The organism is Salinimicrobium aquimaris (assembly GCF_035607535.1).
GTDB lineage: Bacteria > Bacteroidota > Bacteroidia > Flavobacteriales > Flavobacteriaceae > Salinimicrobium.
Map to the genome: position 1 here is coordinate 1 of NZ_JAYDZX010000015.1, position 57,671 is coordinate 57,671.

A 57,671-nucleotide genomic window follows, 5' to 3' on the forward strand; every position below is an offset into this window, starting at 1 on the left:
ATTTCTTTTTGTATAGCTTATCTTTGAAAAGATCCTCACAATTCAAACATACGAGGGTTCCAAACCCTGAAAGGGTTATGTGCTACCTATATTTCGGTCCTAACAGAGCTTCTATCAAAATGCTGCTCCCAGCCGAACTTCTAATTCATATTAAACCTGCAAGGTCTCTTTTTGACCTTGTAGGTTTCCCCTCATGAATTGAAAAAAGAAAACCCTACAGGCTTCAAAATCCTGTAGGGTATATTCAGTTATGATGACACGGATTTTTAATCCGTTCCTTCGCAAAATTTTTAAAAAGAATTTATCGTCTTCCTTATCGCTGTCAAATTGCGCAGCAGTCTTTCCAGATATTGGATGTCCAGCATATTTGCGCCGTCGCTCTTGGCGTTTGCAGGATCGAAATGGGTCTCGATGAAAATTCCGTCGGCTCCTGTGGCGATCCCGGCACGGGCGATCGTTTCGATCATATCAGGTCTTCCACCGGTCACTCCGCTGCTCTGGTTTGGCTGTTGTAGAGAGTGTGTTACATCAAGAACGGTAGGTGCAAATTGTCGCATGGTTGGAATTCCGCGGAAATCCACGATCATATCCTGATATCCAAACATAGTCCCCCGGTCTGTCACCATCACCTGTTCATTATTGCAGTCGGTCACCTTAGTGACTGCATGTTTCATGCTTTCGGGGCTCATAAACTGGCCTTTTTTGAGATTCACCACTTTTCCTGTTTCGGCGGCAGCGACCACAAGATCCGTCTGGCGTACCAAAAATGCAGGAATTTGAAGAACATCTACATATTCCGCGGCCATAACTGCATCCTCCCGCTCATGTATGTCGGTCACAGTGGGAATTTCAAAACTTTCAGAAACCTTCCGCAGAATTTTCAGAGCTTTTTCATCACCTATTCCGGTAAAGCTGTCGATCCGGCTGCGATTGGCCTTCTTGAAAGAACCTTTAAAAATATAGGGAATCTGTAGTTTATCTGTTATTTCCAACACTGTTTCGGCTATGCGTAAGGCCATGTCTTCGCCCTCAATGGCGCAGGGGCCGGCAAGCATGAAGAAATTACCCGAGTCGGCGTGTTTTATCTGTGGTATCTTATTGAGTTGCATAAAAGAAATTTACTGCAAAGATACCTTTTTTGGATCTTTAATGGGAAAACCAATCTCGACGCTACTGTTTATCTTCATAACCTTCAAGAAAATCCCTTTCCTCCTCCTCAAATGGAGGTTGTACTTCATAACCCAGGGCTCTAATGATCCTGTTGTTATCATAGTAGAAATGATACTGCCTTACCTTGTTCTCATGGAATTTCAAGGCTACGTGATAAGGGAAGCTAATGGTCTCTCCCGTAGGATAGCTTAGGGTGTTGGTGCCCCAGTGCAAGATCCAGTTCCCTTCTCTAGGTCCTTCGGGTACTGTCACAGCCAGCCATACCCCATCTTCAGAAAGAACAGGGGTGGCAATTTCACGACCTTTTTTCCAATACTGCACGGTCTGTCCCACACTAAGGCTGTCGTAGCTGCCCAGATTAAAGAATTTTGCATCATCGGTAGAGTTCTTCTTAAGCAGCTCCCAGTTTCCGGTTTCGTAGGCCTTAACTGTCTCACGTGCAATTTGCATTATTTTATCTTCTTCGGGAAAATCGAGACTCACATCCCCGTCAACCTGTCCTAAAGCTGAATGCCATACACCAACTCCGGTAAGTAAGCAAAGTAAAAATAGAATAGCCCTGGTACTTTTTGTTCGTTTTTTCATAGCCGAAATATTTATAGGGGATAAGGTAAATTACTGAAATGTAAGGACTTAAAGTTACGAAATTAAAAGGGTAAATGGAATTTGTAAATATTAAAAAATGAGGGATCTCAGAAATTATGCTTTTTCTGAACCTTATAATTCATCTTCAACTTTTTCTCAAAAGTACTGCGGATTCTAAGCTTGTCGCAACTTGTTGATCTTCAAAATTTTGAGAGGCAGAAATCGGAAAATTTTATTCAAAGCCGATGTGTTTTTTATGGAAAAAATAAATGTACCTTTGCAGCCTTTAAAAATCAGGCGTTTATATGACAGCTATTAAGAATATTGCGATCATCGCACACGTTGACCACGGGAAGACTACCCTGGTGGACAAAATTATGTACCACTGCAGGCTTTTCAGGGAAAACGAAAATACCGGGGATCTTATCCTTGACAACAATGATCTTGAGAGGGAGCGTGGGATCACCATTACTTCCAAGAACGTATCTGTGGTTTACAAGGATACCAAGATCAACATTATTGATACTCCGGGTCACGCCGACTTTGGGGGAGAGGTAGAAAGGGTTTTGAACATGGCCGATGGGGTGCTGCTATTGGTAGATGCTTTTGAAGGACCAATGCCGCAAACCCGTTTTGTACTGCAAAAGGCAATAGACCTTGGATTGAAGCCTTGTGTGGTGATCAATAAGGTTGACAAAGAAAACTGTACTCCCGAGGAAGTGCATGAGAAGGTATTCGACCTGATGTTCGAACTGGGTGCTGAAGAATGGCAGCTTGATTTCCCTTCTGTTTATGGTTCGGCCAAGAATAACTGGATGAGCGATGACTGGAGGAATGAGACAGACAGCATTGAACCGCTTCTTGATATGGTGATAGAGCACATCCCGTCGCCAAAGATCGAAGCAGGTTCTCCGCAAATGTTGATCACTTCTCTTGACTTTTCTTCTTTTACCGGAAGGATCGCTATTGGGCGTCTTCAACGCGGAACCTTAAAAGAAGGAATGCCTGTTGCTTTGGTAAAGAGAGATGGCAGCATCAAAAAGACAAGGATCAAGGAATTACACACTTTTGAAGGTCTTGGCCGTAGAAAAGTTGAAGAGGTACAGGCAGGGGATATTTGTGCCCTGGTTGGACTGGAAGGCTTTGAGATTGGAGACACTGTAGCCGATTTTGAAAATCCTGAAGGCTTAAAGACTATTGCTATTGACGAGCCTACCATGAGTATGCTTTTCACAATAAATGATTCTCCTTTCTTCGGAAAAGATGGAAAATTCGTTACCTCAAGACACATCAAGGAGCGCCTGATGAAGGAGCTTGAAAAGAACCTTGCTCTTAGAGTTGAGGAGACCGATAGCGCAGATAAATTCATGGTCTTTGGCCGTGGAGTTCTTCACTTGTCGGTTCTAATCGAGACCATGCGTCGTGAAGGATATGAGCTACAGATTGGACAGCCACAGGTGATCATCAAAGAAATTGACGGGGTTAAATGTGAGCCGATCGAAGAACTGACCATTGACCTGCCCGAAGAAGTTTCAGGAAAAGCTGTGGAAATGGTGACTATGAGAAAAGGGGAGATGTTGAGCATGGAAGGAAAAGGAGACAGGATGACCATCCAGTTCCAGATCCCTTCCCGTGGAATCATCGGACTTAGAAATCAGCTACTGACTGCAACTGCGGGAGAAGCTATTATGGCTCACCGCTACAAGGAATATCAGCCACTTAAAGGAGGAATTCCGGAAAGACAGAACGGTTCCTTAGTGTCTATGGAAACCGGAAAAGCAATTCCTTATTCTATTGATAAACTTCAGGATCGCGGAAAATTCTTTGTGGATCCGGGAGAGGATATTTATGAAGGACAGGTAATTGGAGAGAATTCACGGCAGGATGACCTGGTAGTGAACATCACCAAGACCAAAAAATTGTCCAACGTACGTTCTTCGGGAGCAGATGACAAGGCGAAGATCGTTCCGGCGATTAAATTCTCGTTGGAAGAGGCTTTAGAGTACATCCAGAAGGACGAATATGTAGAGGTAACGCCTAAACATTTACGTCTAAGAAAGATCTATTTAACCGAAAACGATCGAAAGAGAAATAAGATCGTTTAATTCGGTAAGAAATAAATAATAAGAGCTGTCAAAAATCGTATTTTTGGCAGCTCTTATTTTTGAAGCCTGTTTTCAAAAATTGAGCAGCAAATTATCTTGAATATTAAACCCTGAATTTTGAATCAATAATTATGGAAGTTTTTGGAATATCATACATAGAATGGATTGGATACCTGGCATCTTTTTTCCTGTTGCTGTCCTTTCTTATGAGAAATATCACCACTCTTAGATACATTAACAGCCTTGGATGCCTGCTTTTCGTGATCTACGGACTCCTTCTCGATTCCTGGCCCATCACGATCACCAACGGTGCTATCATTTTGATAAATATTTACTACCTCTTCATCAACAGGAAGAATTCCGGAAGTTAGATATTAGAAATACGAGGTACGAAGTTAGAATTACGCGTTTGCACAAACACCTTTCAAAAAAGGCATTTTTGGGAGGTGTTTTTTTTACCTGTCTTTGCGAGGGATGGACTACTAGAGCGCAGCAATCTTTGGTTTGACCTGTCTGTGCGAGCGCACGGAGTAAGCGAAGCAATCTCCCAATGAGGAGCAGGATTTAAGTTTCGACTATAAGCAAGAGCAGAGTTTCTGCAGGAGGAGATTGCCTGCCTGCCGGCAGGCAGGCAGGCTTCAGTCGCCTTTCGGCTCCTTCGCAAAGACGGTACAAATTATTTGTCTTGTCTTGTTTCTTGTCTCTTGATTCTTGTCTCTTGTCTCTTGTCTCTTGTCTCTTGTCTCTTGGCTCTTGGCTCTTGTTTCTTGTTTCTTGTCTCTTGTCTCTCCCTAAGTCACCGTCTTCTGAACCACTTCAAACACCTTTTGTCCGTCGCACTTTAAGGTTTTGGAAGGATACTTCAGCAGCAGCGCGTAATCGTGAGTGGCCATGAGGATGGTCTTTCCGTTTTTGGAGATCTGTTGTAGCACTTCCATGACCTCCACAGAAGTTTGTGGGTCCAGGTTTCCGGTGGGTTCGTCGGCAAGAATCAATTCAGGATCATTTAGAAGAGCGCGGGCAATAGCGATACGCTGCTGTTCCCCGCCCGAAAGCTGGTACGGATTTTTAAATCCTTTTGTGCCCATACCAACTTTTTTCAGGACTTCCTCGATCTTCGCATCCATGGCGGCTCTGTCTTTCCAGCCGGTGGCTTTGAGCACAAACAGCAGATTTTCGTTGACATTACGGTCATTGAGCAACTTAAAATCCTGAAATACTACCCCTAGCTTTCGGCGTAAAAACGGAATGTCTTTTTCTTTAAGAGTGCGCAGGTCGTAATCTACGATATGGCCTTCACCTTCGGTAAGCGGTAGGTCTCCATAGAGAGTTTTCATGAAGCTACTTTTTCCTGTTCCGGTCTTCCCGATGAGGTAAACAAATTCCCCTTTTTCGATCTCGATATTAACTTCAGAAAGTATGAGCGTCTCCCGTTGATAGATGGCAGCGTCTTTTAGGTACAGAACTGTATTCGACATGAAAAATCAAATTTTAGAGAGGTAAAAGTAAGAAAGAGAACGTAATTATTGCGGCTTGTGTTGCTTTTCTTCTGCTGAAATTTTCCGCAGATAATTTTAGGTTTCATTTAACGATAGCGTATAATTTATCTTACAACAATGGCGTTATTACCTTAGAGTTTCTTATATCTTTGAATCATCAACAAAACAAGACCTACGAATGAAACATAGCAAAATCTGCCTTTTTGTTGCTTTTCTTTTCCTTTCGCTTCCCGGTTTCTCACAACAATCTGCCATTCAAAGCAATGACCTGGCCGATTATAACCGTGCACTGGAATTATACAACAATCAGCAATACCTTGCCGCACAAACTCTTTTTGATGAAGTGCAGGATGAAACAGATGATGAAAGAATAAAAGCCAATGCGGCTTATTACATAGCCAATGCTGCAATAAGGCTGAATCAACCGGGAGCCGATGAGCTTATGGAAGATTTTGTGCAGCGCTATCCTACAAGTACGAAAACCAATGCCGCTTACCTGGACGTGGCCGACTATTATTTCGAGACCGGAAAATATTCTCTGGCCCGCAAATGGTACGATACGGTCGACCAAAGGAACTTGAGCAAGGCAGAGAAGGAACGTTTCAATTTCAATAACGGCTACGCCTACTTTCGGGCAAACCAGTATGACGAGGCTAAGGAGTATTTAAACAAGGTAAAAGACTCCAAAAAATATGGCTCCCAGGCCAAGTACTACCTCGGCTTCATGGCCTATGAAGGAGATGATTACGAGCAGGCAAATGAACTTTTCGAAGAGGTACAGGGCGAGGAGCGGTATGAAGAGGACCTTTCATATTTCCAGGCCGACATGAATTTTAAGCAGGGGAATTTCGAAAAAGCCATTGAGCTGGGACTTGAACAGTTGCCTAGAGCAGATCGCCGGGATCGCTCAGAGCTTAACAAGATCATTGGGGAAAGCTATTTCAATCTCGGGCAATACGAGCAGGCGATTCCATATTTGAAGGAGTACCAGGGGGAAAGAGGGAAATGGAATAACACAGATTATTACCAGCTGGGATACGCTTATTTTCAGCAGGGGGATTATGAGTCGGCTATTTCCGAATTTAACAAGATCATAGATGGTAAGAATGCAGTGGCACAGAATGCTTATTACCACCTTGCCCAGTCTTACCTGAAAACAGATAAAAAGCAGCAGGCACTGAATGCTTTTAAGAATGCCAGCGAAATGGATTTTAACCAGGAGATCAAAGCCGATGCGGCACTGAATTATGCAAAACTGAGCTATGAAATTGGAAATAGCTATGCCAGCACTCCGCAGGTGTTGATGAACTATCTCGAGACTTATCCAAATTCTCCTGCCCGTGATGAAATAAACGAATTGCTTATCAATTCCTTTATTACTTCCCGAAATTATGAGGAAGCCATGCGTCTCCTGAAGGGGAACAGAAATTTCCAGAACAATGTGGTTTATCAGCAAGTGGCTTTTTACCGCGGACTGGAGTTATTCAATGAAGGTAACTACCGGGAAGCCGAAGAATATTTTGACCTTGCCTTAAGCGAAAGACGTGATCCAAGGTTCACTGCTTTGGCGACCTTCTGGAAGGCCGAAAGTGATTTTAACCTTCGCAACTTCCAGGATGCGCTCGTTGGATATCGTGAATTTGCAGGAATGAGTGGTGCACAAGGGGCTTCAGAAAAGGAGAACCTAGACTATAATATTGGCTATGCATATTTCAAGCAAAGGGAATATGATCGTGCTGCAGAATACTTTAAAAGATATGCCAATAATTCTTCCAACGACCGCGAAAGAAGAACCGATGCTTTTGTGAGACTGGGAGACAGTTATTTTGTAAACAGTAGCTACTGGCCTGCAATGGAAGCCTATAATTCGGCCATTGCTTTAAATGGATCGGAAAATGACTATGCAGCTTTTCAAAAAGCGATCAGCTACGGATTTGTTCAGCGGAATGATACAAAAATTCAGGAGTTGACAGAGTTCCTTCGAAAATATCCGAGGTCATCATATCGTGATGATGCCGCTTATGAATTGGGCAACACTTATGTGGCTATGAATAATACCAGCCAGGGTATGGAGGCCTATAACAGGCTCATTAGGGATGTTCCGGGCAGTACGTTTGTTCCGCAGGCATTGCTGAAGCAGGGATTGATCTACTACAATAATGATCAGCCCAATCAGGCGCTTGAAAAGATGAAAAGAGTGGTGGCCGATTTCCCGAATTCGGCTGAAGCTGTGCAGGCAGTAAGCACCGCCCGCCTTATCTACGTGGACATGGGTAGGACAGATGAATATGCTAATTGGGTGAAAGATCTGGACTTTGTGGAAGTGACCGATGTAGATCTTGATAACACCAGTTTCGAAGCTGCCGAAAAGCAATATCAAAATAACAATACTTCAGCAGCTATTACAGCTCTTGAGAAATATTTGAATTCCTTCCCTAACGGAATACATTCCGTACAGGCTAACTTCTACCTTGGCCAATTGTACTTCCGTGAAGGAAATAAGCAGAAGAGCATTCCGCATTATAAGTATGTGATCCAGAGATCGGCTTCAGAATATCTTGAGCAATCATTGGCAAGGCTTTCGGAAGTGTACCTGGAGAACAGGAATTATTCCGAAGCAATTCCGTTGTTAAAGCGTTTGGAAACCGAAGCATCCTTTGCTCAAAATACCATTTTTGCGCAGTCTAACCTTATGAAGTCTTACCTCGAGGAAGGTAAATACAATGAAGCAGTAGCCTATGCAGAGAAGGTACTGGCAAACCCTAATGCCGAAACAAGTGCCAAAAATGATGCCCAGGTGATCATTGCTCGTGCCGCGATGAGAACCGGAAACGAAGATCGTGCAAAACGTGCCTATGCCGAAGTTCAAAAATCTGCCACAGGGGAATTGGCAGCCGAAGCTCTTTATTATGACGCCTACTTCAAGAACAAAGCGGGTAATCACAAGGCTTCAAATGACGTGGTGCAGCGTTTGGCAAGAGATTATTCCGGTTATAAGCTGTACGGTGCAAAAGGTCTGGTTTTGATGGCCAAGAACTTTTATGCCTTAGGCGACGCTTACCAGGCAACCTACATTTTGGATAATGTAATTAAAAATTTCACGCAGTTCCCGGAAGTTGTTGCTGAAGCCAAACAGGAACTTGCCCGAATCAAAGCACAGGAAGCCAGAACCAACGCTTCTGTAGAAACCAACAATTAAGATACATAAAAGCCTTCCCATGAAAATCAAATCGTTAAGTGTATTTATCATGCTTTTATTTTTCACCGGCTTCTCTTTTGCCCAGGATCTTGGGAGCGAGACAGTAGAAGTGGTGAAACCATATACTCCCACTGTTAGTGATGCCAATAAGATTCGGGAGACACCAAAGATCTCCGATTCTGTGAACCTGGAGAAAAGGCCGGTACAATACAGTATTTTCTCTGTGCCGGTGGCTTCCACTTTTACTCCTGCAAAAGGCAGGGCTACAACAGTAGAGCGACAGCGGCCACCAAAGTTGTATGACAATTATATCACCCTTGGTTTTGGTAGCTACACCAGCGCTCTGGCCGAATTCTATAGCAATATTGAGGTGAACCGGACCGATAATTTCGGGGTTTTCCTCACTCATAATTCTGCACAGGGAGGAATAGACGGAGTTTATTTGGATGACAGTTATTATGATTCCGAGCTCAACCTCAATTATTCTTCGCGCAATAGAAATCTGCGCTGGAATACAGATTTTGGGGTAGAGCACAGGTTGTTCAACTGGTATGGAGTAGCTCCTTCCATTACGAATGAAGAACGGGACGAAATTGATCCGCAACACAATTATTACAGCGTTTACGCCGGCGGGGAAATTAACTGGAATAAATCATTTTTTGATAATGCTGAAGTAAAGTACAGGTATTTCGGTGATGACTTTGACTCTGCCGAACATCGCTTCTCTATTAAACCAACCCTCGAGATCCCAATTGCGGGGGAATTTTTTAGAACAAATGTCATTTTTGACTACCTAAACGCCAGCTTCTCATCTTATAATCCCGGAGGTGAGGATACCGCCTATAGCTTTATGAATGTAGGTTTGGCCTCCAGCCTGCTGGTGCTTCGGGACGATCTGACCCTTAATCTGGGGGCGGCGATCTACTACAGTCTCGACACCGAGAACAGTGATGGAGGCGTTTATGTATATCCACAGGTTACCGCCAGCTATCGTGCTGCCGGGGATTATTTCATTGCCTACGCCGGCCTCGAAGGAGAACTGCGACAAAACTCTTATTACGAACTCACAAAGGAAAATCCTTTTCTTGCACCGGCAATTGGAGTAGCTCCTACAGATCAACAATACAAGGCCTACGTAGGGGCAAAAGGAAAATTGTCGAGCAGCATTGGATATAACACCCGCCTCAAATATATGGCAGAGGACTTCAAACCTTTGTTCGTATCCAACCCTCTGGATGTTTCTCAACCTGCAAACAAGCCGCCGTACACCTATGGCAATTCTTTTAATGTTATTTATGATCTCGTAAATACGATCTCAGCCTTTGGAGAACTTGACTTTGATGTCAACAGGAAATTGAATCTCCGCATCAACGGGGAATATTTTCTGTATGATACAGATGAACAGGATGAGGCCTGGAACCTTCCTAATTTTAAGGCCAATCTACTTGCAGACTATCAGATCACAGAAAAGTGGTTTGCAGGAGCCAATATCTTTGTCGTGGGAGAGAGAAAAGACTATGGAACATTTACTCTGGGAGAAGGATTTCCCACCGAAATGGAAGAAGTCACTTTGGATCCATATGTAGATCTTAATGCTAATCTTGGATACAGATTTAATGACAGATTATCAATTTTTGCTAAAGGAAACAATCTCCTGGGAGAAAATTATGAGCGGTGGAAGGACTACCCGGTGCTGGGGCTTCAGCTCATGGCAGGAGCCACTTACAAGTTTGACTTTGGAAGATAGATTTTATTATACCTCTTAAAAAGCCGGTTTTTACCGGCTTTTTTTGTTTGTTTGTAATCGTTCCCTGATCCTTAAAGGATTCTTAACAATTACATAACATTGGAACAAAATCAGGTTCCTACAGAAGTACATAATTTTGCAGCGCGAAAAATGCGGAAAAGAAAATATTATCCTATTTTTTCTCTAATTTTTGAAAACCTATTATTAGAAAATGGCAAAAACTAAATTTACCCGCACGAAAAGGAACAGGCCTTACTTAAACGTGCTCGACTTCATGGTACAGGAAAGAACCTTCCTTGCCATCGTGATCATTGGATTGGTATTGGCCGGGATCCTTACGGGTTATGGCCAGGCAGGGATGTGGCTTGGATTTTTCTTTGCTGCTTATGCAACTGTGGCTAATGACAGTATCCAATCCCTGGGAACTTTCATTGAAAGTAATAAAAACCGGAAATGGTGGGTCATGTGGATCTTTATCGGGACCATCTTTCTTGCAGTAGTGACCTTCAGCTGGATCTATTTTGACGGGGATGTGACCTATCAGCGACTGTTAAATCCCGATGGGACCACCAAGTATCCGCATCCGGAGAACTTCAGTTTTTTCCAGATCATTGCTCCGCTGGTACTTCTTATTCTCACAAGGCTGAGAATGCCGGTATCTACCACTTTCCTTATTCTTAGTGTGTTTAGTGCAGATACTTCTGGGATCACTTCTGTGGTTTGGAAGTCATGGACGGGATACATCATGGCTTTCGTTCTGTCATTCCTGGTTTGGTACCTGTCCTACAACACCATTAAAAAATATTTCAAAAGCAGGCAGTTCAACAAGAGCTGGAATGTTGTGCAGTGGGTTGTGAGTGGAACGCTGTGGGGTGTATGGGTGATGCAGGATGGTGCAAACATCGCAGTTTTTCTTCCAAGGCAACTGGATTTAGTACAATTCCTGATCTTTGCCGTGACCATTTTTGCAGGTCTAGGGCTCCTGTTCTACCTAAGGGGAGATAAGATTCAGGAAGTAGTAAGTGAAAAAGCAAGAATATCAGACGTGAGGGCGGCAACCCTGGTCGATGCTACCTATGTTATTCTTTTGATCTATAAACTCTTCATAAGTACAGTACCAATGAGTACCACCTGGGTTTTCCTTGGGGTAATTGGAGGTAGAGAGATCGCTGTGAGTCTTGCCCGTACCAAAAAAGGTAAAAAGCACCGTAAGAAAGCCGGTAAGATGATCTTCAGGGACTTCTCTTATGCCATGATCGGATTATTTGTTTCCATTGCGCTTGCTGCAGGAGCCAACTCCGACATTCGGGAAGCTATAGGTGACGCAATTATGAATTGGTTTTAACCCCTACTTTCAATTATAGGAAAATGCGCTTCATTCTGGAGCGCATTTTCTATTTTTACCTAAATCTTCAGAAAATGACAAAAAAACTATTCTTTTATATTTTAAGCTTCGGAATTTTCTTTGCCTGTAATGACAACAACAAAGAAGAAGCAGATCTCCTGATCATTAACGCAAATATTTACACGGTGGATGACGAATTTTCTACTGCGGAAGCTTTCGTGGTAAAGGACGGAAAGTTCGTCGCTGTAGGTACAACAGCCGAACTTCAGGAAAAATTCAACGCAGCTGAAGTCCTGGACGCTCAAGGCAAGACAATACTTCCCGGACTTATAGACGCACATGCACATTTCTACGGATTAGGTACCCACATGCAAGCTGTGGATCTCACCGGTACGAGCAGTTTCAAGGAGGTGGTGAGCCGCATTACTGAATTCCAAAAGGAGAAAAATACCGATTTCATTGTAGGTCGTGGATGGGATCAGAACGATTGGGAAGTTCAGGAGTTTCCGGTAAAGGACACTCTTGATCTCTTATTCCCGGATATCCCTGTTGCGATTACCCGCATTGATGGCCACGCCTTACTTGCCAATCAGGCTGCACTTGATGCTGCCGGGATCACTGTTGATACGCCTGCCGAAGGGGGAGAGATAGAGAAGCGAAATGGAAAGTTGACAGGGATCCTAATAGACAATCCAATGGCGTTGGTGGAAAATGCAGTTCCTGCCACCAGCACAAAAGATCAGGTCACAGCTTTACAGGATGCTCAAAAAGAGGTTTTCCAGTATGGATTGACCACGATCAATGATGCCGGCCTGGATCGCAGCACAATAGAATTGATCGACAGCCTGCAGCAGGCAGAAGAACTGGATGTTCGTATCTATGCCATGATAAGCAACACCAAAGAAAATCTTGACTATTTTTTGGGGAGAGAACCATTAAAAACCGATAAGCTAAACGTACGCGCGGTGAAATTTTACGCCGATGGCGCACTTGGTTCTCGCGGGGCTGCTTTAAAAGAACCTTATTCAGATAAGCATAACCACTTCGGAGCTCTGTTATCCTCTGTAGCCGATTTTAAAGCGACCGCTGCCCGTATTGCAAACTCCGAATATCAAATGAATACCCATGCGATCGGTGATTCGGCTAACGTGGTAGTTTTAAAAACTTACGATTCCTTACTTGCAGATGCAGGAGACCGTCGCTGGAAGGTGGAACATTCTCAGGTGATAGCACCCGAAGATTTCAAGTACTTCAGTAAGAATATCATTCCGTCTGTCCAGCCAACCCATGCTACCAGCGATATGTATTGGGCGCAGGAAAGACTGGGGCCGGAAAGAGAAAAAGGCGCCTACGCCTACAAGCAATTGCTCGATGAAGCCGGAATTATTGCTTTGGGTACCGACTTCCCTGTGGAAAAAGTTAGTCCGTTTTTGACCTTTTACGCTGCAGTGGCACGTAAGGACACACAGAATTATCCGGAAGGCGGTTACATGCCCGGGCAGGCCTTAAGCAGGGAGGAAGCACTCCGGGGGATGACCATATGGGCAGCTTACAGCAACTTCGAGGAAGAAGAGAAAGGTTCCATTGAACCAGGAAAGTTTGCCGATTTTGTCATTTTAGACAAGGATATTATGACAGTCTCTGAAGAGCAGATCCCGGAGATGAAAGCAAATGCCACTTACCTGGGAGGCAAAAAAGTTTATTAGAAGTACGAAGTTAGAAGTACGATTTTAGAAGTACGAAGTTAGAATTGGAGAAACCCTTTAAAGAAAATCTTTAAAGGGTTTTTTTATCTTTAAAAGCTTAAATTTTGAAACCTTCAATCTTGAACTTTCAATCTTGAACAAATAATCCAGAAGAGACTATTTACCTCCATTAGCTTTAAGGTCGAGTTTGCAGTGTTCGTCAAGTTCTAAAATTTTCACTCCATTTTCTAAGAAGCTTAAAGGAGATGAGCTCACGTCGATCTTGGCAGCCATAAGACATCCCTCCACATTACAATGCGCTTTATGTTCAGGATTTTCATCTTCGTGTTCGCTTTGAGCAGGAGTTCCATTATCAACCAGCCCAAAAAGATGTCCGAATTCATGATGTAATGTAACGGTCTGGATTTCGCTCCTAGAGCCATTCATGCTTTTTATTACGCTGTCAAAAATGACCATAGAAGTATTCATGTAGGCTTTGCCCAAAATGTTAGTTCCTTCTTTGGAATCCTGGCTTTTCTCATCGGCAAAAAATATAAAAACTGCGAGTCTGTTATCTACAGAGAATGCGGTTCTGTATTTTTTCTCAATTGCCTTAATTTCTTCTATGGAATAGGAGCCAACATCGGGACTGGAAATTGCCCGGGTTTGTATAGAGATACCATTGGGTTTATGGGTATTCCTTTCAAAAAAGGTGCGTAAGCTGTTTAAGGCCTCCGCTGTTGGTTCAAATCCGGTCACATAAACTATTTCCAAATCAATGGCTGTAAACAGTTCGTCACTCAAAAAATCTCTTGCCGATGCTCCCAGCACCAAATCATTCCTATGGGCATTAACTTTTTTATCTGGACTGTCTGTTGTACAACCCGCTAATAAGAATAGCGCTATGAAGCAGCTGTAAAAGTAATTTTTCCCCATACTATTTTTTAAGACTTAGCTTTGCAAGGTAGTCGTAATGTTCACCTTCAAAGACTTTTTCACAGTTAAAGTTGTTTTTTGCAGCTGCTAAAGATAAGGATTCAAAATCAAGATACAACCAGTCAAAACTGCCGGAGGTTTCATTCTTGTAGCTCAGCCGGTAAGTAAGTTCCCCGTAATATCCCTTGGAGGAATCTACCCATACACCTCCGTCTTCATCGGCATCAAAAAGATAAATCAAGTCTGAAGAATCAATGAGTACTTGGCCGTCCCTGGCCAGCAGGTTTTTTAGCTGCTCAAAAAAGCGATCCAGGAACTTCATTTTCCCCACGATCCCTGTGCCGTTCATGAGCAGAAGGATCGTGTCGAATTTTTCTTCGGAAAGCTTTTCAAAAGCAATGTTTCGGGCATCTGAAATTCCTCTTTTGCGGCAGACGTCTATAGCTCCGGCTGAAGTGTCTATACCAACCACTTCCAGCTTTCGTTCTTCCTGAAGGTAAAGCGAATGACTTCCGGCACCGCATCCCACATCCAAAACTCTTCCGCGGCACAATTGAAGCGCTTTTTGCTCCAGCTTCGGCATGTCTTCATACTTCCGAAACAGGTAAGGCACAGGGATTACATCATCATCAAAGTCGGGAGAATGTACCGTTATGTCTGTTTCATCTGCATTTTCGAAATAGGCAGTTATGGCTTTTCCGAAGATATCGGGGTCTTTTTGCGGCTTGTTCACGTGTTGGTTCTGTTTATCTTTGCGGCATGCAGGATGAATTAAATGGGCTTCCGCAAAGGGCCAAAGATAAACATAAGGAGAATAAGAAATTTTTCCAACAGCTTAAAAAGAAGCCGCCAAAGCATTTAGATCTTCAAATGCAGGAGCTGCACGAGGAGGAGTTTGAAAGAACCGATTGTCTCACTTGTGCCAATTGCTGCAAAACCACCGGACCTCTTTTTACAAATAAGGACATTGAACGTATTTCCAAACATCTACGTCAAAAGCCGCAGCAGTTCATAGATCAGTATCTGCGAATAGATGAGGACAATGACTACGTGTTACAGGAAGTTCCCTGCGCCTTTCTCGCCCCTGATAATTACTGCCTCATCTACGACGTGCGGCCCAAAGCCTGCAGTGAATTCCCGCATACCAACCGCAAAGACTTCCACAAGATCTCCAATCTTACATTAAAGAATGTAGCCATTTGCCCGGCGGCGTTTAAGATTGTGGAGGAGATGAAACGCAGAGCATTGAAGACATAGTTCTGCTGTTTTAACCCTGTTATAGCACGTGAGGTTGTTTTTGATTTCTTTTGTTCCGGGTTGCGAGTTTTGGGTTACCTCCCGGTAAAATATTTATGTTACCTTTTAGATTTAAATCCATAAAAATAGCTGGAATGGCAAATTCATATAAAGAACTGGAAATTTACTCATTATCTCTGAACCTCTTCTACAAGGTTCATTCTCTAAGCCTCCAATTGCCTAAATATGAGCTTTACGAGCTCGGGAGCCAAATTCGTCGTTCTTCAGATTCAGTAAATACTAACATCGTGGAAGGATATGGACGGAGAAGATACAAAGGTGATTTTATAAAGTTTTTGGTTTATTCTCATTCAAGTAATGATGAAACTCTTAATCATCTAGAAAAGCTGATCCACCTTTATCCATCTATAATGCAGGACCACCTTCACCTAAAAAAGGATTATAATAATCTTGGAGCAAAAATTAATTCCTTATTAAAATATGTAGAAGCTTCCTGGAAAATATAATTTCAACCCGCAACCCGCAACCCGCAACCCGAAACCCGCAACCCACAACCCGCAACCCGCAACCCGCATCCCGCAACCCGCAACGCTCACCCCACAACCCACAACCGGCAACAGACAACAGGCAACAGGAAACAGACAACCCGTAACCCGCAACCCTCAACCCACAACACACAACCGGCAACAGGCAACCGGCAACCCGCAACCCGCAACCCGCAACCCGCAACCCCAACCCAAAACATTTTAACAGGTAACAGGAAACCGGCAACAGGAAACCGGCAACAGGAAACCCGCAACCCGCAACACCTAATCGTATAAAAGATACCTCTCTCTCACTTCTTCAAATTCTTTTAAACCCAAAGTCCAGGTGCTACGAATTTCAGATGCACTCAACCCCTCTTTAATTTGCTGCTGAAGTTTTTCCGTACCGGCGAGTTTAGTGAAAAAGGAATTGAAAAAATCCCTTTTTTGAGAGGTGTGGTTGTAGGCTTCTATCAGCCACTCCAGATTAAGAAAATTGAGGCGTGGAGCGTCGGAAAGGTCTTTTCCATAACAGGTTTTTCCGAGGTGTTTTGGAGATTTTGCTCCCTCGTTGGATTGAGGAACGTAAGAAAAGGGAAATTCCTTTTCCGGTAAAAAAGGAGAGCCAAAGACCTGGAACTGTTTTGAAGTTCCTCTTCCCGCATTTACGCTAGTGCCTTCAAAAAAGCAAAGGCTGGGGTAAAGATTGATGGCTGTTGCATTCGGCAGGTTTGGGGAGGGCTTTACCGGTAGTATATACGGTTCATTGCGGTTGTAACTTTCCAATTCCACGATTTGCAGAGGCGCCTGAATATTCCCTTTTAACCACCCTTCTCCATTGATCATTTTTGCATATTCCCCAATAGTCATTCCATGGACCACAGGAACAGGATGCATACCAACAAAACTTTTGTGTTCAGGTTCAAGAACCGGTCCGTCAATGTAATGTCCGTTGGGATTTGGCCGGTCGAAGACCATCACCTGCACACCATTTTCGGCCGCTGCTTCCATGACGTAATGAAGCGTCGAAATATAGGTGTAGAACCTGGCACCGACATCCTGAAGATCGAATATTAAAATGTCAAGACCTTCTAATTGTTCTGGAGTTGGTTTTTTGTTGTTTCCGTAAAGCGAGATTACGGGAAGCCCCGTGCGGGGATCTTTCCCGTCTTCGATGGCCTCCCCGGCATCGGCAGTACCGCGAAATCCATGTTCCGGAGCGAAGACTTTTTGAAGATCAACATCAAGGGCAAGAAGAGTATCCACCAGGTGTACATTTCCGGCTTCCGTAGGAATGATACTGGTTTGGTTCCCAACGAGCCCTACTTTCTTGCCTTTCAAAAAGGGCAAATAAAAGGCAGTTCTTTCAGCGCCCAGCTTCAGCTTTTGAGAAGTTTCAGCAGAAGAAATGGTATCAGCTTCAGTAGAATTTGCTGAAGGCTTACCCGAATTGTTTCCGCAGGCCGTGGCGGTGATAAGTAGGAATAAAAATGTACTTTTGAAAAATCTTAAACTCATAGCTACTCTTGAATCTGGAATTCTTTATCGCCAAACGCCTTATAAGTGCGAAGCAACACAAAAGTAGCATATCGGCCCCTATAATAAAAATAGCCATAGTGGCCATTGCCATTGGGGTGATCATGATGCTCGTGGCTTTTGCAACCGGAATTGGACTTCAGCAAAAGATAAGGGAAAAAATGTCGGCTTTTACGGGGCATGTCACTATCTCCAGCTATGACAACAACAATTCGCAGGTTTCTTTGATGCCCATTTCGACCGATCAGGATTTTTATCCCGAATTTGAAGCGGTTGAAGGTATTGAGCACGTACAGGCAACAGCTTACCTGGGCGGAGTTATTCGAACTGAAACAGATTTTGAAGGCATAATTGTCAAAGGTGTAGGAACAGATTTCAATTGGGATTATTTTGAGGATTTCCTCATTGCAGGGCAAATGCCCGATGTTAGCGGAAGTTTGAACAGCGAAGTCCTTATCTCCAGCTATACCGCAAACAGGCTGGGTTTGGAGGTGGGAGACAAGGCAGTTACTTATTTTTTGAGAGACGAGACCAGCCGGAATCCTCTTACGCGGGCTTTCGAGATCACCGGAATCTACAATTCGGGCTTTCAGGAGTTTGATGAACTATATATGCTTGCCGATATACGGCATGTACAACGGATCAATCGCTGGGAAAGTGACCAGGTAGGAAATTTTGAGGTTTTTCTGAAGGATTTCAGCCAGCTCGATGAGAAAGGTCGGGAGATCTATGAAAATACAGGTTCCTTTCTGGATACCCGAACCATAAAACAGCAGTATTATTCCATTTTTGAATGGTTATCCCTGTTCGACTTCAACATTGCTCTCATAATCGGCATTATGATCCTGGTGGCCGGGATCAATATGATCACAGCCTTACTGGTTCTAATTCTCGAAAGAACCCAAATGATCGGAATCATGAAAGCGCTGGGAAGCAGTGACTGGAGCATTAGAAAGATATTTTTGTACAACGCAGGATATTTGATCCTACTGGGGCTTTTCTGGGGGAATCTTATCGGCCTCGGACTCCTGTTCGCCCAGAAATACCTGAAGCTTATTCCGCTTAATCCGGAAACCTACTATGTGACTGAGGCGCCTGTGTACATTGGGTGGGAATACATTCTCGGGGTAAACCTGGGGACTTTACTGCTATGTATGCTCATGCTGCTCATTCCTTCTTATATCATCACCAGGATCTCTCCTGTAAAGGCCATGAAATTCGACTAGATAGGGTATCAAAAATGGCATTTTCGGCACCCCTTTTGAAGTCTTTATAAAGCTGCATTTTTTCTTACCTTTGCAGCCGCAAAAAATGAGAAATGGAATACGCTGAAAATATACTTGGTACTATTGGAAATACGCCGCTTGTCAAGATCAACAAACTGACGGAAGGTATAGATGCACTGGTGCTTGCAAAATATGAAACCTTCAATCCGGGGAATTCGGTAAAGGACCGCATGGCGGTGAAGATGATCGAAGATGCCGAAGCTGCCGGACTTTTGAAACCGGGAGGGACCATTATAGAAGGAACTTCAGGGAATACCGGCATGGGCCTCGCTCTTGCCGCAATTGTAAAAGGTTACCGCATGGTTTGTGTTATGGCCGACAAACAATCCAAGGAGAAAATTGACATTTTACGGGCTGTAGGTAGCGAGGTGGTGGTTTGTCCAACCGATGTCGCGCCAGATGATCCTCAATCCTATTATTCTACTTCAAAACGTCTTTCTGAAGAAACTCCGAATTCCTGGTATGTGAACCAGTACGATAATCTTTCCAATACAAAGGCCCATTACGAAAGCACCGGACCAGAGATCTGGAGGCAAACTGACGGAAAAGTGACCCACTTTGTAGTAGGCGTTGGTACCGGCGGAACAATTTCGGGCGTTGGAAAATATTTGAAAGAACAAAATCCGAATGTAAAGGTTTGGGGAGTTGATACTTATGGCTCAGTTTTTAAAAAATACCACGAAACAGGGGAATTTGACGAGAACGAGATCTATCCTTATGTGACTGAAGGAATTGGAGAGGATATCCTTCCCAAGAACGTTGATTTCGGGATCATTGACGGCTTCACAAAGGTGACCGATAAAGATGCTGCCATCTACACCCAAAGACTTGCGAAGGAAGAAGGAATGTTCCTGGGGAATAGCGCGGGAGCTGCCATGAAAGGTTTGCTGCAGCTAAAAGAGCATTTTAAAAAGGATGACGTGGTAGTTATTCTTTTCCATGATCACGGCAGTCGCTACGTTGGCAAAATGTTCAACGATGACTGGATGCGGAAAATGGGATATATAGAATAAGAACCAAGAAATAAGAAACAAGAAACAAGAAACAAGACGTTTTTTGGAAAATACAGGAAGCTGTCTGTTTTAGGCAGCTTTTTTTATTGCTGAAATGTCTTTGCTTTCCAATCTTTGAACCAGCCAGAAAATAAATGCTCCTGCGAAGTAAAGCAGTACATCAATAAAATCTGAAGTGTAGCGCACTTTCACCTCCGGAAGATAATATTCGAAATAAACTGAATAAAGCGTGGCAAGAGAGAAGGCTGAAAAAAGGGAAATATTAACCTGCTTATTTTTGCTGAAGCACCTGATCACAAAATAGCAAATACTCAATACGATTGGAAGGTAGAGGAGGTCATTGAGGTAAGAGGAGAAAAAGGCCGGAAGATCACTGCAGAAGCTGAGCAGTAGTAAATTCAGTAGAAAGAGCGTGAGGCATATGCTAAAGAGCAGCAGGATCTTTTTCATAACAGGAACAATGCAGTAATAAATGCCAGGGTTCCGCCAATGATCATCACTGCCAGCCACACGTTAAATCCCACTTTTTTGAGACCCGTAATGAACCGGCCTTCCGATCTACTTTTTGGATCTTTATTGTCCTGTAAAGGAGCGTTTTCCTCCGGAACCTGCTGTTTATCTTGCATAGAGAAAGGTTTTGCAATAAGATAGAATTTTTACCGGAATATTCTTTTCATCAGCAGCCGGTTTAACCGGGAATTAGGATTTCTCAAACCGCCGGTTCCGGTCAGTTATCTTCTAAAAAAGATCCTGCAGTTGTGCTGCTGCGGAAGAATAGTATATTTTAGTGCTGTTAAAAAAGACAATTATGAGAAGAATTTTTCTGGCTTGCCTGTTGATGGTAAGCATCGTGAGCTGTAAAGAAGAAAGTGCACCAGAGGTGGACAATGAGGTGAGGGAGCCAACCTTGACCTACCTTGCACTTGGAGATTCCTATACAATCGGGGAAAGTGTTGAGCCTGAAGAAAGATGGCCGGTGCAGCTTACCGAAAGATTGAGAACTGATGGAATTGCTGTTCAGGATCCAAAGATCATTGCCACTACGGGCTGGACCACACAGGATCTTCTGCGTGCCATAGATTCGCAGCTTAAAGATGAAAAATACGATCTGGTATCTGTCTCAATTGGAGTGAATAACCAATACCAGGGAAAATCCATAGATGAGTACAGGGAAGATCTTTATGAGGTTTTCAAAAGAGCCATCACATACTCAAAACAGGGAGTGTCCGGAGTTTTTGCTGTGAGCATACCCGACTATGGTGTGACTCCTTTTGGTGCACAAAATGCTGAGGAGATCGCACGGGAGCTCGATGAATTCAACAAGGTATTTGAAGAGGTGGCTTCAGAGTTTGGAGTAGATTTCTACAACATTACCCCCATCTCAAGAGAAGCAGCTAATCAACCCGATCTTATTGCTGATGATCAACTTCACCCGAGTGGGAAAATGTACAGGCTTTGGGTGGAACATTTCTATGCTGAAGTCAAGCAAAAAATTACGCAGTAAAGATTAACAGTATTTGTAAGGCTTCTCCTGCATTAAAATTACCCTGTGTGTAAAGGATATGGAAATATTCGATATTTTTATTTGATGCAGGAGGACTACTTACATTATTTGTGGCAGTTCCAGAAATTCAACAATCTGGAACTAAAAACTGTGGAGGGAACTACTGTTCAGGTAAATTCTCCCGGCTCTCATAATGAACTCTCAGGTCCTGACTTCTTCAATGCGAGGCTTTTAATAGGCGGCCAGGAGTGGGCCGGAAATGTGGAGATACACCTTCGCTCTTCCGATTGGTACATGCACGGTCATGAAACCGATCCTGCCTATGATAACGTTATCCTTCATGTAGTCTGGGAGCATGATGTGGAAATATTCCGAAAAGATAATTCTCCCCTGGCAGTTGTAGAGTTAAAAGATCTTATTCCTTCCGAAAACTTTGACGCATATCGGAACCTGCGAAGTGATAATTCCTTGAAGTGGATCAATTGTCAGGAAGATTTTTCCCTGGTGGATGATTTTCTGTTGAACAATTGGCTGGAAAGATTGTATGTGGAGAAGCTCGAGAAAAGATCGGCACTAATTCAGGAATTACTCTCTAAAGCTGCAGGAGACTGGGAGGCAGTGCTTTTTCAAATGTTAGCAAAGAACTTTGGTCTCAATGTGAACGGAGAGGCTTTTTTGAGCATTGCGACTTCCATTCCATTTAAGGTAACGAGAAAACTGCACCTGCTTCAATTGGAATCCTTGCTCCTGGGACAGGCAGGACTCCTTAGTGGGAGTCATGAAGAGCCTTATTTTCTACTGCTCAAAGAGGAGTATCTTTTTTTAAAACACAAATTGAAATTATCTTCAGATGGGGTGGTTCCTGTGAAATATTTCAGGCTGCGCCCGGATAATTTTCCCGAATTAAGACTGGTGCAGCTGGCAGCTGTTTATCATAAACAGAGGTCGCTTTTTTCTTCTCTTCAAAAGTGCAAAAATTCACAGCAGGTATACGACCTCTTTAATACAGATGTAAGTGAATTCTGGAATTCGCACTTTACTTTTACCCGGAAGCACTCCCCGAGAAAAAAGAAGCTGACTTACCAATTTCTCGATCTGTTGATCATTAACACCGTTGTTCCTATACAGTTCTCCTATTTAAAGAACAAAGGAAAGGAGGGATTTGAAAAGGTTCTGCCATTGATTGAAAGTATTGCACCCGAAAAAAATGAGGTTATCAGGAGGTTTCGGTCTCTTAGACCTTCAGTGGCGCCGGGAGCTTTGCAAACGCAGGCGCTGTTACAGCTAAAAAAAGAATACTGTGATAAAAAAGCCTGTCTCAAATGTGCAGTAGGATTAAAGATCCTGCAGCAACAACCTCAAATTTAATATCTTTGTCCCATGCAGAAATGGGTGAACCAAATTAGAAATTTCTTCGAGAGACATGGGTTCTATGTATCTTCTCGCTTTGCAGATAAGCTGGGGATGAGAGCCAAAAATGTACGTTTATTCTTTATATATCTTTCTTTTGCCACTTTTGGGATTGGATTTGCGATTTACCTAACGCTGGCTTTCCTATTGAAGTTCAAGGATATGATCTACTCAAAACGTACTTCGGTTTTTGATCTTTAAGAGAGGCATGAGGTCTTAGCTCCTGTGGATTAACGTTTTCTTTGCAATTTAACTAGATAAAATTTGAAAACGTTAATATTTTTAGCATCTTGCTTCGCCGAAAATTCCATTTAATATTTATTCTAAAATTCTTATATGAGAAAGTCCATACTTTCATTATTATTTTCTGTTTTCTTTTTGACGACTTATGCACAGGATATGCAGGTGGATGTCCAGGTGGAGAACCCATCAAAGGTCATTAATGACGGGCTAGTTGAACTAGATGTCACCGGAGGAACACCACCATATCAATATAAGTGGTCCAACCAAAGCACTCCTCTCGATGCTTCCCGTGCCGGAGCTCTGGTTGAAGGTGTAGAATACACAGTGACTGTGACAGATGCAGCAAACAATAGTGTTACCAAGACTTTTGAAGTACCTGCAGAAGCTATCACAGAACATTTCAACGGCACCTTTGCGCCAATAGTGGCCAGTATGGGGAGCGTTTTGTTCTGGGACCCGTTTTCGGCTATTGGGATATATGATCCTGTAGTTTATGCGGATATAAAAAGAGTTGCAGCGCCAAACTGGGAAGCTCAAACCGATGGACGCTATGTGCTTGAACAATGGCTAAAACCTGAAGGAGCACGTGTAGAAGAGGGCGAACCTATCGCAGTAGTTGTCAAGGATGGGGTTGAAGAATCTACCGCCTACGCCAATGCTAACGGAACCCTGGAATATTTAGTGGAAGAAGGTGGGGTGATCTATAATTCGGAGAATGTAGAACACGTCATAGAGCAGGGAGCACATTATTTAGCGGCGATTAGATATGATGAGCCAATCCCATTACTTCACCCGAATGGGGACCTGCAGCAAAAGGATATTCCTTTTATTGTTATATGGCTGGTTTTGGGAGCATTGTTCTTTACCATTAGAATGGGCTTCATCAATATTAGAGGTTTCAAACATGCTCTTGATCTTGCAAAAGGAAAATATGATGATCCAAACGCTCCGGGGCAAGTTACTCACTTCCAGGCTTTGGCAACAGCAGTTTCGGGAACTGTAGGCTTGGGTAATATTGCCGGAGTGGCAGTAGCCATCTCCCTTGGAGGTGCCGGTGCCACAATGTGGATGATCGTGGCCGGACTTCTTGGAATGTCTTCCAAGTTTGTAGAGTGTACCTTGGGTGTTAAATACAGATTTATAAACTCTGAAGGCCGCGTATTTGGTGGGCCAATGAATTATTTGCGATATGGACTTGAAAAAAGAAACATGGCAGGATTTGGAAAATTCCTGGCTGTTTTCTTCGCTATCCTGGCTATTGGGGCCTCATTTGGGGGTGGAAATATGTTCCAGGCGAACCAGTCTTTTGTAATTCTTGCCGGTGAATTTCCTGCACTTGTTGGGAACGGATTCCTCTTTGGTGTTGTAGTAGCCATTCTTGTGGGAGTAGTGATCATTGGAGGGATTAGCAGTATTGCGAAAGTAACAGGTAAGATTGTTCCTATAATGGCAGCAGTCTATATCCTCGGTGCTCTGGTAGTAATTGGTGTAAACATTGAAAATATCGGTCCTGCGTTTGCTGCAATTTGGGATGGAGCATTTAGCCCCAGCGCACTCAAAGGTGGAGTGATTGGAGTATTGATCGTTGGTTTCCAGAGAGCAGCTTTTTCTAATGAAGCAGGAGTTGGATCTGCAGCCATTGCTCACTCAGCTGCCAAGACGAACAATCCGCCGTCTGAAGGTTTTGTGGCCTTGCTTGAGCCATTTATCGATACAGTAGTGGTGTGTACACTTACTGCCCTTGTTCTTATTTTTACAGGAATGCACGAAGTAGAAGGAGTAGGAGGGGTTGAGTTGACTTCTACTGCATTTGGAAGTGTGATCTCATGGTTTCCATACGTGCTGGCCGCAGCGGTTTTCCTTTTTGCCTTTTCAACAATGATCTCCTGGTCTTACTATGGAATGAGAGCCTGGACTTACCTTTTTGGAAAGAGCAAAAAAATGGAGCTGATATATAAAGCCCTTTTCCTTGTCTTTGTTGTAGTGGGAGCTTCTGTAAGTTTAGGAGCCGTTCTGGATTTTTCAGATATGATGATCCTCGCCATGTCTTTCCCTAATATTATCGGTCTCTATATCATGTCTGGTGAGGTGAGAAAAGATCTTAAAGAATACTCCAGGAAACTAAAAGCCGGAGAATTATTCCATAAGCCGGAAAAAGAGCGGGTGAAAAAAGCTTCATAAGCTTAAATAACATACATGAATAACTGGAGATCCCATTTTGTTTTCAATAGAAGTCAGCAAAATGGGATCTTTGTTTTGGTAGCAATTATTATTGTACTTCAATTAATCTATTTCTTCTATCCTTTTTCTTCTGAGGTACCTCTTGATCCCGAAGAAGAGGAGATGGTGCTGAGATTACAACAGTCGGTAGATTCTCTAAAGCTGGCTGCTGCTGATAAGGAATCCGTAGAGATCCTGCCTTTCAATCCAAATTTCATATCAGATTATAAAGGATATCTGCTCGGTATGTCTGTAGCTGAAATCGATCGGCTTCATGACCACCGGAAGAGGAATCTTTGGGTGAACTCTGCGGAAGAATTTCAGGAGGTGACGGGAGTGTCGGATTCTCTGCTGAAGATCCTCTCCCCATCCTTCAGGTTTCCTGAGTTCCGGCAGAAGACTTCAGAAGAAAATAAGGTGTCAAAAGTGACATTTTCGGCACCTCTTTCCAAAGAAGATCTCAATACGGCTACGGCTGCAGATCTTCAACGGGTGAACGGTATAGGAGAAAAACTCTCTGCCAGGATTGTAAATTATCGCAACAGTTTAGGGGGCTTTAGAGCTAACTTTCAGCTTTACGATGTGTATGGTTTATCTCCGGAAGTGGTGGAGCGGGCGCTGCAGCGGTTTGAGGTCAAGACAGGGGCGGCTGAAAAATTTGATCTCAACCAGGTGACATTAATGCAGCTCACCGGCCTCCCTTATTTCAATTATGAGCAGGCGCGCTCAATCATCAAGTATAGGGAAGAGGTAGGGGAAATTAAGGATTTCTTGGAACTTGAGCAGATAACCAATTTTCCCATAGAAAAATTAGACAGAATTGCCCTATATTTGACGATCGACCGAAAAAAATGAGTTTTTTCACAATCCTTGAAATTTTTTTCAGTAATAAAAAGACCTTCAGAACCTAATTTTATGAGCAGTAGATATTTTACAGAAGAACATGAACTATTCCGCAAAAGCTTTCAGGAATTTTTGCAGAAAGAGGTGGTGCCACACATTGATAAGTGGGAAAAAACCGGCACTATTGAACGTTTTATCTGGGAGAAATTCGGGGAAATGGGGTATTTCGGTCTCAATTATTCGGAAGAGTATGGAGGGCTGGATCTTGATATCTTTTATACGGTCATCTTTTTAGAGGAATTGCAAAAGATCAACAGCGGCGGATTTGCGGCAGCTATGTGGGCACATGCTTATCTTGCAATGACACATCTTGCCAAAGAAGGGGATGAGGAGATCAAACAAAAATATCTGGCGCCCAGTATTAGTGGAGAAAAGATAGGCTGTTTATGTATTTCGGAACCATCGGGTGGGAGTGATGTTGCCGGTATGAGAACAACAGCTGTCAAAAAAGGCGACAAATATGTGATCAACGGCTCCAAGACTTTTATTACTAATGGAGTTTACTCAGATTATCTTGTCGTGGCCGCAAAAACAAATCCCGAATTGAAGAGCAAGGGAATGAGCATTTTTGTTGTTGATAGAGAAACTCCGGGAATTTCGGCTACAAAACTCGATAAGCTTGGCTGGAGAGCATCTGACACTGCAGAAATTGCATTTGACAATGTGGAGATCCCTGCTTCAAATCTTATGGGAGAGGAAGGAAAAGGATTTCCGTATATCATGCAGCATTTTGCTTTTGAAAGATTGATCATGGGAATCAATGCCCATGCCCGGGCTCAATTCGCTCTTGACTACACGCTGCAGTACATGAAAGAAAGAGAGGCTTTTGGAACAACGATAGACAAGTTCCAGGCTTTGAGACACACCTATGCCGATATGGCAAGTGAAGTCGAAATGGCTAAGGAATTCAATTATTCTATTGCCGAGAGAATGGAGCGTGGCGTTTACGTTGTGAAAGAGGCTAGTATGTCTAAGTTGCTTTCCACTAAAATTGCCGATGAGGTGATCTATAAGTGTCTTCAGTTCCTTGGCGGGTATGGTTATATGGAAGATTACCCACTGGCAAGGCTTCTTCGTGACAGCCGTTTAGGACCAATAGGAGGAGGTACATCAGAGATCCTGCGAGAGATCATCGCTAAGATGGTCATCGACGGGAAGGAGTATAAGCCGGCAGCTAAATAGGTTCGAAATTCAAAATTCAAGGTTCAAAATTCAAGGTTCAAAATTCAAGATTCAAAAGTGAACATTTTTTGGATTCTTACTATTTCTTTCCACTGCATACTGAACACTGAACACTGAACACTGAACACTAATCAATAAAGGTTTTTGAAATAAAATAGATGAAACATTGCGGGAGTGGAGATTTAAATTATCTTTGCACCCTAATTTTTAAAGAAAGGAGGTGACACTATGTTAATTATACCAGTTAAAGACGGAGAAAATATTGATAGAGCGCTGAAGCGTTTTAAGCGTAAGTTTGATCGTACAGGAACAATGCGTCAGTTGAGAGATCGTCAAGCATTTACAAAACCGTCAGTAGAACGTAGGGCTCAAATCCAAAAAGCTGCTTACATTCAGCATCTAAGAGATCAGGAAGAGATCTAGTATCAATTCCTAAGCCTGAGTTCTTAGGTATATAATATTAACTGTTGATAGATAAAGTTTAATAACTTTGTTTGTCAACAGTTTTTTTTATGTCCCAAAATCAAAGCGACCGTTTCTTCGAATATCTCGAGCTGGAAAGGAAGAATTCCGTTCACACCATCACTGCATATAAGGCCGATCTTGGGACTTTTTCTGATTTTATCAAGACTACATATGGGCAGGAGGACCTAAAGGAGGTGAATTACTCCCAGGTGCGCAGCTGGATCGTGCAGCTTGTCGAGGAGGGGCTTTCGAATAACAGTATCAACCGGAAAATATCATCTTTAAAAGCTTATTATCGTTTTCTTCAAAAGACAAAGCAGCTGGAGGTTTCTCCTTTGGCAAAGCACCGGGCGTTGAAAACGAACAGAAAGCTACAGGTGCCTTTTTCGGAAACTGAGATCAACACTGCTTTACTTGAAATTCCGGCCAGCGGTTTTGAGGAGGTGAGGAATAAGCTCATGGTGGAATTGTTTTATTCTACGGGAATACGACGCAGTGAGCTCATAGGAATCAAACTCAGGGATATGGATCTCTCTTCAGGTATTCTCAAGGTAAAAGGTAAGGGTAACAAGGAAAGGTTCATCCCTCTTTTGCCGACAGTGGTGGCCAGTGTAGAGGAATATCTGGAAGAAAGAAAGGCTGTTAAAAATGACATTTCTGAAGGCTATTTTTTCCTTACAGGAGCAGGCGTTAAAATGTATGATTCGCTTGTTTACCGAACAATTAATAATTACTTTAGAGGTATCTCGAGTAAGTTAAAGAAGAGTCCGCATATCCTGCGGCACTCCTTTGCTACTCACTTATTGAACCAGGGTGCTCATTTAAATGCTGTCAAAGAACTTCTGGGACATTCCAGTCTCGCTGCCACTCAGGTTTATACCCATAATAGTATGGCCGAGCTCAACAAGGTATACCAGAATGCGCATCCCCGGAACAAAAAGAAGGGATCTTAGAAATGTCTAATTAAAACTTCTAAACTTATGAAAGTAAACGTGCAATCCGTGAACTTCCACGCAGATCAAAAACTGGTAAATTTCATTCAGAAAAAGCTGGACAAGCTGGAGAATTATTTTGACAATGTGATTTATGCCGATGTGTATTTAAAAGTTGAGAAAGCCAGTGATAAGGAAAATAAAATTTCAGAAATTTTACTGAGTATTCCGGGAGATGAATTGATCTGTAAAAAGAGGGGTAGGAAATTCGAAATAGGTGTGGATGAATGTGTTAGTTCATTGCAAAGGCAGCTTCAAAAACGCAAGAGGAAATTTAATGCCCAGGTAGCATAAAAATATTTTTCTCAAATGTTTTGAGAACAGATTTAAATTTATACATTTGCAGTCCGTTAGAAATAGCGGACTTTTTTTGTGAAAAAGTTTTGAATTTTGCCGATGTAGCTCAGCTGGCTAGAGCAGCTGATTTGTAATCAGCAGGTCGTGGGTTCGAGTCCCTCCATCGGCTCTGAAATATTGAAGTGAAAACGCAAGGGTGTAGCGAGAAAAACAATGTTTTGAAAAGCTACAGAGGGACGAGAAGTTTATCCTGAGCGCAGTCGAAGGGAGTCCCTCCATCGGCTCTTAAAAACCGCAGAAATCCGGTTTTTAAAGTTCTTGAAATTTTGAATTAAAAAGCTTTGGTTGGTAAATTAATTTTCTGTTAATTTGCGGCTTCAAAAAAGTAGCCATTCCAAAGCAATGGTTCTCTGAAATATTGAAAGGTAAAAATTGGGGAGATACTCAAGCGGCCAACGAGGACAGACTGTAAATCTGTTGTTTTTTAACTTCGCAGGTTCGAATCCTGCTCTCCCCACCACTTTAAATTCCAAACTACAAATTCCAAATACCAAAATGGAATTTGGTGCTTGAAAAGTTGGGATTTAGGAATGCGGGAGTAGCTCAGTTGGTAGAGCGTCAGCCTTCCAAGCTGAATGTCGCCGGTTCGAACCCGGTCTCCCGCTCAAAGTCTTTCTTAGGAAAGGAAATATAAAAAGAGTTTGCTTCTTTTTATACTGGAAAGATCTTCACGCCCGGGGCGTGATTTTCTGCTAGACAAAAATTAGCAACTACTCTTGTGTCCAACAGGTTGTCTCCCCAAAAACAAGCTTTGACGGAGGTGACTTTTTTTGCCGACGTAGCTCAGGGGTAGAGCGTTTCCTTGGTAAGGAAGAGGTCACGGGTTCAATTCCCGTCGTTGGCTCTGAGATTTTGTATAAAATTGAACACTAATATATAACTAAGATTAAATAAGTATTAATTATGGCAAAGGAAACTTACGATCGGTCCAAGCCGCACCTTAACATAGGTACAATTGGACACGTTGATCACGGAAAAACAACTTTAACAGCAGCTATTACTAAGGTATTAGCTGATGCCGGTTATTCAGAAGCTAGATCTTTTGATCAGATTGATAACGCTCCGGAAGAAAAAGAAAGAGGTATTACAATCAACTCTTCACACGTAGAGTACTCAACTGCTAACCGTCACTACGCTCACGTTGACTGTCCAGGTCACGCGGATTACGTTAAGAACATGGTTACTGGTGCTGCTCAAATGGACGGTGCTATTCTTGTGGTTGCAGCTACTGATGGTCCAATGCCACAAACTCGTGAACACATCCTTCTTGGTCGTCAGGTAGGTATTCCTAGAATCGTTGTATTCCTTAACAAAGTGGATATGGTTGATGATGAGGAGCTACTTGAGCTAGTTGAGATGGAAGTAAGAGATCTTCTTTCTTTCTACGAATATGATGGTGACAACGGTCCTGTAATTTCAGGTTCTGCTCTTGGTGCACTTAATGGTGAGCAAAAGTGGGTTGACACTGTAATGCAGCTTATGGATGCAGTTGATTCCTGGATCGAATTGCCAGAGCGTGACGTTGATAAGCCATTCCTAATGCCTATCGAAGATGTATTCTCTATTACTGGTCGTGGTACTGTTGCTACCGGTCGTATCGAAACTGGTGTTGCTAACACTGGAGATCCTGTAGAGATCATTGGTATGGGAGCTGGAAAACTTACTTCTACTATTACAGGAGTTGAGATGTTCCGTAAGATCCTTGACAGAGGTGAAGCTGGTGATAACGTTGGTATCCTTCTAAGAGGTATTGAAAAGAGCCAGATCTCTCGTGGTATGGTAATCACTAAGCCAGGATCTGTAACTCCACACGCTAAATTCAAAGCTGAGGTTTATATCCTTAAAAAAGAAGAAGGTGGACGTCACACTCCATTCCACAACAACTACCGTCCACAGTTCTACGTTCGTACAACTGACGTGACAGGAACAATTAACCTTCCTGAAGGAGTTGAAATGGTAATGCCAGGTGATAACCTTACTATTACTGTTGATCTTATCCAGCCAATCGCAATGAACGTTGGTCTACGTTTCGCTATCCGTGAAGGTGGTAGAACTGTAGGTGCTGGTCAGGTAACTGAAATCCTTGACTAATTAGAGTCTGAATTTATAAAGTTGAGGTATTCACCACGGTGAATACCTTGACTTGTATTTACGGGTTTAGCTCAGTTGGTAGAGCACTGGTCTCCAAAACCAGGTGTCGGGAGTTCGAGTCTCTCAACCCGTGCACAAAAGAGTGGTCGTATAAAAACCTCTTTTTCAAAACAATATTGATCAACTACATGGCCACCGAATTCTTTCCGAAGAAAGGGGTAGTAAAACGGGAGCCTGCGCTTAATAAATATTGAGCGGAAAAATTAAATACCATGGCAGGAATAGCAAATTACATTTCGGAGTCCTATAATGAATTGAAGAATCACGTTACCTGGCCTACCTGGGCAGAAGCTCAAAGGTTAACTGTAGTGGTAGCTGTGTTCTCTATAATCTTCGCATTATTGATCTGGGGTGTGGATACTGTGTTTAGCGGTGTGATAGAGCAATATTTTGAATGGATTAAATCGTAAGTAGTATTGCTATGGCAGAGGTGAAAGACAAAAAATGGTATGTAGTTCGTGCCGTAAGCGGACAGGAGAATAAAGTAAAGGAATATATTGAGCGCGAGATCGCTCATGAAGGTCTTGAAGATTTTATTGAACAGGTTCTTGTGCCAACAGAAAAAGTCATTCAAATAAGGAATGGCAAAAAGGTAAATAAGGAGCGTGTTTACTTCCCCGGATATGTTATGATCCTTGCCAATATTGGTGGTGAGATCCCTCACATTATCAAATCTATAAATGGTGTTATCGGGTTTTTAGGAGAGACAAAAGGAGGAGATCCTGTGCCTCTAAGAAAATCTGAAGTTAACCGCATGCTAGGAAAAGTGGATGAACTTTCTGTGAAGGCAGATAATGTTGCGATTCCATTTACCATTGGTGAAACTATTAAAGTAATTGACGGTCCTTTCAACGGTTTCAATGGAACTGTTGAAAAGATCAATGAAGAGAAGCGTAAGCTTGAAGTGATGGTGAAGATCTTTGGTAGAAAGACGCCGCTGGAGCTTAGCTATATGCAGGTAGAAAAAGTATAATAACTGTTACACTATATATTTTTGGATAGTTTTAGTATGCTTCCACTAACAAAACTATCATCTTAAAATTAATAAAATGGCAAAAGAAGTAAGTAAGGTTGTTAAGTTACAAGTTCGCGGAGGTGCTGCTAACCCATCACCACCAGTTGGACCAGCTTTAGGTGCTGCCGGAGTTAATATCATGGAATTCTGTAAGCAATTTAACGGAAGAACCCAGGATAAGCAGGGTAAAGTATTGCCTGTTGTAATTACAGTTTATAAGGATAAGTCTTTTGATTTTGTAATTAAAACTCCACCGGCTGCAGTTCAGATCATGGAAGCTGCGAAGACTAAAAAAGGTTCTGGTGAACCAAACCGTAAAAAAGTAGCTAGTGTTTCTTGGGATCAGGTAAGAGCCATTGCTGAAGATAAGATGCAGGATCTAAACGCATTCACAATTGAGTCTGCGATGAAGATGGTGGCAGGAACAGCAAGATCTATGGGAATTACTGTAAAAGGACAAGCACCTTTTTAATCCAAAAAGAAATTAAAAATGGCAAGATTGACTAAAAAGCAAAAGGAAGCACAGTCTAAACTTGAAAAAGGTAAAACTTATTCGGTTGCAGAAGCTTCAGCTTTAATAAAAGAGATTACCAACGTAAATTTTGATCCTTCTGTAGATATCGCCGTTCGTTTGAACGTTGATCCCCGTAAGGCAAATCAAATGGTGCGTGGCGTAGTTACCCTACCACACGGTACAGGTAAAGACGTGAAGGTTTTGGCTCTTGTTACTCCAGATAAGGAGGCAGAAGCTAAAGAAGCCGGTGCAGATTATGTTGGTTTAGACGAGTACCTTGATAAGATCAAAGGTGGCTGGACAGATGTTGATGTGATCATCACTATGCCTAGTGTTATGGGTAAATTAGGACCCCTTGGACGGGTTCTTGGACCAAGAGGTTTGATGCCTAACCCTAAGACCGGAACAGTAACTATGGATGTGGCTAAAGCTGTGTCTGATGTTAAAGCCGGTAAGATCGACTTCAAAGTAGATAAGACAGGTATTGTTCACGCTGGTATTGGAAAGGCTTCATTTGAGGCAGATAAAATAGCAGGAAACGCAAGAGAATTATTAACTACCCTGGTAAAATTGAAACCTACGGCTGCTAAAGGTGTATACATTAAAAGTATCCACATGTCTAGCACTATGAGTCCTAGTGTTGAGATCGATACTAAAAGGTTCACTGAGCAATAATATTATTGGATTATGACAAGAGAAGAAAAATCAAGAGTAATTGAAGATTTAACTGCCCAGTTAGCTGATAATACGACTATTTACCTGGCCGATATTTCTGGCTTGAACGCCTTGAATACATCAAATTTGCGCAGAGCTTGTTTTAAAGCTAACGTAAAACTTGCGGTAGTTAAAAACACACTTTTGGCTAAAGCCATGGAGAGTTCAGATAAAGATTTTGGAGATCTTCCTTCAACTTTGAAGGGAAATACTTCCATCATGTTCTCTGATACAGGAAATGCACCGGCCAAAGTAATTAAAGAATTCAGAAAAAAATCTGACCGTCCTTTACTAAAAGGCGCGTTTATTGAAGAGGCTATCTTCATTGGAGATGATAAACTAGATACTCTGGTTAGCATCAAATCTAAAGAAGAAGTTATTGGAGATATTGTTGGATTACTACAATCACCTGCCAAAAATGTTATTTCGGCACTTAAATCTGGTGGTGGTAAACTTGCAGGAATTCTTAAGACCCTTTCTGAAAAGGAAGGATAATTTAGTACGCACTTTTTAACAAACATAAATTACATTACATTTTAAAAACGATAGAAAATGGCAGATTTAAAAGATTTCGCAGAACAATTGGTTAACTTGACAGTAAAAGAAGTTAATGAGTTAGCTGATATTTTAAAAGAAGAATACGGGATTGAGCCTGCTGCTGCAGCTGTTGCTGTTGCTGGTGGTGCTGCCGCTGGTGGTGAAGAAGCCGCTGAAGAGCAGTCTGAATTTGACGTAATCCTTAAAGCTCCGGGTGGATCAAAACTAGCCGTAGTGAAATTAGTAAAAGAACTTACCGGTCTTGGCTTGAAAGATGCTAAAGAATTGGTAGATGGTGCTCCAAAACCAGTAAAAGAGGGAGTTTCTAAAGACGAAGCTGAAGCATTAAAAGCACAGTTAGAAGAAGCAGGAGCTGAGGTTGAGCTTAAGTAAGCTAAACCCACACACTAATATAGGTTTAGACCCGGAGATTAGGTTCTCTGAGGTCTAAACCATTTTGCGTATATAAACATTTCCTGTTTATTTCGCACACCTTTTTATATAATAACATAATTCCGTCCATTGATGTTAGCAACGCAAACTGAAAGATTGAGTTTCTCTTCTGTAAAGAACAGGCCTGCTTACCCCGACTTTCTGGATATCCAGATCAAGTCATTCCAGGACTTCTTTCAATTAGAAACGAAATCAGAAGAAAGAGGAAATGAAGGGTTATACAATACCTTCATGGAGAACTTTCCAATTACGGACACCCGTAACCAATTCGTACTAGAATTTTTAGACTATTTTGTGGACCCGCCGCGATACTCCCTGCAGGAATGTATTGAGCGTGGATTGACCTATAGTGTACCGCTTAAAGCACGGTTAAAGCTTTACTGTACAGATCCGGAACATGAGGATTTTGAAACTATTGTTCAGGATGTGTACCTTGGGACAATTCCTTACATGACCCCAAGCGGGACCTTTTGTATCAATGGAGCTGAGCGCGTAGTCGTTTCTCAGTTGCACCGGTCTCCCGGAGTATTCTTTGGACAATCCTTCCATGCAAACGGAACGAAACTCTATTCTGCCCGTGTAATTCCTTTTAAAGGATCCTGGATTGAATTTGCTACCGATATCAATAGCGTAATGTACGCGTATATCGATAGGAAGAAAAAATTACCTGTTACTACTCTTTTCCGCGCCATTGGTTTTGAGCGCGATAAAGATATTCTGGAGATCTTTGACCTTGCAGAAGAGGTTAAAGTTTCCAAAACCGGACTTAAGAAGGTCCTTGGCCGTAAACTGGCTGCGCGTGTATTGAACACCTGGTATGAAGATTTTGTAGATGAAGATACTGGAGAGGTTGTTTCAATCGAGCGAAATGAGATCATTCTTGACCGTGATACTGTTCTTGAAAAAGAACACATTGAAGAGATCGTAGAAACCGGATCAAAAACTATTCTTCTTCACAAGGAAGATAACCAGACCGGAGATTACGCTATCATTCACAATACATTACAAAAAGACCCGACCAACTCCGAAAAGGAAGCGGTTGAGCATATATACCGTCAACTTCGTAACGCAGAACCACCAGATGAGGAAACTGCACGCGGAATCATTGATAAACTGTTCTTCTCAGACCAGCGTTACAACCTTGGGGAAGTAGGTCGTTACAGAATGAACAAAAAACTTGGTCTTGATATTGCCATGGATAAGCAGGTGCTTACCCGTGAGGATATCATTACCATCGTAAAATACCTTATTGAGCTTATCAACTCAAAGGCAGAGGTTGATGATATCGACCACTTGTCTAACCGTCGTGTAAGAACAGTAGGAGAGCAGCTGTCTCAGCAGTTTGGAGTAGGTTTAGCCCGTATGGCACGTACTATCCGTGAAAGGATGAATGTTCGTGACAACGAGGTGTTTACTCCAATTGATTTGATCAATGCGAAGACCTTGTCTTCTGTGATCAACTCTTTCTTTGGAACCAACCAGCTGTCTCAGTTCATGGATCAAACGAATCCGCTGGCAGAGATCACTCACAAGCGTCGTCTTTCGGCTCTTGGACCCGGAGGTTTGTCCAGAGAGAGAGCAGGTTTTGAGGTACGTGACGTTCACTACACTCACTATGGTAGACTTTGTCCTATTGAAACTCCAGAAGGTCCGAATATCGGTCTTATTTCTTCACTTTCAGCCTATGCTAAAGTGAATTCTATGGGATTCCTGGAAACTCCTTACCGTGAAGTTGTAAACGGAAAAGTAAATGTTACCGAGGAGCCAAGATATTTAAGTGCCGAAGAGGAAGAAGAGAAAATGATCGCCCAGGCGAACATTGCAATGAGTGATGACGGTACTATTGAGGCAGATAGAGTAATTGCCCGTGAGGAAGGTGACTTCCCTGTTGTAGAGCCAACCCAGGTTCACTATATGGATGTTGCTCCAAACCAGATCGCTTCTATTTCAGCTTCGTTGATTCCATTTTTGGAGCACGATGATGCGAACCGTGCCCTGATGGGATCGAACATGATGCGCCAGGCCGTACCTCTTTTAAGAGTGGATTCTCCAATTGTGGGTACCGGACTGGAAAGACAGGTTGCTACAGATTCGCGCGTTTTGATCAATGCTGAAGGAGATGGAACTGTAGAGTATGTTGACGCACAAAAGATCGTGATCAAGTACGACAGGACTGAAGAAGAGCGTATGGTAAGCTTTGATTCAGATTCTAAGACTTACGAGCTTGTAAAATTCAGAAAGACCAACCAGGGTACTTCAATCAACCTGAAGCCTATCGTAAGAGTAGGAGACAGGGTGAGCAAAGGCCAGGTGCTTTGTCAGGGTTATGCTACCGAGGCTGGGGAACTTGCTCTTGGACGTAACATGAAGGTTGCCTTCATGCCATGGAAAGGGTACAACTTCGAGGATGCGATCGTAATCTCAGAAAATGTGGTAAGAAATGACATTTTCACCTCTATTCACATCGATGAGTATTCTCTTGAAGTAAGGGATACCAAGCTTGGGAACGAAGAATTGACAAATGACATTCCAAACGTTTCTGAAGAGGCTACTAAAGACCTTGATGAAAATGGAATGATAAGAATTGGTGCCGAAGTTAAGCCGGGAGATATTTTAATTGGTAAGATTACTCCAAAAGGAGAAAGCGATCCTACTCCTGAAGAAAAACTTCTTAGAGCGATCTTTGGTGACAAGGCAGGTGATGTGAAAGATGCTTCTCTTAAAGCTTCTCCATCTTTGAGAGGTGTGGTGATCGACAAGAAATTGTTTGCCCGCGCCATTAAGGATAAGCGTAAGAGAGCTCAGGACAAGGAAGATGTTGCGGCACTTGAGAAAAAATACGAAGCTAAATTTGCCATTTTAAAGTCTGAACTGGTAGATAAATTGTTCGCGATCATTGGTGGAAAAACCGCTCAGGGAGTTATGAACGACCTTGGCGAGGAGATCCTTCCAAAAGGTAAGAAGTACACTCAGAAAATGCTTAATGCAGTTGATGATTACACTCACCTTACCCAGGGAACATGGACCACAGATGAACACCTTAATGCCTTAGTTGCAGATCTTCTTCACAACTATCGTATTAAAGAGAATGACATTCAGGGTAATTTAAGAAGAGAGAAATTCACTATTTCTGTAGGGGATGAACTTCCTTCAGGTATTATCAAACTTGCTAAAGTTTATATCGCTAAGAAGCGTAAGCTTAAAGTAGGGGATAAGATGGCCGGTCGTCACGGTAACAAAGGTATTGTTGCCCGTATCGTTCGCCAGGAAGATATGCCTTTCCTTGAAGATGGTACGCCTGTTGATATCGTGTTGAACCCACTAGGGGTACCGTCACGTATGAACATTGGGCAGATCTATGAAACTGTTCTTGGATGGGCCGGACAAAAATTAGGTAGAAAGTTTGCTACTCCAATTTTTGACGGTGCAACTATAGACCAGATCAATGAGTTGACAGATGAAGCCGGAATTCCAAGATTCGGTCACACTTATCTATATGATGGTGGAACCGGAGATCGTTTTGACCAGCCTGCAACCGTTGGTGTGATCTACATGCTTAAGTTGGGTCACATGATCGATGATAAGATGCACGCACGTTCTATCGGGCCATACTCATTGATCACCCAGCAGCCTCTTGGAGGTAAAGCCCAGTTTGGAGGTCAGCGATTTGGAGAGATGGAAGTGTGGGCGCTTGAAGCCTATGGTGCTTCAGCAACCTTACGTGAGATCTTGACAGTGAAGTCTGATGATGTAATAGGAAGAGCCAAGACATATGAAGCCATTGTAAAAGGTGAGCCAATGCCAGAACCGGGACTACCTGAATCTTTCAACGTATTGATGCATGAATTGAAAGGTCTGGGATTAGATATTAGATTAGAAGAATAAAAGAGTCACCAGTGGACAGTAAGCAGTATCCGGTTCGAATACTGCTTATTGAAAACTGATTACTACATAAAAAGTATTATGGCTAGAAATAATGATAAGAATACAGTACAGAGGTTTAACAAGATCTCTATAGGTTTAGCTTCTCCAGAGTCGATTCTTGCCGAATCACGCGGGGAGGTCTTGAAGCCTGAAACTATCAATTATCGTACGCACAAACCCGAGAGGGACGGGCTTTTCTGTGAGCGTATCTTCGGTCCTGTAAAGGATTATGAATGTGCCTGCGGAAAGTACAAAAGGATCCGTTACAAAGGGATCGTGTGTGATAGATGTGGTGTAGAGGTGACCGAAAAGAAAGTGCGTAGAGACCGCGTAGGGCATATCAACCTTGTAGTTCCTGTTGCACATATCTGGTACTTCCGTTCTTTACCTAACAAAATTGGATACCTGCTTGGTCTTCCGTCCAAAAAACTGGACATGATCATCTACTACGAGAGATACGTAGTAATTCAGCCGGGTATCGCCAAGAATGAGGATGGATCGCCGTTGAAGAAAATGGATTTCCTAACTGAAGAAGAGTACCTGAATATTCTGGATACCCTTCCGCAGGAAAACCTTTACCTGGATGACAACGATCCAAACAAATTCATTGCAAAAATGGGGGCAGAGTGTCTTATTGACATTTTGCAGCGAATAGATCTTGATTCTCTTTCTTATGAATTGAGACATAAAGCAAACAACGAAACTTCAAAACAACGTAAAACTGAAGCTCTTAAAAGACTTCAGGTTGTAGAAGCACTTCGTGATGCTAATAAGAACCGCGAGAACCGTCCCGAGTGGATGATCATGAAAGTAATTCCAATTATTCCGCCGGAATTGCGTCCATTGGTGCCGCTTGATGGAGGTCGTTTCGCAACTTCAGATTTGAATGACCTTTACCGTCGTGTGATCATTCGTAACAACCGTTTGAAGAGATTGATGGAGATCAAAGCTCCTGAGGTTATCCTTCGTAACGAGAAGCGTATGCTTCAGGAATCTGTGGATTCGTTGTTCGATAACACCCGTAAGTCTTCAGCCGTAAAAACCGATTCCAACAGGCCGTTGAAATCCCTTTCCGATTCCTTAAAAGGTAAGCAAGGACGTTTCCGTCAAAACCTGCTTGGTAAGCGTGTGGATTATTCGGCACGTTCGGTAATTGTTGTTGGACCAGAATTGAAGTTCTACGAATGTGGTCTTCCAAAAGACATGGCAGCCGAACTTTACAAGCCTTTTGTGATAAGAAAGCTTATCGAAAGAGGTATTGTTAAGACTGTGAAGTCTGCCAAGAAAATTATAGATAAAAAAGAACCTGTTGTTTGGGATATTCTTGAGAACGTGTTGAAAGGGCACCCTGTGTTGCTAAACCGGGCCCCAACCCTTCACAGATTGGGTATCCAGGCATTCCAGCCAAAACTTATCGAAGGAAAGGCGATCCAGCTACACCCGCTTGCGTGTACTGCATTCAACGCCGACTTTGATGGTGACCAGATGGCTGTTCACCTTCCGCTTGGGCCAGAGGCTATCCTTGAAGCTCAGCTGTTGATGCTAGGTTCTCACAATATTTTGAACCCTGCAAACGGTTCTCCGGTTACTGTACCTTCTCAGGATATGGTTCTTGGTCTTTACTACATGACAAAGGCCAGAAAATCGACTGAAGAAAGACCTGTAAAAGGAGAAGGCCTTACTTTCTACTCCGCAGAAGAGGTGAATATCGCCTACAACCAGAAGAGGGTTGAGCTTAATGCGATGATCAAGATTCGCACAAAAGACTTCAACGAAGCAGGAGAACTAGTATACCAGATCATAGAAACTACTGTAGGTAGAGTACTGTTCAACCAGGCTGTGCCCGAAAAGGCAGGTTTTGTGAACGAGGTACTAACCAAGAAGTCGCTTCGTGATATTATTGGTAACATCCTTAAAGTGACAAGTGTTCCCGAAACTGCGGAATTCCTTGACGCTATTAAGGAGATGGGTTATGGATTTGCATTCCGTGGAGGATTATCTTTCAGTTTGGGAGATATTATTATTCCGGAAGAAAAGCAATCTATGATTAACGATGCAAACGAGCAGGTTGAAGGTATTATAGGGAACTATAACATGGGTCTTATCACCAACAACGAGCGTTACAATCAGGTTATTGATATCTGGACTTCAACAAACGCAGGCTTAACGGAATTGGCCATGAAGCGTATTCGTGAGGATCAGCAAGGATTTAACTCGGTGTACATGATGCTTGACTCCGGGGCAAGGGGATCTAAAGAACAGATCCGTCAGTTGACCGGTATGCGTGGATTGATGGCCAAGCCTAAGAAGTCTACTTCCGGTGGTGGGGAGATCATTGAAAACCCTATTCTTTCTAACTTTAAGGAAGGTCTTTCGATCCTTGAGTACTTTATCTCTACTCACGGTGCGCGTAAAGGTCTTGCCGATACAGCCCTTAAAACTGCCGATGCAGGTTACCTAACCCGTCGTTTGGTTGACGTGTCTCAGGATGTGATCATCAACGAAGAAGATTGTGGTACCCTAAGAGGAGTAGATGTTGCACCATTGAAGAAGAACGAGGAGATCGTAGAATCTCTTGGAGAGCGAATCCTTGGTAGGACTGCCCTTCATGATGTATACGATCCTTTGACCAATGAGCTGTTGGTAGCTTCGGGTGTGGAGATCGATGAGGATATCGTGAAGAAGATCACCGATGCGCCTATTGAAAGCGTAGAGGTGAGATCGGCTCTTACTTGTGAGGCTAAGAAAGGAATATGTGTGAAATGTTACGGTCGTAACCTTGCTACCAATAAAACGGTACAAAAAGGTGAAGCCGTTGGAGTTGTAGCTGCCCAGTCTATTGGAGAACCGGGTACACAGCTTACCCTTCGTACCTTCCACGTGGGTGGTATTGCAGGAAACATTTCTGAAGAGAATAAATTGATCGCGAAGTTCCCCGGAATTGCAGAGATCGAAGACCTCAAGACTGTAAAAGGAGAAGCTCCAGATGGTAGTGAGGCAGAGATTGTGATCTCCAGAACTTCAGAATTAAAACTGAAAGATCAAAAATCCGGAATTGTGCTTAGTACAAGCAACATTCCTTATGGATCACAGATATTTATTAAGAACGGAGACAAAGTTTCCAAAGACGAGGTAATTTGCCAGTGGGATCCTTATAACGGGGTCATCATTTCAGAATTTGCAGGTAAGATCAGATACGAGAATATCGAGCAAGGGGTGACCTACCAGGTGGAGATCGATGAGCAAACAGGATTCCAGGAAAAAGTAATTTCTGAAAGCCGTAACAAAAAGCTTATCCCAACCCTCCAGATTCTTGGAAAGAAAGATGAAGTAATTCGTTCTTACAACCTTCCTGTTGGGGCTCACCTTATGGTGGACAACGACGAGAAGATCAAGGTAGGTAAGATCCTGGTTAAGATCCCACGTAAATCTTCCAAGTCCGGGGATATTACAGGAGGTCTTCCAAGGGTGACCGAGCTTTTCGAAGCACGTAACCCATCTAACCCTGCTGTTGTATCTGAAATTGACGGAGTTGTTTCCTTCGGAAAGATCAAGCGTGGTAACCGTGAGATCATTATTGAATCTAAACTTGGAGAAGTTAAGAAGTATCTTGTGAAGCTTTCTAACCAGATCCTTGTTCAGGAGAATGACTATGTGCGTGCCGGAATGCCACTTTCTGATGGTTCTGTAACGCCGGAAGATATTCTTGCTATCAAAGGACCAAGTGCTGTACAGCAGTATCTTGTGAATGAAGTGCAGGAAGTTTACCGACTACAAGGGGTGAAAATCAACGATAAGCACTTTGAAGTAGTTGTGAGACAGATGATGCGTAAGGTAAGGATCGTTGATCCGGGTGATACTATCTTCCTTGAGAACCAATTGGTACACAAGGATGATTTTACCGAGGAGAACGACGAGATCTTTGGAATGAAGGTAGTCGAAGACGCCGGAGATTCAGAGAACCTGAAGCCGGGACAGCTCGTAAGTCCAAGAGACTTGAGAGACGAGAACTCTATCCTTAGAAGAGAGGATAAGAATCTTGTAACGGCAAGGGAAGTAATTCCTGCGACAGCGACTCCGGTACTACAGGGTATTACCCGTGCATCACTACAAACCAAATCATTTATTTCTGCAGCGTCCTTCCAGGAAACTACGAAGGTACTTAACGAAGCAGCCGTAAGTGGTAAGGTTGATGAACTTGAAGGACTAAAAGAAAATGTTATTGTTGGACACAGAATCCCTGCCGGTACAGGTCTAAGGGAGTACGACCATATCATTGTTGGTTCTAAAGAAGAATTTGACGAAATGCTTGAGAAAAAGCAGGAAGTAAATTATAACTAGAAAAAAGGCCGCGAAAGCGGCCTTTTTTTTGGAGCAGACCTCAAAGGTTTTTAAAACCTTTGGGGTCTTTTTGTTCCTAGTCCGCACTCTTGAATCTTAACTTTTATTCCTACTTTTATGGTGAACTAAAAAATAACTGATGAGCGATCAAAGTAATAACAATCCAAAAAAGTCAAAAAAAGGACAGATCAATATAGAATTAGATGAAAAAGTAGCTGAAGGAACCTATTCGAACCTGGCTATAATTAATCATTCAGTTTCAGAATTTGTGGTAGATTTCGTGAGCATTATGCCGGGCACGCCAAAAAGCAAGGTAAAATCCCGAATTATCCTTACTCCGCAGCACGCCAAGCGACTGCTAAAAGCTTTGGGTGACAACGTACAGCGTTTTGAAAAGGCACATGGAGAGATAAAGGAGTACGATCAACCTAACATTCCACTGAATTTCGGTCCAACGGGACAGGCTTAACAAAACAAAATGGAGCATTTTTCTTTTGTAGCTTTTTTGTGGCAGGTATTTATGTTTGGCCTTTTAGTGGCCTGGATGTATTTTCTGTATGAAATTGTTACATCAGAATTCAATGGGAGGGAAGGAATGTTATGGGCCCTACTGGTATTTTTCGTTCCCTTTGTTGGGCTTCTCGCGTATTTAGCCTACGGTAGAAATACCCGAACCGTTAAGAATAAGTACCAAAAATGACATTTTTTAAACCGCATACTTTTAACTATAGCCGAGCTGGATTAGAAGGATTAATTTTTCTTTCCCTTTTTTAAAGAAGGTTTAAATAACAAATGACTGAATTCAAAGTCAAAAGAACTACCGCCTCAGATCCTGATTTTGTAAAGCTCGTAAAACAGCTGGATGCACATTTGGCGGTAACCGATGGAGAGGATCATTCTTTTTATGATCAATTCAACAAGCTTACTACAATCAATCATGTAGTTGTTCTTTATGAAAATGAAATTCCAGTAGCTTGCGGTGCGATCAAACATTATGATCCCGAAACAGCCGAAGTAAAAAGAATGTTCACTAAAGAAGAAAGTAGGGGAAAAGGCATGGCAGGAAAAATTCTTTCAGAACTGGAATCATGGGCCATGGAACTCAATTACAGGCGCTGGATTTTAGAAACCGGTGTAAACCAGCCCGAGGCTATAAAATTGTATAATAAATCCTGCTATCATAGAATTCCTAATTACGGCCAATATGCCGGGGTAGAAAAAAGTTTCTGCTTTGAAAAACTACTTCAGGAAAAATAAAATTTAAGCGTTACCGTTTTCCTCCTCTTCTCAATTTTGATTCATTTTCCTTACCGTATAAATATTTCTTTTGAATTGTGGTTTTCCTCAGCACACACACGTTGATTTAACATTATCTTCACATCTCAATATAACATCAGCTTTACATGCCTAAAATATTACTTCTCCTTCTCCTCTTGATGACATTTGCACACTCTCATGCCCAAAGCGACAGTCTGCAGCAAGAGATCCTCAACTATGAAGGAACAAAATCTCAGATAATCTCGAGGGGAAGAAGTCTCCTGCTTGACAAATTCCTCGAAGAAGACATGGAAAGGGTAAAAGCTATCAAAACTTATCTCATGCGGGAAGTAGAGAATAATGATTACCTGGCTATTTATCCCGGAGAGAACTGGCTTTTGCTTTACTGGACCGGGGAGTATGAGGAGCTTTTAAATGCCGTTATTAGTTTTGATGAAAATGCCATGAATAAACTAATACTGCAAATCAAGCCAGAGCACGATATGTTTTATGCCAAGGTGCAGCAAAAGACATTTCTGAATAAACCTGTGCTAAAGTGGGAGATAGAACGATCCAAGCTCTCCGACGTAGATAAGGACTTTTTAGTGTTGTATCTTGAATATCTTCTTTCCAATCCCGAAGATTCAAACAATGAACAGGAGAGGATAAATAGCCTGGCAGATAATTTTATTGCAAAGCATCCCAATAGCGACTACATCGATTATGTAAAGGAAAATATTCGTTTTCGGTTCGTAGCCTCCAACTGGGGCTTGGCCTTTGAATTTTTCAGCGGATACGGCTTTCTTACTGGTAACCTCTCCAATAGCTTTAAAGACAATATTCCAATGGGTGTCGCCTTTGATGTGGAATATAAAAAATGGACGCTGTACCTGCGAAACTATATTGGCTTCAGCTCAAATAAAGAAGAACGTCCCTTTAATGGTGGAGTGTGGGAAAAAGATTCCCAGGTGAGAATATACCTGCCCGAGGCTGCTATTGGATACGCTATTGTCAATAATGAAAGGTTTAAGATCTCTCCTTTTGCAGGCATCGGGGCAACCTCATTTGGCCCTACAGAATATGATATTGAAAAAGAGCCGGGAGTGGAAGAAGCCGGGCTGGATTTTACAACCACCTACACTGCAGGATTTAATATAGATTATAAGCTCAACTGGGGTACGGGTTTGCTTGCTCCAAATAGTCCCAAGCACAGCTACTGGTTTATTAGGCTTAGATATGGTTTCGCTGCGCCACAATTTGGACAGGAATACTCCGGCGGCATGCACTATGTTACTATTGGACTTGGCGGCTTGTACAGGGGTTCAAAGCGCGAGCTCTAATAGTAGCTAAGTTTCAACAGGCGATTTGAACAAGCTGAACATTCATGATCTAATCAATAGCCCTTAGACAGAACACTAATCCCTGCCGGATTTCCCACTCCGGGGTATGTAATCGGGTGAGGGTTTTTTATATGGAACAAATACCTTCCAAAAATGTCACTTTTGGAAGGTATTCCTGAATTAATATTTCGTTCGCTTCTATTTAAACTCCGACACAAAATGGAATTTCACATGCGGATATTTCTGCTGTGCCATTTGCAGAGAAAAAGCAGAATCTGCAAGGAAAACCAGCTGTCCCCGCTTATCGTGAGCAAGGAACTTCGATTTTACCCTTTTAAAGTCCTTGAATTCTTCGCTTTTTGGATCTTCAGGATCCACCCAACAGGCCTTATGTACATTTAAGTTTTCATAAGTACACTTTGCGCCGTATTCGTGTTCAAGACGATATTGGATCACCTCAAACTGCAGGGCACCTACCGTTCCTATAACCTTTCGGCCATTGAGTTCCAGAATGAAGAGCTGTGCTACTCCTTCATCCATAAGCTGATCGATCCCTTTTTCCAGTTGCTTGGATTTCATAGGATCGGCGTTATTGATGTACCGGAAATGTTCAGGTGAAAAGCTGGGGATTCCTTTGTAGCGTAACTCTTCACCTTCAGTTAAAGTGTCCCCTATCTTGAAGTTCCCCGTGTCGTGAAGTCCTACAATATCTCCTGGATAGGAAACATCAACGATCTCTTTTCTTTCAGCAAAAAAGGCGTTAGGGCTGGAGAATTTTAACTTTTTGTTGTGCCTCACGTGTAAGTATGGAGTATTTCTCTCAAATTTTCCCGAAACGATCTTCACAAAAGCTAAGCGGTCCCTGTGTTTAGGATCCATATTGGCATGGATCTTAAAAACAAAACCAGTAAAATTCTCTTCGGAAGGTTCTACTTTGCGAACATCACTCTCCTTTGGGCGGGGAGGAGGGGCTATGTTAATGAAACAATCCAATAATTCTCTAACCCCAAAATTGTTTAAAGCCGAACCAAAGAAGACCGGCTGCAGATTTCCGGCCAAATAGGCCTCTTTATCAAACTCAGGATACACCCCCTGGACCAGCTCCAGTTCCTCGCGAAGGGTTCCTGCAGCTTTTTCCCCGATAAGTTTGTCGAGTTCCTGAGAAGCAAGATCGGAGATCTCTACTGTTTCTTCGATGTCTTTTCTTGGATCTCCGGTAAAGAGGTTGACATTTTGCTCCCAGATGTTATAGATCCCCTTAAAATCGTAACCCATACCAATGGGGAAACTCAGAGGTGTTACGGTAAGGTTCAGCTTTTGTTCGATCTCATCAAGAAGTTCAAAGGCATCTTTACCTTCCCGGTCCAATTTATTAATGAAAACGATCATTGGGATGTTGCGCATACGGCAAACTTCCACAAGCTTCTCGGTCTGCTCCTCAACCCCTTTGGCAACGTCGATCACCACGATCACAGAATCAACAGCGGTAAGGGTTCTAAAAGTGTCTTCAGCAAAATCCTTGTGCCCCGGAGTGTCCAGGATATTGATCTTGTTGTTTTTATATTCGAAAGCAAGTACAGAAGTTGCAACCGAAATACCTCTCTGTCGCTCGATCTCCATGAAGTCACTGGTTGCTCCTTTTTTGATTTTATTGGACTTCACAGCCCCGGCTTCCTGTATGGCGCCTCCAAAAAGCAGCAACTTTTCTGTAAGCGTGGTTTTACCGGCATCGGGGTGGGAAATGATCCCAAAGGTCCTTCTTCTCTTGATCTCTTCTTGAAATTTCATACTCGTATTTAAGGCTGCAAAGATAATTATTTGATCGTGAAATTAATGATAACCAAAGCCACTCCTTTGGAGGCAATTCTAAACTCCCAAAAATGTGTTTTCCCGCCCGTTTTTGTACATTTGAAGCTCAATTTTTGCAATGAAAGAAGAACAAGTAATCCTGGTAAATGAAAATGATGAGCAGATAGGTCTTATGCCGAAGATGGAAGCTCATGAAAAAGCATTGCTGCACAGGGCTTTTTCAGTCTTTATCTTTAATGACAAGAACGAGCTTATGATCCAGCAGCGGGCTTTGGGTAAATATCACTCTCCCGGATTGTGGACCAACACCTGTTGCAGTCACCAGCGGGAAGGGGAAACTAACATAGAGGCGGGAAAACGTCGCCTACAGGAAGAAATGGGATTTTCAACAGATCTTAAAGATACTGTTTCCTTTATCTATAAAGCTCCCTTTGACAATGGACTCACAGAACACGAATTCGATCATATTCTTGTAGGACACTACAATGACGAACCCAATCTGAATCCTGAAGAGGCGCATGATTATAAATGGGTGAGTCTGGAAGAGCTTAAAAAGGATATGAAAGTAAATCCGGATATCTATACTGCCTGGTTTAAGATCATCTTTGACAAATACTATAATCATATCAAACAATGAGGGTTACCGTAAACAGAAAGGCTCATTTTAATGCAGCGCACCGGTTGCATCGCAAAGACTGGGATGACGAGAAAAATGCCAGAGTCTTTGGAAAGTGTAGTAATCCTAATTACCACGGCCATAATTATGACCTCATTGTAGCAGTTACGGGGGAGGTCGATCCCCGAACAGGTTTTGTAGTGAACCTTAAAGACCTGAAAAGATTGATATATGAAAAAATAGAAGTTCCATTTGATCATAAAAATCTGAATCTCGAGGTACCCGAATTTAAGGACCTGAATCCCACAGCCGAAAACATTGCTGTAGTAATATGGAATAAGTTGAGAGCCGAATTGGAGTCGCATCTCGATCTGGAAGTCACCCTGTATGAAACTCCCCGTAATTTTGTTACCTACCGCGGAGAATAAAAAAATATTTCAAAACTGTTTTTTGAATTAAGAAATAGTGTAAATTCGCTGCTGAAAAATTACGCGTAAGATGGCGAACAGAAGAACACTTAAAAGAGATATCAATTACGTTTTTGGAGATATCATTGAGGCGGCTTACCTGCACCAGGTAACCCATCCTAATGAGGATCCGGCCAAATCTGAAGAGATTGTTGACGAAGCAATTTCAGATTTTGACGAATTGATCGGAAAGATGAATCAAAAAGATGTTGAGAATAAGAAGCAACATTTTAGAGGTATAGAAAAAGAGCTCGAGGTGAAAGCCAGAGATCTTGTAGAAAAAATAAACGCTCTTTAAAAAGAGCATTTGCCGATGTAGCTCAGCTGGCTAGAGCAGCTGATTTGTAATCAGCAGGTCGTGGGTTCGAGTCCCTCCATCGGCTCAAAGCCTCTTCAGAAATGAAGGGGCTTTTTTTATGGAGGGACGAGAAGTTTATCCTGAGCGCAAGCAGCATTTTTTGCTGCTGAAGTCGAAGGGAGTCCCTCCATCGGCTCAATTAAAAAGCTTCCTTTTTGGAAGTTTTTTTTATGCTAAAGATTATTGCCCCGGTAGCTTACCACGTCTGTAAATAGGATTGAGTTTAGGAGTCAGTTCCCTTTAAATGCTCTGGCAGTTTGTCCCGAGAAATTTATTTCAGGTTCCCGGTTTAAAATCTAAGCCCCGGATTTAGGTTCAAAGCAGATAAGCTTTAAATCCTCAATTCTTTTATTCCGGGCAAAAAAAATCCCGCTTTAGTAAAGCGGGAGGTAAGACAAATCGGTAATCAGTCTAAGCTTGAGAATCAGTTTCTCCAGCCTCTTCTTTTTCCATTTCCCGGCGTTCCTCTAAAAAATCCTCCAGGCTTTTTCCATATCGGGAATCCTTGACCTCGGGAGTAAGGGAGTTATAAATGGTATCCAGGAACTTGATGTTGGCGTCATAGATCTCAGAGATAGCCAGATATGGAGCTAGTTCAAGGTCTTTGTTATTAATGGCAAAGTTAACTGTATACAAATATCTTCTTCGCAGCAGCTTGTCGTATTCGGCATTGGCCGAATCAAGGGAGGCTGCATTCTCTTCTTCCTGTGCTTTTATACTTTGCTGAATAAGTTCAAGGTTGCGGGTATTGAACCTGTTTATCATGCTTTGATATTCCAGGAATTTTTTCTGATTTTCGGAACCTTCGACCACTGCATCAGCCTCAAAATTCTTTAGGGTTGTATTGATGATCATTTCTCCTGGTTCAGCAAAGAACATGAGGCGGTCATCATATATATTGTTGTCCTTCTTATTGAGGTAGAGGTACAAAACCTGCGGGCTCTCAATGTGGGTGTCAAAAATGAAATTTTCGTCACCTTTCATTACAACAGAATCCAGGGTGATAAGACTGGTGTCTTCAATTTTTTGAAGATACAAGGTACCCTTTTTAAGTCCCTGTACTTTTCCTTTTATCTGGAGGTTGGTTTCTTCGGAAGTACAGGCTGCAAGAGTGATAATAGCAATAAAAAGTAATCCTAATTTTTTCATGAATGTCTTGTGATAATTTGCGCGCAAATATGCTAAAAAAACCTGTTTAAACTTTAAGCTCCGGCAGCTATTTGCATTAAAATCGTACTTAAGATCGCCCCATAGGTTCCCACTACATAACCAAAAACAGCAAGTAAAACACCTACTGTAGCAAGGGAAGGGTGAAAGGCAGCCGCAACTACAGGTGCAGATGCTGCACCACCCACATTTGCCTGGCTTCCCACGGCAAGAAAGAAGTAGGGTGCTTTTATAATCTTTGCGACTAGAATTAGAAGCCCGGCATGAATTGCCATCCACACAAGACCTATAGCTATAAGACCGGGGTTGTCAAAAACCATAGTGAGGTCCATCTTCATTCCAATAGTGGCCACAAGGAAATAAATAAACACACTTCCCAGCTTACTTGCCCCGGCGCCCTCATACTCTTTGGCGCGGGTAAAGGAAAGAATAATTCCCACTGCAGTCGCAATCGAGATCATCCAAAAGAAGGTAGAAGCAAAAGACGATAGGGCAGACTTATTGTCGTTGAAAACTTCAAAGTTTGATGTCAGGAATCCAGCTATTCCATCGGCACTCCAATGGGCGAAACCTACCGCACCAAAGGCCAGGGCTAACATGATCATAAGATCTGCCAGGGAAGGATTGCGGGTGACACTTTCGGCATAAGCAGTAACTTTTTTCTTCAGACTTTCAATAGCCGAATTGTCTGCACGAAGCCATTCATCAATTCTGTCACTTTTACCAATCCCCATAAGAAGAATGGCCATCCATAGGTTGGCAACAACAATATCAACCAGTACCATTCCGCCGTACAGGTCGGGGTTATATTCAAAGATCTCAAGCATTGCTGCCTGGTTGGCCCCACCACCAATCCAGCTACCTGCCAGGGTGGAAAGCCCTCTCCATACAGCATCGGGACCTACACCGCCAACAGTTTCAGGCGAGAAAAGTGATATCAGGAGAATGGCAATAGGCCCTCCAATGATAATACCTATAGTTCCGGTAAAGAACATGATCAAGGCTTTCGGCCCAAGGTTAAAAATAGCCTTGAGGTCGATACTAAGAGTCATTAAGACCAGAGAGGCGGGTAACAAATACCGGCTTGCCACGAAGTACAACTGTGAAGTCTCATCAGAAATTATGTTGAGAGAATTCAGAATTGCAGGAATGAGGTAGCACATTAGCAGTGCCGGCACCACTTTATAGAATTTGTACCAAAAACCTGTTTTTTGGGAGGAGGTAAAAAACACAAAACCTAAAGCCAGCATCAAGAGACCAAGGACGATGGCATCATTGGTGAAAATTGGGGGGTTGTCCATAAATTGCCTTTAAGACCGGCAAAATACAATTTTTAGAACTTCCTTAAAAATTTATTAAAGTCAGGCAGTTCCAAAAAGTTCCTGCAGGCTTTTAGCCACTCCGTCCTCTGTATGGTGATGAGTTATTTTCCTGGCAACCTCCAGGATCTCGGGCCTGGCATTCCCTACTGCAATACCCATACCTGCAGCTTTGAGCATTTCGTAGTCATTGTAGTTGTCTCCAAAGGCGATCGTTTCTTCCAGGGATAACCTGAAGTGGGAGTTCAACAGAAATTCAACTGCGGTCAATTTGGATACCTCCTTATTAGTAATTTCCAGGTAAGTTGGTTTTGAGCGGTAAAGGTGCAGTTGATCTTTATACGCTGCAAAAAGGTATTTTTCTATTGCCTCTATTTTTTCGGCTTCCCCCATACACATGATCTTGTGAGCACCTTTTTTAGCAGATTTCCACTCCTGCAGCACACTATTTAAGGACTTTACTTTTGGTGAAACCTGCGTGTTATTTTCTTCTCGCTTGGCCCAGTAATCATATTGGGGTACGTACCAATCCCGATCATTATAGAGGCTGATGTGGCAATCTTGTTCCAAATTGAAAGCGTGAAGAGCACTCACGGTCTCCCAAGGAATTTCCTTTGACACTACTGTCTCCCCGTTCAGGATTATTTGTGCTCCATTATAGCAAATAAGAGGTTGATGAGAAATGTGTAATTCTTCCTGAAGGTGCTCCATGGCCTGCGGCATCCTGGAGGAAATAAGGACAACGGGGATTTCGTTTTGAAGTTGTTGGAAAACCTGTTTGGTGAGTGAAGAGAGCTTTCTGTCCTTGTTCAGTAAGGTGCCATCAATATCTGTAAAAATAATTCTGTAGTTCATTCTACCTCCCTTATAAATTTCACCAGAACATCTACTAATTCAGGATGTAAGGGTCTGCCGGTTTCATTGTACGACTTTGAGTTCTCAAGATCATCCCCTTCAATTTTGCGTAAGACATGGTTCATGTCCTGAAGTATCACGAGTTGTGCATTGGGATTGGCTATTCTTAAGGCTTCAGCTTCTGCCTCCTCGACTTGCAGATCTTTGCTTCCATTGACAAGGAGCACCGGGATCTCCAGTTGTGATATCTCTTCCTTTGGTTCATACTTCATCCAGGAAAGAATGAAAGGCTGTACGGAGGGCCTGAATATAGATTCCAAAACAGGATTATAACTACCGGTACTGCCCGATTCTCTTAATTCACTAAACGCCTGTTGTGCATTTCCTTTTAGACCCGGCATTTGATTTGCAATTTGCTGAATGAGAATAGAATCTATGGGTTGGGCCACTCCGGCTACCGAGATAAAAGCATCTGCCCTGTTTTTTGCTGCCACCATTCCTACAAGAGATCCCTGGCTGTGACCAAGAACAATAAGCTTATTAAATCTTTTGTCTTCCCCGAAATGTTCCAGGACACTTATAGCGTCAGTAATAAAGTCATCAAATCTTATATCCTGCTCTTTAATTCCCAGTCGCTGCATTTGCATGATCCTCTTGTCATAACGATAGGTGGAAATCCCCTTTTCAACCAGGGCGAAGGCAAGCTTTTTTAGAGCATCATTCTTCATAAAGGATTGATTCCCGTGTCTGTCTGTAGGTCCCGACCCCTGTAACATGATCACCAGGGGGCTTGCTCCTGAAGAGTTAGGTGTGATCAAGGTACCTTTAACATAGGGATCAAGGTTAACTTCAGTAGAAATGAATTTGTCTTCCTGGGCTAATCCGTAAACAGATATTAGGAAGAGGATAGCAGAGATGATGTTTTTCATGAATGAAAGTATAGGTTTATGATTTTTTGAGCTGCTTTGGGTCTTTGAGTGCCAATAAGAAAGTCTTCTCCCGCTTTGGTCTTAAGCTGAATTCCTTTGGAACCGTAAATATGATATGCCTTATTATTGCTTCCGAGGCCGCGAATGCCCCAACCTCCGTACTCTTTCACTATGTCCAGCTCCCGGACATAGCATTTTTCGATCTCTCCCCAATTGTAGTGTTTTTCTGTAAATTTAAACGGTTTAAACCGGGCAGAAACTCCCTCTTTATCAATTTGCGTTTCCAGCCGGGTATAGGCAAGGGCGAAGACCAGCGGTGCGGCGATCAACAGGCTTATCGTGGAAACTATGACTGCAGTGCTTTCTTCAGCTTCCAAGGTGGCGTAATAAGCAGTGCCTACAATTATGACAATTACCGAAAGAATGAACATAAATAACCACCACCTCTTGATGAATTGCTGCTCCCGAAAGACCTTCATAAGTAGATATTTGTTCTTTTAAAGTTACAATATCCTGTTGTTCTCTACAACCCGCCAAAAATGAGAAAAATTAGGCAGGATTTTTGAAATTGTCTTAAAAACGTCTTTTGAATTTCTATCTTTGAAGACCTTAAAAATTACATACATGAAAATTTATTTACTGCTTGCGGCTTTTTTAATTTCCAGTTTCACTTTTGCCTCAGAAAATGATTGGGGGAGAACAGGCCATAGGGCTACAGGAGAAGTAGCAGAACAGCACCTGACCAAAAAAGCTAAAGAGAAGGTAAGGGAGATCCTTAACGGAATGAACCTGGCTTTTGTTTCTACTTATGGTGATGATATCAAGAGTGATCCCGCCTATAGAAAGTATAATCCATGGCACTATGTTAATCTTAACCCCGGGGAGACCGAGTATTCAAAAGAAACAGCAAATCCCGACGGCGATCTTGTCCATGGAATCAATACTTCAATTGAAGTTTTAAAAGACAAAAGCGCTTCAAAAGAGGACAAGGAATTTGCGCTAAAAATGCTTGTTCATTTTGTTGGAGACCTTCATCAACCATTACACGCAGGTAGGGGAGAAGATAAAGGAGGAAATGACATACAAGTGAGATGGTTTGGAGATGGTTCTAACCTCCACAGGGTTTGGGATAGTGAGATGATCAACGATTTTGATATGAGCTACAGTGAACTTGCCCATAACACAGATGCACTTTCAAAAGAACAGATCAAAAATATTCAGAAAGGTTCGGTATTGGACTGGATGTACGAGTCGAAAAAACTGGCAAACCAGGTCTATGATTCCGTGGAAGTTGGTGAGAAGCTGGGATATGAGTACATGTACAACTGGTTTCCTGTAGTACATGATCAAATACAAAAAGGTGGGCTTAGACTTGCCAGGATCCTTAATGAGATCTACAGGTAAACATACCTGTTAAGAATAAAGTAAAACCCGGATATAGAAAATCCGGGTTTTTTTGTGCCCGAAGGTATGCTGTTGCAATAAAGTTTCTAAAAAATAAACATTTTTCTTCTTAAATAATCTTTTTTGTTGCATAAGATGCTAAAAATAAATAATTTGCAGCGCCCTATTTTCTGAACTTAATTACAGCCATTTGAGAAAAAATTACCTGCTGAGTGTTTTTGGATTCCTTCTGTGCTTTGCTGTATTTTCTCAAAGCTCCAACAAGTCATACAAGAGCTTTACAGATAGTTTAGCGAATGCAGCAAGTATGGCTTATTTTGATTACGATTTCAATCGTTCTATTGAGCATTCTCTTGAGCTTATAGAAGTGGCCTCTATAAGAAACGATTTCTACAACCTTAACCACGCCTATAATATCTTAGGGGTTACATACGAAAAACTTGAGGACACGACCAGGGCACAGGAGAATTATGTAAAAGCACTGGAATTTGCCCGTTCAAGTAATAATGACACCCTGCTTTGGTACGCCTATAATAACCTGGGTAATATCTATTCTTCCAATAAAAAGACCATTGAAAAAGGTCTAAATTATTACAGGAAGGCTCTGGAAGTTTCTTCCCGAATCCCGGGAAGTGACCAGGCGCTTACCCCGGTGATGAATATTGCCTGGACCTATCTTGAAAATCATAGCTACAATAAGGCGCTCCCTTACCTTCAAAGAGCCTGGAATTTATTTAAAAATTCCAAAGAAGAGGATCTACTAACAAAAAGCAATCTCAATACCCTTTTTGGAATGTATTATTCCGGCAAAGAGGATTTCGATCTTTCCAGGGAATACTTTGAGGTGGGAATTGAAGCAGCGGAAAAGGATACTCTAATTGCCGAAGCATCTTTTGCATATGAAGAGTTCGCAAAAATGCTGTTTAAAAGCGGGAGTTTTAATGAGGCATATACCGCACTTGATAAACACCAAACTTTCAGGGAAAAGATCTTTGATAAGGATAAACAATTGCAAAGGAAGGCAGTCTATGAAAGATTCCAGACAGAGGAATTCAAGAAAGATCTGCAGGCTGCAAAACGGGAACAACTATACAAAGATGAGGTATTGGAGAAGACACAGCAGCTGTCGGTTGTTATGGTTATTTCTTTAATTGTAATGTTCTTTTTCGTCATCCTTCTTTTCAGGAATAATAAGGTAAGGAAGAAATTGATCTCACAGTTAAAGGACAAAAATGGAGAACTCAAGCTGGCAAAGGAAGAAGCTGAAAGGTTATCAAGTCTAAAAACCCGTTTCTTCTCCACAGTGAGCCATGAACTACGTACGCCATTATATGGAGTAGTGGGGCTGGCTTCTCTGCTCCTCGAGGAAAACAAAGGAAAGGAACAGGAAGATGATCTAAGGTCTCTAAAATTCTCTGCAGATTATTTGCTTGCCCTTATTAATGATGTTCTCCAAATGAACAAGATGGAGGCACAATTGATACACCTTGAGAACAGCAGCTTTGACATGAATTCCCTATTTCAGGGCATCATTAAGACCTTTGAAAATACAAGGAAGAACAAATGTGTACAATTGGATCTTGAAGTAGATCCTTCCATTCCTGTTTTAGTGGGAGATTCCATGCGACTGTCGCAGATCATGATGAACCTTGTGGGAAATGCGGTTAAATTTACTGAAGAAGGCAGGATATGGATCAAAGCAGAAAACAAGTCCTGCAGCAATGGTAAATGCCTCATCTATTTTGAAGTTGGAGATACCGGGATAGGTATTCCCCAAAATAAACAGGAAGAGATCTTTGAAGAGTTTTCCCAGTTAAAAACCCAGAATCTCAATTACCAGGGTACAGGCCTTGGACTTCCTATTGTCAAAAAGCTGGTTGAACTGTTTGGATCTAAAATTAACATTCAAAGTACCGAAGGCGAAGGTTCGGTTTTCAGTTTCACAATAGAATTTGAACAGGGAGAAGAAGCCGAAAGTTTAAAACCTCTGGGAATAGATATTTCAGAAATTGAGGAAAAAACAGCAACACGAATATTGATCGTGGACGACAACAGGATCAATCAGGTAGTCACCCGCCGAATTCTTGAAAAACGAGACTTCCAATGTCTTGTGGCAAACAGTGGGGAAGAAGCACTCGAGATCCTTAAATCCACGCCGCTTGATATTGTCCTCATGGATGTTAACATGCCGGGAATGAATGGTATGGAAACTACCGTGAAGATCAGGGAATTCAATTCGCATATCCCTGTCATAGCATTAACGGCAGTAGAGGTAGGTGAGATGAAGGAGGAGATCCTTGCAGCAGGAATGAACGATATCATCAATAAGCCATATGATATCCCGCAGTTCTTCAATACCATCTTCAGGAACTTATTACAGCCGGTAGCGTAGTGCCTGCGGCAATTCAAGATTGAGTATTCAAAATTAATTCAGTATCTGTTTATTAGAAGATTCCCCCTGTCGGCGGAATGACAATTGTGCGCTCCTTGCAGAAAGTATACTGCAATATTTTTTTATCCACTTATACCATTAAAAAAACCGTTCCGCTGTTACAGCAAAACGGTTTTTGAATTTGAATAGATCTTAAACCCTATTTGATCATCTCAAAGCTACGCTTGATAAATGAGGTCAATTCTTCCCCTTTTAGGAGGTTCTGTGAAAGTCGGGCAAGATCAAGGGATTGCTTGATCAAACGCTCTTGTTTTTTCTCGGTCTTGGTGTTTAGGATCTCGGTAATTAGCGGGTGATTGGTGTTCACAACCAGGTTGTACATCTCCGGCATATTGCCCATTCCAAACATTCCTCCACCACCGGTTTGCTGCATCTCTTTCATCCTTCTCATGAATTCCGGCTGGGTAATGATCAAAGGCGCTGCATTGCTATCCATAGATTCCAGCTGTACCGTATATTTTTCTTTTGGTACTACTTTCTCAAAGTCGGCTTTTAGCTTCTCTTTCTCCTCTTCATTAAGCTTGGAAATCTTCTCTTCATCCTTTTTGATGAGGTTATCTACATGGTCGGCATCCACACGGGCGAAAGATACCTTTTCTTCTCCCATTTCCAGCTTTTGAAGCAGGTGAGAAACAATTGGAGAATCAAGAAGTAATACTTCATAACCTTTTTCCTTTGCAGATTCTATATAACTGTGTTGATCATCTTTATTTGAAGCATAAAGGATCACGCGGTTACCATCTTTATCGGTCTGGTTGTCTTTGATCTTCTCAATTAGTTCGGCAAAGGTGAAGTACTTGTCATCAACCGTTGGGTAAAGCGCAAAGTCTTTTGCCTTTTCGAAGAACTTATCTTCAGAAAGCATTCCATACTCAATAACGATCTT

General features: G+C 42.4%; 52 protein-coding genes and 6 tRNA genes (1 of these 58 running past the window's edge). 43 read left to right on the forward strand and 15 right to left on the reverse strand.

What is annotated here, in order from left to right; translation table 11 throughout:
- Positions 1–290: 290 nt before the first annotated feature.
- Both kdsA and VR862_RS13265 read right to left on the reverse strand, forming a co-directional pair.
- A complete protein-coding gene (kdsA, locus tag VR862_RS13260; protein WP_324721474.1) occupies positions 291–1,109 on the reverse strand; it encodes a 3-deoxy-8-phosphooctulonate synthase in 819 nt (272 codons plus the stop codon).
- A gap of 61 nt (positions 1,110–1,170) precedes the next feature.
- Complete coding sequence (locus VR862_RS13265; RefSeq protein ID WP_324721475.1) at positions 1,171–1,755, reverse strand: nuclear transport factor 2-like protein; 585 nt, start codon at positions 1,753–1,755, stop codon at positions 1,171–1,173.
- A 305-nt stretch (positions 1,756–2,060) separates the two neighbouring features.
- Here VR862_RS13265 and typA point away from each other — a divergent pair, with 305 nt between their 5' ends.
- Both typA and VR862_RS13275 read left to right on the forward strand, forming a co-directional pair.
- Positions 2,061–3,860 (forward strand): translational GTPase TypA, encoded by a 1,800-nt coding sequence (gene typA, locus VR862_RS13270; protein ID WP_324721476.1) that lies wholly within the window; start codon positions 2,061–2,063, stop codon positions 3,858–3,860.
- A gap of 131 nt (positions 3,861–3,991) precedes the next feature.
- Positions 3,992–4,231 carry a uroporphyrinogen decarboxylase gene (locus VR862_RS13275; protein ID WP_324721477.1) on the forward strand — a complete coding sequence of 80 codons (240 nt, stop codon included), beginning with the start codon at positions 3,992–3,994 and terminating at the stop codon, positions 4,229–4,231.
- 420 nt (positions 4,232–4,651) lie between these two features.
- Here the strand turns inward: VR862_RS13275 and VR862_RS13280 are convergent, their stop codons facing one another.
- Complete coding sequence (locus tag VR862_RS13280) at positions 4,652–5,338, reverse strand: cell division ATP-binding protein FtsE (RefSeq protein WP_324721479.1); 687 nt, start codon at positions 5,336–5,338, stop codon at positions 4,652–4,654.
- A 199-nt stretch (positions 5,339–5,537) separates the two neighbouring features.
- Here VR862_RS13280 and VR862_RS13285 point away from each other — a divergent pair, with 199 nt between their 5' ends.
- The 4 genes from VR862_RS13285 to VR862_RS13300 all read left to right on the forward strand — a co-directional run bounded on the left by VR862_RS13285 (position 5,538) and on the right by VR862_RS13300 (position 13,356).
- Positions 5,538–8,558, forward strand: a complete 3,021-nt coding sequence (locus VR862_RS13285; protein WP_324721480.1) for a tetratricopeptide repeat protein — start codon at positions 5,538–5,540, stop codon at positions 8,556–8,558.
- A gap of 19 nt (positions 8,559–8,577) precedes the next feature.
- The gene (locus tag VR862_RS13290) at positions 8,578–10,305 is read left to right on the forward strand and encodes a TonB-dependent receptor (protein ID WP_324721481.1); all 1,728 of its coding nucleotides are present in this window, start codon (positions 8,578–8,580) and stop codon (positions 10,303–10,305) included.
- Between the two features lie 211 nt (positions 10,306–10,516).
- Positions 10,517–11,650, forward strand: coding sequence for a hypothetical protein (locus VR862_RS13295; RefSeq protein WP_324721482.1), 1,134 nt, complete (start codon positions 10,517–10,519; stop codon positions 11,648–11,650).
- 74 nt (positions 11,651–11,724) lie between these two features.
- On the forward strand, positions 11,725–13,356 hold the full coding sequence (locus VR862_RS13300) for an amidohydrolase (RefSeq protein ID WP_324721483.1): 1,632 nt from the start codon (positions 11,725–11,727) through the stop codon (positions 13,354–13,356).
- Positions 13,357–13,512: 156 nt separating this feature from the next.
- Here VR862_RS13300 and VR862_RS13305 read toward each other — a convergent pair whose 3' ends face one another.
- Entirely contained in the window at positions 13,513–14,271 is a 759-nt protein-coding gene (locus tag VR862_RS13305) for a hypothetical protein (protein ID WP_324721484.1), read from the reverse strand.
- A 1-nt stretch (position 14,272) separates the two neighbouring features.
- A complete protein-coding gene (locus tag VR862_RS13310) occupies positions 14,273–15,004 on the reverse strand; it encodes a class I SAM-dependent methyltransferase (RefSeq protein WP_324721485.1) in 732 nt (243 codons plus the stop codon).
- Positions 15,005–15,030: 26 nt separating this feature from the next.
- On the opposite strand from VR862_RS13310, the gene VR862_RS13315 reads away from it, so the two are divergent.
- Positions 15,031–15,528, forward strand: coding sequence for a YkgJ family cysteine cluster protein (locus VR862_RS13315; protein ID WP_324721486.1), 498 nt, complete (start codon positions 15,031–15,033; stop codon positions 15,526–15,528).
- A 134-nt stretch (positions 15,529–15,662) separates the two neighbouring features.
- The gene (locus tag VR862_RS13320) at positions 15,663–16,034 is read left to right on the forward strand and encodes a four helix bundle protein (protein ID WP_324721488.1); all 372 of its coding nucleotides are present in this window, start codon (positions 15,663–15,665) and stop codon (positions 16,032–16,034) included.
- Between the two features lie 303 nt (positions 16,035–16,337).
- On the opposite strand, the gene VR862_RS13325 is transcribed toward VR862_RS13320, so the two are convergent.
- Complete coding sequence (locus VR862_RS13325) at positions 16,338–17,570, reverse strand: exo-beta-N-acetylmuramidase NamZ family protein (RefSeq protein ID WP_324721489.1); 1,233 nt, start codon at positions 17,568–17,570, stop codon at positions 16,338–16,340.
- Positions 17,571–17,578: 8 nt separating this feature from the next.
- Here VR862_RS13325 and VR862_RS13330 point away from each other — a divergent pair, with 8 nt between their 5' ends.
- Together VR862_RS13330 and VR862_RS13335 are read left to right on the forward strand one after the other, a co-directional pair.
- Positions 17,579–18,814 (forward strand): ABC transporter permease, encoded by a 1,236-nt coding sequence (locus tag VR862_RS13330; protein WP_324721490.1) that lies wholly within the window; start codon positions 17,579–17,581, stop codon positions 18,812–18,814.
- Positions 18,815–18,906: 92 nt separating this feature from the next.
- Complete coding sequence (locus tag VR862_RS13335; protein WP_324721491.1) at positions 18,907–19,887, forward strand: PLP-dependent cysteine synthase family protein; 981 nt, start codon at positions 18,907–18,909, stop codon at positions 19,885–19,887.
- Between the two features lie 69 nt (positions 19,888–19,956).
- Here the strand turns inward: VR862_RS13335 and VR862_RS13340 are convergent, their stop codons facing one another.
- Complete coding sequence (locus VR862_RS13340; RefSeq protein ID WP_324721492.1) at positions 19,957–20,337, reverse strand: hypothetical protein; 381 nt, start codon at positions 20,335–20,337, stop codon at positions 19,957–19,959.
- Complete coding sequence (locus VR862_RS13345) at positions 20,334–20,513, reverse strand: hypothetical protein (RefSeq protein WP_324721493.1); 180 nt, start codon at positions 20,511–20,513, stop codon at positions 20,334–20,336. The genes VR862_RS13340 and VR862_RS13345 overlap by 4 nt, the downstream gene beginning before the upstream one ends.
- A gap of 182 nt (positions 20,514–20,695) precedes the next feature.
- Here VR862_RS13345 and VR862_RS13350 point away from each other — a divergent pair, with 182 nt between their 5' ends.
- The 27 genes from VR862_RS13350 (at position 20,696) to VR862_RS13480 (ending at position 45,409) form a co-directional block, all read left to right on the forward strand.
- Entirely contained in the window at positions 20,696–21,391 is a 696-nt protein-coding gene (locus VR862_RS13350; protein WP_324721494.1) for an SGNH/GDSL hydrolase family protein, read from the forward strand.
- A gap of 45 nt (positions 21,392–21,436) precedes the next feature.
- Positions 21,437–22,759, forward strand: coding sequence for a DUF2851 family protein (locus tag VR862_RS13355; RefSeq protein WP_324721495.1), 1,323 nt, complete (start codon positions 21,437–21,439; stop codon positions 22,757–22,759).
- Between the two features lie 12 nt (positions 22,760–22,771).
- Entirely contained in the window at positions 22,772–23,002 is a 231-nt protein-coding gene (locus VR862_RS13360; RefSeq protein ID WP_324721496.1) for a PspC domain-containing protein, read from the forward strand.
- Between the two features lie 135 nt (positions 23,003–23,137).
- Positions 23,138–25,225 carry an amino acid carrier protein gene (locus VR862_RS13365; RefSeq protein ID WP_324721497.1) on the forward strand — a complete coding sequence of 696 codons (2,088 nt, stop codon included), beginning with the start codon at positions 23,138–23,140 and terminating at the stop codon, positions 25,223–25,225.
- A gap of 15 nt (positions 25,226–25,240) precedes the next feature.
- The gene (locus VR862_RS13370) at positions 25,241–26,119 is read left to right on the forward strand and encodes a ComEA family DNA-binding protein (RefSeq protein WP_324721499.1); all 879 of its coding nucleotides are present in this window, start codon (positions 25,241–25,243) and stop codon (positions 26,117–26,119) included.
- A gap of 60 nt (positions 26,120–26,179) precedes the next feature.
- Positions 26,180–27,349: an acyl-CoA dehydrogenase family protein gene (locus VR862_RS13375; protein WP_324721500.1), complete on the forward strand. Its 1,170-nt coding sequence runs from the start codon at positions 26,180–26,182 to the stop codon at positions 27,347–27,349.
- 228 nt (positions 27,350–27,577) lie between these two features.
- A complete protein-coding gene (rpsU, locus tag VR862_RS13380) occupies positions 27,578–27,772 on the forward strand; it encodes a 30S ribosomal protein S21 (protein WP_029035711.1) in 195 nt (64 codons plus the stop codon).
- A gap of 89 nt (positions 27,773–27,861) precedes the next feature.
- On the forward strand, positions 27,862–28,767 hold the full coding sequence (locus tag VR862_RS13385; protein ID WP_324721502.1) for a tyrosine-type recombinase/integrase: 906 nt from the start codon (positions 27,862–27,864) through the stop codon (positions 28,765–28,767).
- Positions 28,768–28,794: 27 nt separating this feature from the next.
- Positions 28,795–29,100 (forward strand): ribosome hibernation-promoting factor, HPF/YfiA family, encoded by a 306-nt coding sequence (gene hpf / locus VR862_RS13390; protein WP_324721503.1) that lies wholly within the window; start codon positions 28,795–28,797, stop codon positions 29,098–29,100.
- A gap of 98 nt (positions 29,101–29,198) precedes the next feature.
- Positions 29,199–29,272 (forward strand) — tRNA-Thr (locus VR862_RS13395).
- A 265-nt stretch (positions 29,273–29,537) separates the two neighbouring features.
- Positions 29,538–29,623 (forward strand) — tRNA-Tyr (locus VR862_RS13400).
- A 72-nt stretch (positions 29,624–29,695) separates the two neighbouring features.
- Positions 29,696–29,768 (forward strand) — tRNA-Gly (locus VR862_RS13405).
- A 167-nt stretch (positions 29,769–29,935) separates the two neighbouring features.
- Positions 29,936–30,007: transfer RNA gene (locus VR862_RS13410), tRNA-Thr, on the forward strand.
- Positions 30,008–30,066: 59 nt separating this feature from the next.
- The gene (gene tuf / locus VR862_RS13415) at positions 30,067–31,254 is read left to right on the forward strand and encodes an elongation factor Tu (RefSeq protein ID WP_324721504.1); all 1,188 of its coding nucleotides are present in this window, start codon (positions 30,067–30,069) and stop codon (positions 31,252–31,254) included.
- A 60-nt stretch (positions 31,255–31,314) separates the two neighbouring features.
- Positions 31,315–31,387, forward strand: a tRNA-Trp gene (locus tag VR862_RS13420).
- A gap of 139 nt (positions 31,388–31,526) precedes the next feature.
- Positions 31,527–31,724, forward strand: coding sequence for a preprotein translocase subunit SecE (gene secE, locus VR862_RS13425; RefSeq protein WP_168025835.1), 198 nt, complete (start codon positions 31,527–31,529; stop codon positions 31,722–31,724).
- 11 nt (positions 31,725–31,735) lie between these two features.
- Complete coding sequence (gene nusG, locus VR862_RS13430; protein WP_324721505.1) at positions 31,736–32,287, forward strand: transcription termination/antitermination protein NusG; 552 nt, start codon at positions 31,736–31,738, stop codon at positions 32,285–32,287.
- Between the two features lie 76 nt (positions 32,288–32,363).
- Positions 32,364–32,801, forward strand: coding sequence for a 50S ribosomal protein L11 (rplK, locus tag VR862_RS13435; protein WP_324721506.1), 438 nt, complete (start codon positions 32,364–32,366; stop codon positions 32,799–32,801).
- A gap of 18 nt (positions 32,802–32,819) precedes the next feature.
- Positions 32,820–33,518, forward strand: a complete 699-nt coding sequence (gene rplA, locus VR862_RS13440) for a 50S ribosomal protein L1 (RefSeq protein WP_324721507.1) — start codon at positions 32,820–32,822, stop codon at positions 33,516–33,518.
- 12 nt (positions 33,519–33,530) lie between these two features.
- Positions 33,531–34,052, forward strand: coding sequence for a 50S ribosomal protein L10 (gene rplJ, locus VR862_RS13445; protein WP_324721509.1), 522 nt, complete (start codon positions 33,531–33,533; stop codon positions 34,050–34,052).
- Between the two features lie 57 nt (positions 34,053–34,109).
- A complete protein-coding gene (rplL, locus tag VR862_RS13450; RefSeq protein WP_266069942.1) occupies positions 34,110–34,487 on the forward strand; it encodes a 50S ribosomal protein L7/L12 in 378 nt (125 codons plus the stop codon).
- 132 nt (positions 34,488–34,619) lie between these two features.
- Positions 34,620–38,432 (forward strand): DNA-directed RNA polymerase subunit beta, encoded by a 3,813-nt coding sequence (gene rpoB, locus VR862_RS13455; protein WP_324721572.1) that lies wholly within the window; start codon positions 34,620–34,622, stop codon positions 38,430–38,432.
- Between the two features lie 78 nt (positions 38,433–38,510).
- Complete coding sequence (gene rpoC, locus VR862_RS13460; RefSeq protein ID WP_324721510.1) at positions 38,511–42,812, forward strand: DNA-directed RNA polymerase subunit beta'; 4,302 nt, start codon at positions 38,511–38,513, stop codon at positions 42,810–42,812.
- A 139-nt stretch (positions 42,813–42,951) separates the two neighbouring features.
- Complete coding sequence (locus VR862_RS13465; RefSeq protein WP_324721511.1) at positions 42,952–43,281, forward strand: DUF3467 domain-containing protein; 330 nt, start codon at positions 42,952–42,954, stop codon at positions 43,279–43,281.
- Positions 43,282–43,290: 9 nt separating this feature from the next.
- Positions 43,291–43,512 carry a PLD nuclease N-terminal domain-containing protein gene (locus VR862_RS13470; RefSeq protein WP_324721512.1) on the forward strand — a complete coding sequence of 74 codons (222 nt, stop codon included), beginning with the start codon at positions 43,291–43,293 and terminating at the stop codon, positions 43,510–43,512.
- A 92-nt stretch (positions 43,513–43,604) separates the two neighbouring features.
- Positions 43,605–44,069, forward strand: a complete 465-nt coding sequence (locus tag VR862_RS13475; RefSeq protein ID WP_324721513.1) for a GNAT family N-acetyltransferase — start codon at positions 43,605–43,607, stop codon at positions 44,067–44,069.
- A 146-nt stretch (positions 44,070–44,215) separates the two neighbouring features.
- Positions 44,216–45,409, forward strand: a complete 1,194-nt coding sequence (locus tag VR862_RS13480) for a hypothetical protein (protein WP_324721514.1) — start codon at positions 44,216–44,218, stop codon at positions 45,407–45,409.
- 198 nt (positions 45,410–45,607) lie between these two features.
- Here the strand turns inward: VR862_RS13480 and VR862_RS13485 are convergent, their stop codons facing one another.
- Entirely contained in the window at positions 45,608–47,197 is a 1,590-nt protein-coding gene (locus VR862_RS13485) for a peptide chain release factor 3 (protein WP_324721515.1), read from the reverse strand.
- A gap of 139 nt (positions 47,198–47,336) precedes the next feature.
- Here VR862_RS13485 and idi point away from each other — a divergent pair, with 139 nt between their 5' ends.
- The 4 genes from idi to VR862_RS13505 all read left to right on the forward strand — a co-directional run bounded on the left by idi (position 47,337) and on the right by VR862_RS13505 (position 48,684).
- Positions 47,337–47,855 (forward strand): isopentenyl-diphosphate Delta-isomerase, encoded by a 519-nt coding sequence (gene idi / locus VR862_RS13490; RefSeq protein ID WP_324721516.1) that lies wholly within the window; start codon positions 47,337–47,339, stop codon positions 47,853–47,855.
- Positions 47,852–48,262, forward strand: coding sequence for a 6-carboxytetrahydropterin synthase (locus tag VR862_RS13495; protein ID WP_324721517.1), 411 nt, complete (start codon positions 47,852–47,854; stop codon positions 48,260–48,262). Before idi ends, VR862_RS13495 begins: the two co-directional genes overlap by 4 nt.
- 70 nt (positions 48,263–48,332) lie before the next feature.
- Entirely contained in the window at positions 48,333–48,599 is a 267-nt protein-coding gene (locus tag VR862_RS13500; protein ID WP_324721518.1) for a hypothetical protein, read from the forward strand.
- Positions 48,600–48,610: 11 nt separating this feature from the next.
- Positions 48,611–48,684 (forward strand) — tRNA-Thr (locus VR862_RS13505).
- Between the two features lie 386 nt (positions 48,685–49,070).
- Here the strand turns inward: VR862_RS13505 and VR862_RS13510 are convergent.
- From VR862_RS13510 to VR862_RS13530, 5 genes are read right to left on the reverse strand one after another with little or no spacing between them, the layout of a single operon-like run.
- Complete coding sequence (locus VR862_RS13510; RefSeq protein ID WP_324721519.1) at positions 49,071–49,808, reverse strand: DUF4369 domain-containing protein; 738 nt, start codon at positions 49,806–49,808, stop codon at positions 49,071–49,073.
- A 53-nt stretch (positions 49,809–49,861) separates the two neighbouring features.
- Positions 49,862–51,127, reverse strand: a complete 1,266-nt coding sequence (locus VR862_RS13515) for a DUF819 family protein (RefSeq protein ID WP_324721520.1) — start codon at positions 51,125–51,127, stop codon at positions 49,862–49,864.
- 60 nt (positions 51,128–51,187) lie between these two features.
- Complete coding sequence (locus VR862_RS13520) at positions 51,188–52,000, reverse strand: HAD family hydrolase (RefSeq protein ID WP_324721521.1); 813 nt, start codon at positions 51,998–52,000, stop codon at positions 51,188–51,190.
- Positions 51,997–52,929 carry an alpha/beta hydrolase family protein gene (locus VR862_RS13525; protein WP_324721522.1) on the reverse strand — a complete coding sequence of 311 codons (933 nt, stop codon included), beginning with the start codon at positions 52,927–52,929 and terminating at the stop codon, positions 51,997–51,999. The genes VR862_RS13520 and VR862_RS13525 overlap by 4 nt, the downstream gene beginning before the upstream one ends.
- Positions 52,926–53,408, reverse strand: coding sequence for a hypothetical protein (locus VR862_RS13530; protein WP_324721523.1), 483 nt, complete (start codon positions 53,406–53,408; stop codon positions 52,926–52,928). The genes VR862_RS13525 and VR862_RS13530 overlap by 4 nt, the downstream gene beginning before the upstream one ends.
- Positions 53,409–53,553: 145 nt before the next feature.
- On the opposite strand from VR862_RS13530, the gene VR862_RS13535 reads away from it, so the two are divergent.
- Both VR862_RS13535 and VR862_RS13540 read left to right on the forward strand, forming a co-directional pair.
- Entirely contained in the window at positions 53,554–54,333 is a 780-nt protein-coding gene (locus VR862_RS13535; protein WP_324721524.1) for a S1/P1 nuclease, read from the forward strand.
- A gap of 190 nt (positions 54,334–54,523) precedes the next feature.
- Entirely contained in the window at positions 54,524–56,725 is a 2,202-nt protein-coding gene (locus VR862_RS13540) for a response regulator (protein ID WP_324721526.1), read from the forward strand.
- A gap of 199 nt (positions 56,726–56,924) precedes the next feature.
- On the opposite strand, the gene htpG is transcribed toward VR862_RS13540, so the two are convergent.
- A protein-coding gene (htpG, locus tag VR862_RS13545; protein WP_324721527.1) for a molecular chaperone HtpG crosses the window boundary here: on the reverse strand, positions 56,925–57,671 show its 3' end. 1,140 nt of this gene lie beyond the right edge of the window; only the last 747 of its 1,887 coding nucleotides appear in the window; the start codon falls outside the window, past its right edge; it ends in the stop codon at positions 56,925–56,927.

What these genes read in the sequence shown, in the direction of transcription:
- VR862_RS13500 (WP_324721518.1), top strand. Translation starts at nt 48,333, where the DNA reads ATGGCGAACAGAAGAACACTTAAAAGAGATATCAATTACGTTTTTGGA.
- VR862_RS13280 (WP_324721479.1), bottom strand. Translation starts at nt 5,338, where the DNA reads ATGTCGAATACAGTTCTGTACCTAAAAGACGCTGCCATCTATCAACGG.
- rplJ (WP_324721509.1), top strand. Translation starts at nt 33,531, where the DNA reads ATGACAAGAGAAGAAAAATCAAGAGTAATTGAAGATTTAACTGCCCAG.
- VR862_RS13320 (WP_324721488.1), top strand. Translation starts at nt 15,663, where the DNA reads ATGGCAAATTCATATAAAGAACTGGAAATTTACTCATTATCTCTGAAC.
- VR862_RS13300 (WP_324721483.1), top strand. Translation starts at nt 11,725, where the DNA reads ATGACAAAAAAACTATTCTTTTATATTTTAAGCTTCGGAATTTTCTTT.
- VR862_RS13285 (WP_324721480.1), top strand. Translation starts at nt 5,538, where the DNA reads ATGAAACATAGCAAAATCTGCCTTTTTGTTGCTTTTCTTTTCCTTTCG.
- VR862_RS13360 (WP_324721496.1), top strand. Translation starts at nt 22,772, where the DNA reads ATGCAGAAATGGGTGAACCAAATTAGAAATTTCTTCGAGAGACATGGG.
- rpsU (WP_029035711.1), top strand. Translation starts at nt 27,578, where the DNA reads ATGTTAATTATACCAGTTAAAGACGGAGAAAATATTGATAGAGCGCTG.
- rplA (WP_324721507.1), top strand. Translation starts at nt 32,820, where the DNA reads ATGGCAAGATTGACTAAAAAGCAAAAGGAAGCACAGTCTAAACTTGAA.
- typA (WP_324721476.1), top strand. Translation starts at nt 2,061, where the DNA reads ATGACAGCTATTAAGAATATTGCGATCATCGCACACGTTGACCACGGG.
- VR862_RS13385 (WP_324721502.1), top strand. Translation starts at nt 27,862, where the DNA reads ATGTCCCAAAATCAAAGCGACCGTTTCTTCGAATATCTCGAGCTGGAA.
- VR862_RS13290 (WP_324721481.1), top strand. Translation starts at nt 8,578, where the DNA reads ATGAAAATCAAATCGTTAAGTGTATTTATCATGCTTTTATTTTTCACC.
- VR862_RS13275 (WP_324721477.1), top strand. Translation starts at nt 3,992, where the DNA reads ATGGAAGTTTTTGGAATATCATACATAGAATGGATTGGATACCTGGCA.
- kdsA (WP_324721474.1), bottom strand. Translation starts at nt 1,109, where the DNA reads ATGCAACTCAATAAGATACCACAGATAAAACACGCCGACTCGGGTAAT.
- VR862_RS13485 (WP_324721515.1), bottom strand. Translation starts at nt 47,197, where the DNA reads ATGAAATTTCAAGAAGAGATCAAGAGAAGAAGGACCTTTGGGATCATT.
- VR862_RS13265 (WP_324721475.1), bottom strand. Translation starts at nt 1,755, where the DNA reads ATGAAAAAACGAACAAAAAGTACCAGGGCTATTCTATTTTTACTTTGC.
- VR862_RS13525 (WP_324721522.1), bottom strand. Translation starts at nt 52,929, where the DNA reads ATGAAAAACATCATCTCTGCTATCCTCTTCCTAATATCTGTTTACGGA.
- rpoC (WP_324721510.1), top strand. Translation starts at nt 38,511, where the DNA reads ATGGCTAGAAATAATGATAAGAATACAGTACAGAGGTTTAACAAGATC.
- secE (WP_168025835.1), top strand. Translation starts at nt 31,527, where the DNA reads ATGGCAGGAATAGCAAATTACATTTCGGAGTCCTATAATGAATTGAAG.
- VR862_RS13495 (WP_324721517.1), top strand. Translation starts at nt 47,852, where the DNA reads ATGAGGGTTACCGTAAACAGAAAGGCTCATTTTAATGCAGCGCACCGG.
- VR862_RS13295 (WP_324721482.1), top strand. Translation starts at nt 10,517, where the DNA reads ATGGCAAAAACTAAATTTACCCGCACGAAAAGGAACAGGCCTTACTTA.
- VR862_RS13340 (WP_324721492.1), bottom strand. Translation starts at nt 20,337, where the DNA reads ATGAAAAAGATCCTGCTGCTCTTTAGCATATGCCTCACGCTCTTTCTA.
- rplK (WP_324721506.1), top strand. Translation starts at nt 32,364, where the DNA reads ATGGCAAAAGAAGTAAGTAAGGTTGTTAAGTTACAAGTTCGCGGAGGT.
- VR862_RS13515 (WP_324721520.1), bottom strand. Translation starts at nt 51,127, where the DNA reads ATGGACAACCCCCCAATTTTCACCAATGATGCCATCGTCCTTGGTCTC.
- nusG (WP_324721505.1), top strand. Translation starts at nt 31,736, where the DNA reads ATGGCAGAGGTGAAAGACAAAAAATGGTATGTAGTTCGTGCCGTAAGC.
- VR862_RS13325 (WP_324721489.1), bottom strand. Translation starts at nt 17,570, where the DNA reads ATGAGTTTAAGATTTTTCAAAAGTACATTTTTATTCCTACTTATCACC.
- VR862_RS13510 (WP_324721519.1), bottom strand. Translation starts at nt 49,808, where the DNA reads ATGAAAAAATTAGGATTACTTTTTATTGCTATTATCACTCTTGCAGCC.
- VR862_RS13520 (WP_324721521.1), bottom strand. Translation starts at nt 52,000, where the DNA reads ATGAACTACAGAATTATTTTTACAGATATTGATGGCACCTTACTGAAC.
- VR862_RS13475 (WP_324721513.1), top strand. Translation starts at nt 43,605, where the DNA reads ATGACTGAATTCAAAGTCAAAAGAACTACCGCCTCAGATCCTGATTTT.
- VR862_RS13365 (WP_324721497.1), top strand. Translation starts at nt 23,138, where the DNA reads ATGAGAAAGTCCATACTTTCATTATTATTTTCTGTTTTCTTTTTGACG.
- VR862_RS13535 (WP_324721524.1), top strand. Translation starts at nt 53,554, where the DNA reads ATGAAAATTTATTTACTGCTTGCGGCTTTTTTAATTTCCAGTTTCACT.
- VR862_RS13480 (WP_324721514.1), top strand. Translation starts at nt 44,216, where the DNA reads ATGCCTAAAATATTACTTCTCCTTCTCCTCTTGATGACATTTGCACAC.
- VR862_RS13530 (WP_324721523.1), bottom strand. Translation starts at nt 53,408, where the DNA reads ATGAAGGTCTTTCGGGAGCAGCAATTCATCAAGAGGTGGTGGTTATTT.
- VR862_RS13305 (WP_324721484.1), bottom strand. Translation starts at nt 14,271, where the DNA reads ATGGGGAAAAATTACTTTTACAGCTGCTTCATAGCGCTATTCTTATTA.
- VR862_RS13350 (WP_324721494.1), top strand. Translation starts at nt 20,696, where the DNA reads ATGAGAAGAATTTTTCTGGCTTGCCTGTTGATGGTAAGCATCGTGAGC.
- idi (WP_324721516.1), top strand. Translation starts at nt 47,337, where the DNA reads ATGAAAGAAGAACAAGTAATCCTGGTAAATGAAAATGATGAGCAGATA.
- VR862_RS13470 (WP_324721512.1), top strand. Translation starts at nt 43,291, where the DNA reads ATGGAGCATTTTTCTTTTGTAGCTTTTTTGTGGCAGGTATTTATGTTT.
- rpoB (WP_324721572.1), top strand. Translation starts at nt 34,620, where the DNA reads ATGTTAGCAACGCAAACTGAAAGATTGAGTTTCTCTTCTGTAAAGAAC.
- VR862_RS13315 (WP_324721486.1), top strand. Translation starts at nt 15,031, where the DNA reads ATGCAGGATGAATTAAATGGGCTTCCGCAAAGGGCCAAAGATAAACAT.
- rplL (WP_266069942.1), top strand. Translation starts at nt 34,110, where the DNA reads ATGGCAGATTTAAAAGATTTCGCAGAACAATTGGTTAACTTGACAGTA.
- VR862_RS13345 (WP_324721493.1), bottom strand. Translation starts at nt 20,513, where the DNA reads ATGCAAGATAAACAGCAGGTTCCGGAGGAAAACGCTCCTTTACAGGAC.
- VR862_RS13375 (WP_324721500.1), top strand. Translation starts at nt 26,180, where the DNA reads ATGAGCAGTAGATATTTTACAGAAGAACATGAACTATTCCGCAAAAGC.
- VR862_RS13335 (WP_324721491.1), top strand. Translation starts at nt 18,907, where the DNA reads ATGGAATACGCTGAAAATATACTTGGTACTATTGGAAATACGCCGCTT.
- VR862_RS13465 (WP_324721511.1), top strand. Translation starts at nt 42,952, where the DNA reads ATGAGCGATCAAAGTAATAACAATCCAAAAAAGTCAAAAAAAGGACAG.
- VR862_RS13370 (WP_324721499.1), top strand. Translation starts at nt 25,241, where the DNA reads ATGAATAACTGGAGATCCCATTTTGTTTTCAATAGAAGTCAGCAAAAT.
- hpf (WP_324721503.1), top strand. Translation starts at nt 28,795, where the DNA reads ATGAAAGTAAACGTGCAATCCGTGAACTTCCACGCAGATCAAAAACTG.
- tuf (WP_324721504.1), top strand. Translation starts at nt 30,067, where the DNA reads ATGGCAAAGGAAACTTACGATCGGTCCAAGCCGCACCTTAACATAGGT.